The following is a 55187-nucleotide window of genomic DNA, read 5'->3' on the forward strand; positions in this document are numbered from 1 at the left end:
AGGGCGCCCGCGTGCGCGGGCAGGCGCCGGCCGACCCGGCTGATGGTCCGCAGATACGCGTGCGACTCACGGGTGGCCAGATAGGCGACGTCCCGCCCGTCCAGCCGGGCCAGATGGACGGTCTCGCCGAGCGCCTGCGACGCCTCGTCCAGATACGGCCGTACGAGGCGGACGCGCGGGTCGGAGTCGAGGTAGCCGGTGCCGGTCAGCAGGGCGTGGATGCCGATGCCGTAGAGCGAGCCGGTGACGTCGGTGCGCACCCAGCCCCGCGAGATCAGGGTCTGCAGCAGCGCGTACATCGAGCTGCGCGGGACGGCGAGGGTGTCCGCGAGTTCCTGGAGGCGGGCCGGGCGGTCCCCGCGCGCGGCGAGGAGCTCCAGCAGCTCGACCGTGCGCGCCGCGGACTTCACCTCGCGGACGCCGCCTGTGTCTGACATGGAGCGATCGTAATCCGGCGGGAGGGGCCGTTGACGGTCCGCCGTTCACTCACCTAATCTCCGTTCCCATACATGGACAACGTTCAGATGGGGAGATGATCGGCGTGGGTCTTGCCGCGACTACGGAAACAGCCGTGGAGACCGCCGGGCGGCTGCGGGACGCCATGGCCCGGGGCGTGCTGTCCTTCCCGCTCACCAGCTTCCACGCCGACTGCTCCCTGGACCTGGACGGCTTCCGCGCCCACCTGGCCGGCCAGCTCGCCACCGGTCCCGGCGCGGTCTTCCCCGCCTGTGGCACCGGCGAGTTCTTCTCGCTGGACGAGGACGAGTACCGCGCGGTCGTCACCGCCGCCGTCGAGGAGACGGCCGGACGGGTGCCCGTCGTGGCCGGCGTCGGCTACGGCTGGGCGCAGGCCGCCCGGTTCGCGCGGATCGCCGAGGAGGCCGGCGCCGACGCCCTCCTCGTGCTGCCGCACTATCTCGTCGCCGCCCCGCAGGACGGCCTCGTCGCCCAGCTGGAGTCGCTCGCCGCCCGGACGCGGCTGCCGCTCGTCGCCTACCAGCGCGGACAGGTCGCCTTCACCCCGGCCGCGCTGCGGCGCGCCGCCCGTATCCCGACCCTCGTCGGCCTCAAGGACGGCCACGGCGACCTCGACCGCCTCCAGCGCCTCACCCTCGCCGCCCCCGACGCCTTCCTCTTCTTCAACGGCGCCTCCACCGCCGAACTCCAGGCCCGCGCCTACGCCGGGGTGGGCGTCCCCGCCTACTCCTCCGCCGTCCACGCCTTCGCCCCCGAGATCGCGAACGCCTTCTTCGCCGCGCTCCGGGACGGCGACGAGGCGACCACCACCCGCCTCCTGCGCGACTTCTACGCCCCGCTCGCCGAACTCCGCGACCGGGTGCCCGGCTACGCGGTGTCCCTGGTCAAGGCCGCGGCCCGGCTGCGCGGCCGCCCCGTCGGCCCGGTGCGCGCTCCGCTGACCGACCCGTCCCCCGCCGATCTGGCCGATCTGCGCGCCCTCCTCACCACCGGACTCGCCCTCGTGGGGGCCGCCCCGTGACCTGAGGGTCCCCCCGGCGGGGAACACATGGCGTTGTCCGTGGCGTGGTGCACACTGGCCAGATCAGGACCACGTCAGGGAGCGCACCGTGACCACGCCCACCGCGCCCACCGGGAAGGGACCCTCGCCCCAGGGGCCGCCACCCCTGTCCAAGGGGCCGTACCGGCGGGCGACGACCGACCCGCTCGCCGGGCTGCGCGAGCCCGGCGACCCGCCCTGGGACGTGTATCTGACCGGCACGGTCTTCCTCGACATCATCTTCACCGGCCTCGACTCCGCCCCGGTGCGCGGCACCGAGTCCTGGGCCCGCGGCATGGGCTCCAGCCCCGGCGGCGTGGCCAACATGGCGACGGCGCTCGCCCGCCTCGGCCTGAAGACGTCGCTCGCGGCGGCCTTCGGCGACGACCACTACGGCGACTACTGCTGGGACGCGCTGGAGCAGGGCGAGGGCATCGACCTCTCGCCCTCCCGCACTGTGCCCGGCTGGCACTCGCCGGTCACCGTCTCCATGGCGTACGAGGGCGAGCGCACCATGGTCTCCCACGGCCACGAGCCGCCCCCCGAGGAGCCCGCGCCGGACTGCCCGCCCCGCGCCCGCGCCGCCGTCGCCTCCCTGGTCCCCGGCACCCGGGCCCCCTGGATCGCGCAGGCCGCGAGCAAGGGCACCCGGGTCTTCGCCGACGTCGGCTGGGACGACACCGACGCCTGGGACCTGGCCGGGCTCGCCGACCTGGAGCACTGCGAGGCGTTCCTGCCGAACGCCGAGGAGGCCATGCGGTACACCCGCACCGGCTCCCCGCAGGAGGCCGCGCACGCCCTCACCGAGCATGTGCCGGTCGCCGTGGTGACCCTGGGCGCGGAGGGCGCGTACGCCGTCGACGGACGGACCGGCGAGACCGCCGTCGTCCCCGCGATCGCCGTGGAGGCGCTGGACCCCACCGGCGCGGGCGACGTCTTCGTGGCCGGGTTCGTCACCGGCACCCTCGCCGGCTGGCCGCTCGCCGACCGGCTCGCCTTCGCCGGGCTGACCGCCGCCCTGTCCGTCCAGGAGTTCGGCGGCTCCCTGTCGGCGCCGGGCTGGGCGGAGATCGGCGCCTGGTGGCGCCAGGTGCGGTCGCTGGCCGGCCAGGACCCCGAGGCCCTGCGCCGGTACGCCTTCCTCGCCGATCTGGTGCCGGAGGAGTCGGGGCGGCCGTGGCCGCTGCGCCGGGCCGTCCCGACGATCGGCTTCCGCCGCTCGGCCTGATGTGGGCTCAGGCCGCCGGGGGCGGCGCCGGGGTCAGCAGGACGAAATCGGCGTTCGACGGGTCGAGGCAGACCGCCAGCCGGCCGACGCCCTCCGCGTCCACCGGGCCCATCTGCACGGTGCCGCCGTGCCCGGTGACCTGCGCGACCGCCGCGTCACAGTCGGTGACGCCGAACACGGGGTGCCAGTACGGCCGTCCGTCCGCCAGCGCGAGGCTCTCCTTCGGCAGCTCCATCAGACCGCCCTGCATCCGCTCCTCGGGCAGCCCGGCGGGCCTGATCAGCGTGTACGCGCCCCCGTCGCCCGGCAGTTCCATGTCGCTGTACTGCCAGCCGAAGACCCCGCCGTAGAACTCCTTCGAGGCCTCGGCGTCACTCGTGTAGAGCTCGGTCCACGCCAGGGCGCCCGGCGCGTCCGTCAGCTCGAAGCCCGCGTTGCTCCCGGGCTGCCAGACGGCGAACTGCCCGCCCAGCGGATCGGTGAACTGCGCCATGCGGCCCCAGTCCCCGAGATCCTTCGGCGCCACGCGCACCGAGCCTCCAGCGCTCTCGACGGCCCGCGTGGTGGCGTCGGCGTCCTCGACGGCGAAGTAGATCATCCAGGCCGACCGCGCCCCCTCCTCGGTGAGCGGGCCCAGCCCGGCGACGGCCTTGCCGTCCTTCTGGAACATCCCGCCGTCGGCGTCCTCGGCCTCACCCATGGGCGCGTACCGCCAGCCGAGCACCGCGCCGTAGAAGTCCGCCGCGGCCCGCACGTCCGGTGCACCGAGATCCAGCCAGCAGGGGGAGCCGGGGGCGGAGTCGGTGGTGATCATGACGATCCCCTTTCGCGGGTCCTCGGCACCAGCCTGACATCCCGCACCGGCGCCCGCCCGCCGCAGCCCTCGGACCGGCGTGCTAGCCCGCCCGCAGCGTCGTACGGACCGTGCCGTCCGGGCCCGCCACCAGCACCGGCGTCCCGTCGCCGCCCAGGTCGCGCACCGCCGCGAGGTCCTCGGCGCGGGCGTCCTCGTCCTCGGTCACGACCGCCGCCGCCTCCAGCGACTTCGCGCCGGAGGCCACCGCCATCGCCACCGCCGTGCGCAGCGCGCTCAGCTTCAGGGAGTCCAGGTCGACGGTCCCGGCGACATACGTACGGCCGGTCTCGTCCCGTACGGCCGCCCCCTCGGGCACGCCGTTGCGGGCCCGCGCGGAACGGGCCAGGGTGACGATCTTGCGGTCCTCGGGGTCGAGCGCGCTGCTGTCGGTCATGACCCGAGCATACGGAGCACCGCCGGACCTACCCGGCCACGGGGTACATCGCCCCGCGCCGCCCCTCGGGGGAGGCCAGCCACTCCAGCTTCGCCGCCGTGTTCGCCTCGTCCAGCGGGGTGTGCAGCACGATCGACAGATCGGGGCGCACCGGCATCTGCATCACGCTCGACTCCATGCACAGCAGCCCGACCAGCGGATGGTCCAGCTCCTTGCGGATCTGCCCCGCGTCCTCGATGTCCCGACGCTCCCACAGCGCGGCGAACTCCGGGCTGCACGCCCGCGCCTCGGCCAGCACCTCCTGGAACCCCTCGTCGTCGGGGTTGGCCGAGCACAGGGCGCGGAACTGGGCGACGACCGAGGAGGCGTTCTCCTCCCAACTCCGGGACCGGGAGCGGTACATGGGGTCGGTGAAGAAGTCGATCAGGCAGTTCCACCGGCGGCCCGGGGCCATGCCCAGCACGGTCGCGGCCGCCTCGTTGTACATCACGCCGTTGTAGTACCGGTCCATGATGTGCGCCGGATACGGCATCCACGCGTCGATCAGCCGCCGCAGCCCCTCGCACATCTCCCGCTTGTCCGGGGCGACTTCGGCGGCCGGCGGGTTCAGCCCGGCCAGCAGATACAGATGCCGGCGCTCGGCGTTGCTCAGCCGCAGCACCCGCGCCACCGCGTCCAGCACCTGCGGCGACACCGAGATGTCCCGGCCCTGCTCCAGCCACTGGTACCAGGAGGCGCCCACCCCCGCGAGCACGGCGACCTCCTCGCGCCGCAGCCCCGGAGTGCGGCGCCGCGCACCGCCGTCCGGCAGTCCCGCCTCCCCCGGCGAGACCCGGGCCCTCCTGCTCATCAGGAACTCGCGCAGCTCGCGCCGCCGATGACTCTTCAGCGTGCCCCCGGACACGTGACGGATCCCCCCTGTCGCGTCGGCTGGTGGTGCCACCACCAGGACAACTTGCCGCTCCCCACGACTATTCCGCGCCCCCGAAGCTCATGTCCATGGCGATCGACACCGACCTCACCCCGCTCTCGACCTCACCGCCCGGCACCCCCCGGATGTCCCGGCGCGACAAGCTCGTCCTGTTCGTGCTGTGCGCCGCCCAGTTCATGGTGGCGCTCGACTTCTCCGTCCTGAACGTCGCCCTGCCCGTCCTCGGTGCCGACCTCGGCATGGACCGCTCGGCGCTCCAGTGGGCGGTCACCGCGTTCGCCCTGCCGTCCGGCGGCTTCCTGCTCCTGTTCGGCCGCATCGGCGACCTCTACGGCCGCCGCCGGCTGTTCCTCGCCGGGCTCGCTCTGTTCGCCGCGGCCTCCGTGCTCGCGACCCTCGCCTGGGACCCGGCGTCCTTCCTCGCCGGACGGGCCCTGCAGGGCCTCGGCGCCGCCGTCGTCGTGCCCACCGGGATGTCCCTGCTGACGACGACCTTCCCCGAGGGCCCCGCCCGCGACCGGGCGCTCGGTATCTCCGGGACGCTGCTCTCCCTCGGCTTCACCATCGGCGTGGTCGCCGGCGGCGTCCTCACCGACACCCTCGGCTGGCGCTCCACGATGGGCCTGCTCGCCCTCTTCGCGCTGCTCGTCCTGCCCCTCGCCCCCGGACTGCTGCCGGAGTCCCGGACGCCCGCCCGGCCGCACCTCGACGTGCCCGGCGCGGTCACCGTCACCGGCGGTCTGCTCTCCCTGATCTACGCCCTGACGACGGCCGCCGGCCACGGCTTCGCCCGCGCCGACGTCCTCACCACCCTCGTCCTCGGCCTTGTGCTGCTCACGGCCTTCGCGGTCGTCGAGTCCCGCACCAGCGCACCGCTGGTCTCCCTGCCGATGCTGCGCCGCCGCACGGTGGCCTGGGGGAACCTGGGCGGCCTGGTGACCTTCTCGATGATGTCGACGGTCGTCTTCGTCCTCACCCTGTATCTGCAGGACGTCCTGCGGCTGTCCGCCTGGGAGACCGGGCTCGTCTTCGGCGCCCAGGGCATCGCCTCGGTGCTCGCCGGATCGGTCACGCCCCGCTTCGTCGGCCGGCTCGGGGCGCGCCGCACCCTGGTCCTCTCCCTCGCCGGGCAGGGCGTCTTCACCGGCGGGCTGCTGTTCCTGGACGCGCACGCCTGGTCCGTCTGGCTCGCGACGGCCGCCGTGTCGCTGGCCAGCATGTTCCACCTGGGGGCGATCATCTCCTACGGCCTGACGGTGACCTCGGGTGTCCCCGACGGGGAGCAGGGCCTGGCCACCGGCCTGGTCACCTCGACCCAGCAGGTCGGCATCACCGTCGGCATCCCGCTGCTCGGCGTCCTCGCCACCACGTCGGACGATCTGCTCGCCGGCACCCGCACGGTCATGGCGCTGGACACCGGCATCGTGCTGGCCGCCGCCGCGCTCCTCGCCGTCGGGCTGCGCACCGGCCGGGCGGCCGCCTCAGGGCCGGTCGAGACGGAGCCGCTCGGCCCGCGGTAGACCCGCCACGACCAGGTCGTACGAGTCCTCGACGAGCTCCCGGACCAGCCGGTCCGGGAGCCCGCCGTCCACCGTCACCGTGTTCCAGTGCCGCTTGTTCATGTGGTAGCCGGGGATGATCAGGCCGGGGTGCTCGGCGCGCAGCCGCACCGCGTCCTCCGGGTCGCACTTCAGGTTCACCGACAGGGGCCGGGCGTCCAGGTTCGTCAGCGCGAAGAGCTTGCCGAGCACCTTGAAGACGGAGGTCTCCGGGTTGAACGGGAACTCCTCCACCGCCGCGTTGAACGACAGGCACAGCGCCCGCAGCTCCTGAGGTGTCACTCCCGGCCCGTCTCCTCCGCGGGGGCCGCCACCGGGCCCACCGGCTCCACCAGCACCGTCACGATCTTGTTCCGCCGGCCGGCCGCCGCCTCCGCCGTCAGCCGCAGCTCGCGCCCGTCGGGCAGCTCGACCGTCGAGGACGCCCCGGCGATCGGGACCCGGCCCAGCGCCTTCGCGAGCAGACCGCCGACCGTCTCCACGTCCTCGTCGTCGTACTCGTCGAGGTCGTACAGCTCGCCCAGATCGGTGATGTCCAGGCGGGCCGTCACCCGGTAGCGGTCCTCGCCGAGCACCTCCACCGGCGGCAGCTCGCGGTCGTACTCGTCGGTGATCTCGCCGACGATCTCCTCGAGGATGTCCTCGATGGTGACGATGCCGGCGGTACCGCCGTACTCGTCGATCACGACGGCGACGTGATTGCGCTCCTTCTGCATCTCGCGCAGCAGATCACCGGCGTTCTTGGTGTCCGGCACGAAGACCGCCGGGCGCATCGCCGTGGACACCAGCTCGCTCTCCGCGTCCCGCGAGATGTGCGTCTTGCGGGCCAGATCCTTCAGATAGACGATCCCGACGACGTCGTCCTCGCTCTCCCCGACGACCGGGATCCGGGAGAACCCGGAGCGCAGGGCGAGCGTGAGGGCCTGGCGGATCGTCTTGTACCGCTCGATCACCACCAGGTCCGTGCGCGGGACCATCACCTCGCGCACCAGGGTGTCGCCGAGCTCGAACACCGAGTGCACCATCCGGCGCTCCTCGGCCTCGATCAGCGACTCCGCCTCCGCCAGATCGACCAGCGCACGCAGCTCCGCCTCGGAGGCGAAGGGGCCCCGGCGGAAGCCCTTGCCGGGCGTGAGGGCGTTGCCGACGAGGATCAGCAGCGACGGGATCGGGCCCATGATCCGCGCGAGCGGCAGCAGCACGTACGCCGCCACCGTCGCCGTGTTCAGCGGGTGCTGGCGGCCGATGGTGCGCGGCGAGACCCCGACGGCGACGTACGACACGAGGACCATGACGCCGATGGCGACCAGCAGGGCCTGCGTCGTGCCGGGGAACTCCTGCAGGCAGGCGTACGTGACGATGGCCGCCGCGGCCATCTCGCAGGTGACGCGGACCAGCAGCGCCACGTTCAGATAGCGCGTCGGGTCGGCGGCGACCTGGGCCAGCTTCGCGCTGCCCCGCCGCCCGCTCCGCACGGCCTCGTCGGCACGGAAGCGGGAGACACGCGCGAGGCCCGCCTCCGCGCAGGCGGCGAGCCAGGCGACGACGACCAGGGCGATCGCGCCGGCGACGAGGGCCGGACTCATGACACGGTCGGGGCGGGGGAGGGACCGGTCAGCCCCTTCTCCGCACGCCAGCCGTCCACGATGGCCGCCTGCAGACCGAACATCTCGGCCTTCTCGTCGGGCTCCTCGTGGTCGTAGCCGAGGAGGTGCAGCACACCGTGGACGGTGAGCAGCTGCAGCTCCTCGTCCATGCTGTGCTGCGTCGGGGCCTCGGCGCCCTGCTTGGCGGCGACCTCCGGGCACAGCACGATGTCCCCGAGCAGGCCCTGCGGGGGCTCGTCGTCGTCCTTGGAGGGCGGCCGCAGCTCGTCCATGGGGAACGACATGACATCGGTGGGCCCGGGCAGGTCCATCCACTGGATGTGCAGCTGCTCCATGGCGGCGGCGTCCACCACGATCACCGAGAGCTCGGACAGCGGGTGGATGCGCATCCGTCCCAGTGCGTAGCGGGCGATGTCGAGGATCGCCTGCTCGTCGACCTCGGTACCGGACTCGTTGTTGACGTCGATCGACATGCTGGTGCTCGGTCTACTTCCCCTTGTGCCCGGACTTGCCCCGGCCCGGACCCTTGTGGGTGCCGTTCTGGGTGCCGTGCGTGGTGTCGTACTTCTCGTACGCGTCGACGATACGGCCGACCAGCTTGTGCCGGACGACATCCTGAGACGACAGACGCGAGAAGTGGACGTCCTCGACGCCGTCGAGGATGTCCTGCACCTGCCGCAGACCGGACTTCGTGCCGTCCGGGAGGTCGACCTGGGTGACGTCACCGGTGATGACGATCTTCGACTCGAAACCGAGGCGGGTGAGGAACATCTTCATCTGCTCGGGGCTCGTGTTCTGGGCCTCGTCCAGGATGATGAAGGCGTCGTTCAGGGTGCGGCCGCGCATGTACGCGAGCGGCGCGACCTCGATCGTCCCGGCCGCCATGAGCCGCGGGATCGAGTCGGGGTCGAGCATGTCGTGCAGCGCGTCGTACAGCGGGCGCAGATAGGGGTCGATCTTCTCGTAGAGCGTGCCCGGCAGGAAGCCCAGCCGCTCGCCCGCCTCGACCGCGGGCCGGGTCAGGATGATGCGGTTGACCTGCTTGGACTGCAGGGCCTGCACCGCCTTGGCCATGGCCAGATAGGTCTTGCCGGTGCCCGCGGGGCCGATGCCGAAGACGATCGTGTGCTTGTCTATCGCGTCGACGTACCGCTTCTGGTTGAGCGTCTTGGGGCGGATGGTGCGGCCGCGCGAGGACAAAATGTTCTGCGTGAGCACCTCGGCCGGGGTCTCCGGGCCGTCCCCCTCGCCGGCGTCACTCGCCCTCAGCATGGCGATCGAGCGTTCCACTGCGTCCTCCGTCATCGGCTGTCCGGTGCGGAGCACCAGCATCATCTCGTCGAACAGGCGCTGGATGAGGGCGACTTCCGCGGCGTCGCCGACCGCGCTGATCTCGTTGCCCCGGACATGGATGTCGGCCGCCGGGAAGGCCTTCTCGACCACGCGCAGCAGGGAGTCGCCGGACCCCAGCACGGTCACCATGGGGTGCTGGGCGGGGACGGTGAACTGTGCTCTCGCCTGCCCCTGCGCGGGTGTGTGAGCTGTGGGTGTCTGAGTCATGGGCCGGCTCTGAAGGCCTTGCTCGTCCTCCTCGAAACGACTCGCCCGCCACATGGGCGGCCTGGCGTTTTCCAGGGTACGCCGCGGGACCGACAACGCCGTAGGGCTTTTCCCGGGCGGCTCCCGAAGCCGGCGAGGGCCTCAGAACCCCAGCTTGCGCAGCTGGCGGGGGTCGCGCTGCCAGTCCTTGGCCACCTTGACGTGCAGGTCCAGGAAGACCGGCGTGCCCAGCAGGGCCTCGATCTGCTTGCGGGACTTGATGCCGACCTCCTTCAGGCGCTTGCCCTTGGGGCCGATGATGATGCCCTTCTGGCTCGGGCGCTCGATGTAGACGAAGGCGTGGATGTCCAGCAGCGGCTTGTCGGCGGGCCGGTCCTCGCGGGGCAGCATCTCCTCCACGACGACGGCGATGGAGTGCGGCAGCTCGTCGCGGACGCCCTCCAGCGCGGCCTCGCGGATCAGCTCCGCGATCATGACCTGCTCGGGCTCGTCGGTGAGCTCGCCGTCCGGGTACAGGGCGGGGCCCTCCGGCAGCAGCGGGACGATCAGGTCGGCCAGCAGCTCGACCTGATCACCGGCGACCGCCGACACCGGCACGATCTCCGCCCACTCGAAGCCCAGCTCCTTGCCGAGCTGGTCGATCGCGATGAGCTGCTCGGCGAGCGTCTTGCCGTCCACCAGGTCGGTCTTCGTGACGATCGCGATCTTCGGCGTCTTCCTGATCGACGCGAGCTCCTTGGCGATGAAGCGGTCACCGGGACCGAGCTTCTCGTTCGCCGGGAGGCAGAAGCCGATCACGTCGACCTCGGCCCAGGTGGTGCGGACCACGTCGTTCAGCCGCTCGCCCAGCAGGGTGCGCGGCTTGTGCAGGCCCGGGGTGTCGACCAGGATCAGCTGCGCGTCCGGCCGGTGCACGATGCCGCGCACGGTGTGCCGCGTGGTCTGCGGCTGGTTCGCGGTGATCGCCACCTTCTGGCCGACCAGAGCATTCGTCAGCGTGGACTTGCCCGCGTTGGGGCGGCCCACGAAGCAGGCGAAGCCCGCGCGGTGGGGGGCCCCGGACGACGCCGACGGCTCGGATGACTTGCTGCGAACGCTCATGCCGCCCATTCTCCCTGATCCCCGGAGCCCCGCCGTACACCAGGGCGACCCGCGCGGCCCTTAGAGCTCCGAACAAAAGTGGAGCCCGGCTCGCGACGCCTGGCCCGCACGCTCGCCGCGTTGCCGGAAGCCCCTGGTAGCCCCGCTACCAGGGGCTTCCGGCGCCTTGCGATCGCACGCACCAGACGCCGCGAGCTGATCGGACTCCACTTCTGTTCGGAGCTCTTACGCCGCGCGCGGGGAGCGCCTACGATCACGGGGCCCGTCCGTCCCCGCCGCCCGGAAGGCCACCCAGCAGGCATGAAGCTGATCACCGCGGTCGTCAAGCCGTACCGGCTCGACGAGGTCAAGGAAGCCCTCCGGCAGCTCGGTGTGCACGGTCTGACCGTGACGGAGGCGAGCGGCCACGGCCGGCAGCGCGGGCACACCGAGGTGTACCGGGGCGCCGAGTACCAGGTCGACCTGGTGCCCAAGGTCCGTCTCGAGGCGGTCGTCGAGGACGCGGTGGCCGACGAGGCCGTCGAGGCCGTCGTGAAGGCCGCGCACACGGGGAAGATCGGCGACGGCAAGGTCTGGGTGCTGCCCGTGGAGACGGTCGTCCGCGTCCGCACGGGAGAGCGCGGCCCCGACGCGCTGTAGCGCCCGGACCGCGCCCGCGTACGCCGCGCCGGTCAGTCGAAGACGAACGGGCCCGGGGCCTGCGGTCCGGTCGCCGTGCAGGTGATCGTGATGCCGAAGACGGTCATCTCGAGCGAGCCGCCGAACGCCTCCAGGCTGTCCCCAGAGGCCACGGTGCCGCTGAGCGGGCCGACCTGGACGGGGTCGCCGGCCGCCATCGCCGGGTTCTCGGTCCCGCTGAAGATGGCGGTGCCGCCGCCGGCCTTCACCAGGGTGAGCGTCGAGGCGATGGAGTCCTCGCCGAGCGCGATCGGCGCGGTGATGGCGGAGGAGTCGACGGTGAGGGTGGCGGCGGTGCCGTCCTGCGCCGCCGTGAGCGTGGCCTCGCCGCCGCCGAAGCCGCCGCAGTCCGCGGTGATCGTCGCCTTGCCGGGGGTGACCGCCAGCGCGGCCGGCGCGAGGACCAGCCCGGTGACCGCGAGCGCCCCGGCCGCCAGGGCCGCACCTGCTCCGATACGCGTACGTCTCATGGGAATCGCTCCCTCTCGGGTGTGGGGGCGTGCATGTGGGGGGACGGCCCGGCGGACGGGTGCGGACATCCGCGGGCGGGCCGGATCTGACGGTCCGTCGGAACCGCCGTTCCCATTGATGCGTGTGGGACGGACGTCGGCAAGGGTGAAAACCGGCCTCGGCGCCACCCGTACCCGGCTATCCGCGGGTCGACATGTCCTGGAGGCCCACCACCCGCAGCAGCTGCAGGCGCTCGTGGGCGTCCGTGCCGGGCCGGGCGGAGTGCACGACCAGGAGGTGCCGCTGCTGATGGCTGACCATGACCTCGCAGTCCAGCTCCAGCAGCCCCACCAGCGGGTGCAGGAAGCGCTTGGTCGCCTGGTCGCGCCGGGCCACCTCGTGCGCGTCCCACAGCCGGGCGAACTCCTCGCTGCCCGCGCGCAGTTCGGCTACCAGACCGGCCGGCTCCGGGTCGTCGGGGCGGGCCGCCGCCACCGCGCGCAGATTGGCGACCTGAGACCGCGCGATGGCCTCGTGGTCCTCCGGCGGGAAGAGGGCGCGCGCGGCCGGGTCGAGGAAGAAGCCCCGGGTCAGATTGCGCTCCCGCCGCGGGCGGGACATCACGTCCCCGGACAGCGCCCGGGCCATCGCGTTCTGCGCCAGCACCTCACCGCAGTCGGTCACCACCTGCGCCGGTGAGTCGTACAGCCGGTCCAGGATCAGCAGCAGTCCGGGGCGTACATGCGCCGACGCCGTCTCGCGGCGCGGCGGCTCCTCGCCGGCCAGATGGAAGAGATGGTCGCGCTCGTCCTCCGTCAGGCGCAGCGCACGCGCCAGCACGGTCAGCATCTGCCGCGAGGGGCGCGGGCCGCGGGACTGCTCCAGACGCGTGTAGTAGTCCACGGACATCCCGGCCAGTTGCGCCACCTCCTCCCGGCGCAGACCCGGCGTACGGCGCCGGGCCCCGGGGGTGAGACCCACGTCCGACGGGGCCAGCCGGGCGCGGCCGCGGCGCAGGAAGTCGGCGAGTTCGGCTCGGTTCACCCCTCCAGCCTGCGCCATCGCGCGCGCCGTAACCAGGGACCGCCGATCCCCCGATCGACGGGTCTCTCCCGCCCGCGCCGGTCCCCGCCGAGGGTGGAGGGAGACGAGAGGAGCAGATCATGCAGACACTGGTGACGGGTACGACGGGACAGGTCGGCCGGCGGCTCGTGCCGCGGCTGCTGACGCAGGCCGGGCCGGGGGACCGGATCAGGGTCCTGGTCCGGGACGCGGCCCGCGGCGAGCGGTTCGCGGAGCTGGGCGCCGAGGTCGTCGTCGGCGACCTGCGGGACGAGGAGGCGCTCGGCAAGGCGGTCGCCGGCGTCGACGCGGTCCTGAACGTCGCGGCGGCCTTCCGCGGGGTGCCCGACGAGGAGGCGTGGGCGGTCAACCGGGACGCCGCCCTGGCGCTCGGCCGGGCCGCGCGCCAGGGCGGGGTGGAGCGGTTCGTGCAGGTCAGCACGAACAACGTGTACGGCATCGGCCGCGGGCGCCCGCTGGTCGAGGAGGACGAGAGCAGGCCCGGCGGGCACATGTGGGGCGCCTACCCGGCCTCCAAGATCGAGGCCGAGCGGGGGCTGCTGGCGATGGAGGGCCTGGACGTCCGCATCGCCCGGCTCCCGTTCGTCTACGGCGAGGGCGACCCGCATCTGGAGAACGCCATGGCGTGGGCCCCGCGCTGGGCCCCGCAGCAGCGGCTGCACATGGCCCACCACGCGGACGTCGGCCAGGCCCTGACCCGCCTGCTGTACACACCCGGGATCGCGGGCCGCATCTACAACGTCGGCGACGACGCCCCCGTCACCACCGTCGAGCTGTACCAGCTCAGCGGCATGGAGGTGCCCGCCGCGCTGTACGACAACACCGACCCCGACCCCTGGCACAACATCGTGGACACCCGGCGCATCCGCCGCGAGCTCGGCTTCCGGCCGATCTACCCGAGCGTGTGGACCGCCCGGGACGCCGGGGCGCTGTGACCCCGGCCCGGACCGGTCAGCCGGTCCGGGCCCCCGCCGCCTCCCGCTGGTCCCGCAGCAGCTCGCGGAACCAGCGGTAGGAGGCCTTCGGCGTACGCCGCTGAGTGGCGAAGTCGACGTGCACCAGCCCGAAGCGGCGCGCGTAGCCCTCCGCCCACTCGAAGTTGTCCAGCAGCGACCAGACGAAGTAGCCGCGCACGGCCACGCCCGCCTCCACAGCCCGGTGCAGCGCGCGGACATGGCCGTCCAGATAGGCGATGCGCTCCCGGTCGTCGACGCCCTCGTAGGAGCAGCCGTTCTCGGTGATGACGACCGGCGGGAGACGGTCGCCGTAGCGGTCCCGGAAGCCCGTGAGCAGTTCGGTCAGGCCCTCCGGCACCACCGGCCAGCCGAAGTCGGTCGTCGGGACGCCCTCGATGTCCCGTACGGAGAAGGGCAGTTCGGCGGGCATGCTGACCCCTCCGAACTCGATCTCCGTGCCGTGCGGCGCGCCCACCCGGGTCGGGGCGTAGTAGTTGACGCCGTAGAAGTCGAGCGGCTGCGCGATGACCTTCAGGTCGGCCTCGACGTCTCCCGGCATGAGCGCGTCGATGCCGTCCGGGTAGCGGCCGAGCAGCAGCGGGTCGGCGAACAGCCGGTTCAGCAGCAGGTTGTAGAAGTCGGCCGCCTCCAGGTCCGCCTGCTCCTCGGAGGCCGGCCAGGTCGGCCCGTGCGAGTTGGCGATCCCGACGTCCGCCGCACCGGCCGCGCGCAGCGCCTGTACGGCGAGCCCGTGGGCCAGCAGCTGGTGGTGGGCGACCGGCAGGGCGTCGAACAGCAGCCGCCGACCGGGCGCGTGGGTGCCCAGGGCGTGGCCCAGCAGGGTGTGCTCGGCCGGTTCGTTGAGGGTGATCCACGTGCCGACCCGGTCGCCGAGGCGGTCGGCGACCACGGACACGTACGCGGCGAACCGGTCGGCCGTGTCCCGCTCCAGCCAGTCCAGTTCCACCGGCAGGTCCCAGTGGAAGAGCGTCGGCACCGGGCGCACGCCCGCCGCGCACAGCTCGTCCACCAGACGGTCGTAGAAGTCCAGTCCCTGCGGGGAGTTCACCCGCGGCCAGGAGATGGAGAACCGGTACGCGTCCACGCCGAGACCGGCGAGCAGCGCCACGTCCTCGCGGTAGCGGTGGTAGTGGTCGCAGGCCACCTCGGCCGTCGACCCGTCCTTCACCCGCCCCGGCTCGGCCGTGAACGCGTCCCACACGGACCGCCCACGGGTGTCCGCCGCGCCCTCGATCTGATGGGCGGAGGTGGACACCCCCCACAGGAAGCCGTCCGGGAAACGGGGTATCGATGGGGTCGCGCCGCGCTCGTCGATCGCCATGCGCCGGATCATCGGCACCGGCGGCGGTGTCCGTCAACGCCCCGGCAGAGAAACGCTCTAGGCACCCTCCTTCAGCACCCGTGAGATGAGCGCGCGCTGTTCGTCGGTGAGCCGGGGGTCGGAGCAGTACACCGTCCGGCCGTCCACGGTGACCTGGTAGCTGAAGCCGTCCGGCACCCCGACGGGCGGGGTGCCCCGGCCGGACGCCAGCGCGCTCTCGGCCAGGGCGTGCCACTCCTCGGCGTCCGCCCGCCCGGAGGTGTCCACCTCGGCGTGCCGTTCGATGCCCGCGAACCCGCCCGTGCGCCGTACCTGAATACGCATGGGACCTGTCTATTACGCGGCTACGGAATCCGCACCCCGACCTGCTCCCAGGCCTTCGCCACGGCCCGGAACTCGTCGCCCCCGTCGCCGAAGCGCTCCCGGGCCGCCTTCACCGTGAGGGACGCGAAGTCGGTGAACATCGCCCGCTCCGGGAGGTCGCCGCCGGTGAGCACGTCGAACCAGATCCGCCCGGCCCGCTCCCAGGCGTGGCCGCCCAGCGCGGTCGCGGCCAGGTAGAAGGCGTGGTTGGGGATGCCGGAGTTGATGTGGACGCCGCCGTTGTCCCGGCCGGTGCGGACGTAGTCGTCCATCGTGGCGGGCTGCGGGTCCTTGCCGAGGACGTCGTCGTCATACGCGCTGCCCGGCTCCTTCATCGAGCGCAGCGCCTTGCCGGAGACACCGGGGGCGAGCAGGCCCGCGCCGATCAGCCAGTCGGCCTCGGTCGCGGTCTGGCCGAGCGTGTACTGCTTGATGAGGGCGCCGAAGACATCGGACATCGACTCGTTCAGCGCGCCGGGCTGCCCGTAGTAGGTGAGGTTCGCCGTGTACTGGGTGACGCCGTGGGTGAGCTCGTGCCCGATGACGTCGATCGGGATGGTGAAGTCGAGGAAGATCTCCCCGTCCCCGTCGCCGAACACCATCTGCTCGCCGTTCCAGAAGGCGTTGTTGTAGTCCTCGTCGTAGTGGACGGTGGCGTCCAGCGGCAGTCCGTCGCCGTCGATGGAGTGCCGGCCGTACGCCTTCAGGAACAGCTCGAAGGTGGCGCCGAGCCCGGAGAAGGCGCGGTTGACCGTGGCGTCCCGGCCGGGTTCGTCGGCCTCGCCGCGGACCTTGGTGCCGGGCAGGGCGGTGCCGTGCCCGGCGTCGTAGACGGTGCGCAGCGGCTGGTCCGACGGCGCCTTGGCGAGCGGTGCCGAGGCGAGCGCGAACTCGGTGGTGACGCGGCGCCTGCCGCGCAGCTCGCTGTCGCGGACCAGGGTCCTGCGCGCCGGGCCGGAGAGCGCGGGGTCGTCGTTCTTGGCCAGGCGGTCCAGGACGTGCGGCGGTACGACGGTGCAGAAGACGGGCTCGAAGCCCCCGTTGGTCGTCATGTGCCGCACCATCGCACTGCGTGAGGACGATGTCACGAGCGGCGACCATGATTGGTGAAATATACGGATGCGGTCACGGTCTGTGGTCGCTCTGTGTTATGTGGCGGTGTCCGTCTTGTGGCTTTTCGCACACGCTCTCGGGCTCCTTCATGAGCATCCGGTCCCGCATACTGATATGGACCGCCGCATACCGGAGAGCTCGGCTAGCATGCTTCGCATCATGCGTTTCGGGCTGCTTCTTCTTAGCTGCCGCGGCGAGGGCCTGTAGTCCAGGTCGACTCCCTCCCCGCGGAGCTTCGCGTTGCGTCGTCGGCCGTCCTTCCGGACATCCTGAGGAGCCCCGCAGACATGGCGAACCGCCAGCAGCCCAGCACCATGCCGATCCACAAGTACGGCCGCTACGAGCAGGTCGACATCCCCGACCGGACCTGGCCGGACCAGCGTGTCACCACCGCTCCCCGCTGGCTCTCCACCGACCTGCGCGACGGCAACCAGGCCCTGATCGACCCGATGTCGCCCGAGCGCAAGCGCCGGATGTTCGACCAGCTGGTCAGGATGGGCTACAAGGAGATCGAGGTCGGCTTCCCCGCCTCCGGCCAGACCGACTTCGATTTCGTACGGTCGATCATCGAGGACCCCGAGGCCATCCCGGACGACGTCACCATCTCCGTGCTGACCCAGGCCCGCGAGGACCTGATCGAGCGCACGGTGGAGTCCCTGAAGGGCGCCAGGCGGGCCACCGTCCACCTGTACAACGCCACCGCGCCGGTCTTCCGCCGCGTGGTCTTCCGCGGCTCCAGGGACGACATCAAGCAGATCGCCGTCGACGGCACCCGCCTGGTGATGGAGTACGCCGAGAAGCTGCTGGGCCCGGAGACCGAGTTCGGCTACCAGTACTCGCCGGAGATCTTCACCGACACCGAGCTGGACTTCGCGCTGGAGGTCTGCGAGGCGGTGATGGACGTCTACCAGCCCGGCCCCGGCCGCGAGATCATCCTCAACCTGCCCGCCACCGTGGAACGTTCGACGCCGTCCACGCACGCGGACCGCTTCGAGTGGATGCACCGCAACCTGTCCCGCCGCGAGTACGTCTGCCTGTCGGTCCACCCGCACAACGACCGCGGCACCGCCGTCGCCGCCGCCGAGCTGGCGCTGATGGCCGGCGCCGACCGCATCGAGGGCTGTCTGTTCGGGCAGGGCGAGCGCACCGGCAACGTCGACCTGGTCACCCTGGGCATGAACCTCTTCTCCCAGGGCGTCGACCCGCAGATCGACTTCTCCGACATCGACGAGATCCGCCGTACGTGGGAGTACTGCAACCAGATGGAGGTCCACCCGCGCCACCCGTACGTGGGCGACCTGGTCTACACATCCTTCTCCGGCTCCCACCAGGACGCCATCAAGAAGGGCTTCGACGCCATGGAGGCCGACGCCAAGGCGAAGGGCGTCACCGTCGACGACATCGAGTGGGCCGTCCCGTACCTGCCGATCGACCCGAAGGACGTCGGCCGCTCCTACGAGGCCGTCATCCGCGTCAACTCGCAGTCCGGCAAGGGCGGTATCGCGTACGTCCTGAAGAACGACCACAAGCTGGAGCTGCCGCGCCGGATGCAGATCGAGTTCTCGAAGATCATCCAGGCGAAGACGGACGCCGAGGGCGGCGAGGTCACCGGCTCCGACATCTGGGCCACCTTCCAGGACGAGTACCTGCCGAACCCGGAGAACCCCTGGGGCCGGCTGCAGGTCAGGAACGGCCAGTCGACCACCGACACCGACGGGGTGGACACCCTCAAGGTGGAGGCGACCGTCGACGGCGCCGACACCATCCTGGAGGGCAGCGGCAACGGTCCGATCTCGGCCTTCTTCGACGCCCTGGCGAAGATCGGCATCGACGCGCGCCTGCTGGACTACCAGGAGCACACCATGAGCGAGGGCGCCTCCGCGCAGGCCGCCTCGTACATCGAGTGCGCCATCGACGGCAAGGTGCTGTGGGGCATCGGGATCGACGCCAACACCACCCGCGCCTCGCTGAAGGCCGTCGTGTCGGCCGTCAACAGGGCCGCACGCTGACCGTCCCCCACACGGGGAGTCGAGGCCCCGTCCGCCGTGCTCCGGCGGGCGGGGCCCCGACTGTTTCCGGCCAGCGGAACGTGCAGGTCACGGAGAGGTCTCGTCCGGGGTACTGACTCCACGTCCAAGATGTGGCTAACATCACGCAAGCGCGGCGATGTTGCCGTGGCGTTACGGAGGTGCGACGTGCTGCCAGGACGGGGACGAGACGACCGTGCCGCCAGGCCTGCGCGCCTCCTGGGCACCCGCGTCGTGTGGACGGCCGCCGGGGACGGCGAGTTCTTCTGCCCCGGGTGCGGAGGCGACCGCAACTACCAGCGGCTCACCGGCCGCCGCCGCTTCACCCTGCTCGGCGTCCCGGTGCTGCCGCGCGGCGAGACCGGCCCCGTCGTCGAGTGCGCGGCCTGCCGCCGCCACTTCGGCACCGACGCCCTGGACCACCCCACCACCACCCGCTTCTCCGCGATGCTCCGCGACGCCGTCCACACCGTCGCCCTCGCCGTGCTCTCCGCGGGCGGCACCTGCGCCCGCCCGGCCCTGGAGACCGCGGCCGCCACGGTCCGCGCGGCCGGCTTCGACGACTGCACCGAGGAACAGCTCAGCGCCCTGGTCGACGCGCTGGCCGCCGACACCGGCCGGGTCCTGTCCGAGCCCTGCGGCCCCGGGCTCGCCATAGAGCTCCACGAGGCCCTGGACCCGCTCGCCCCGCACCTCGCCCCCGCCGGCCGCGAGTCGATCCTCCTCCAGGGCGCCCGCATCGCCCTCGCCGACGGCCCCTACACCCCCGCCGAACGCGACACCCTCGCCACGGTCGGCGCCGCCCTCACCCTGTGCACGGACGACGTGACGGGCCTCCTTGCAGCAGCGGCCCGCACGCCTTCCTGAGCCCTTCCGGGGGCTCCGGCGACGAGGTCAGGAATCGAGAAGCGCCGCCCCCCGCCCGCCGCTAGCGTGACGGGCATGGACATCAGCATTCACGCCAGCTTCATTCCGCACGACGATCCGGAGGCCTCCCTGGCCTTCTACCGGGACGTCCTCGGCTTCGAGGTCCGCAACGACGTCGGGCAGGGCACGATGCGCTGGATCACCGTGGGCCCGCCCGGGCAGCCCGACACCTCGCTGCTGCTCGCGCCGCCCGCCGCCGACCCCGGTGTCACCGACGACGAGCGCCGGGTCATCGCCGAGATGATGGCCAAGGGCACCTACGGCTGGCTGCTGCTGGCCACCGGCGACGTCGACGAGACCTTCGAGAAGGTGCAGGCCGCCGGCGCCGAGGTCGTGCAGGAGCCCACCGACCAGCCGTACGGCATCCGCGACTGCGCCTTCCGCGACCCCGCGGGCAACCTCATCCGCATCCAGGCCCGGGGCTGACCCCGCCCCACCGGACGACGTCCCCCGACCCAGTCGCAGATGGAGACCTCACGATGACCGAGCCGCACGTCGCCGACACCCACGATCTGATCCGTGTGTACGGGGCGCGGGAGAACAACCTCAAGGACGTCAGCATAGAGATCCCGAAACGCCGGCTGACGGTGTTCACCGGGGTCTCCGGCTCCGGCAAGAGCTCGCTGGTGTTCGACACCATCGCCGCCGAGTCGCAGCGGCTGATCAACGAGACCTACAGCGCGTTCGTCCAGGGCTTCATGCCGAACCTGGCCCGCCCCGAGGTCGACGTCCTCGACGGACTGACCACCGCCATCACCGTCGACCAGCAGCGCATGGGCTCCGACCCGCGCTCCACCGTCGGCACCGCCACCGACGCCAACGCGATGCTGCGCATCCTCTTCAGCCGGCTCGCCGAACCGCACATCGGGCCGCCCTCCGCCTACTCCTTCAACGTCGCCTCCGTCTCCGCGAGCGGCGGCCTCACCGTCGACCGGGGCGCCGACCGGACCAAGACCGAGAAGGTCACCTTCAGCCGTACCGGCGGCATGTGCACCCACTGCGAGGGCCGGGGCCGGGTCTCCGACATCGACCTCACCCAGCTCTACGACGACTCCAAGTCGCTCGCGGAGGATCCCTTCACCATCCCCACCTACACGGGAGACGGGTGGGTCGTGCGGGTGATCACCGAGTCCGGCTTCTTCGACAAGAACAAGCCGATCCGCGAGTTCACCAAGAAGGAACGGCACGACTTCCTCTACCGCGAGCCGACCAAGGTCAAGATCAACGGCGTCAATCTGACGTACGAGGGCCTGATCCCCAAGCTGCAGAAGTCGTTCCTGTCCAAGGACCGCGAGTCGATGCAGCCCCACATCCGGGCCTTCGTGGACCGGGCCGTCACCTTCGCCGTCTGCCCCGAGTGCGACGGCACCCGGCTCAGCGCGCCGGCCCGCTCGTCGAAGATCGGCGGAGTGAGCATCGCCGACGCCTGCGCCATGGAGATCCGCGACCTCGCCGAGTGGGTCCGCGGCCTCGACGCCCCGTCGGTCGCCCCGCTGCTCGAAAAACTCCGGCACAGCCTCGACTCGTTCGAGGAGATCGGCCTCGGCTACCTCTCCCTCGACCGGGCCTCGGGCACCCTCTCCGGCGGCGAGGCGCAGCGCATCAAGATGGTCCGCCACCTCGGCTCCTCGCTCACCGACGTCACCTACGTCTTCGACGAGCCCACCGTCGGACTGCACCCGCACGACATCCAGCGGATGAACAACCTGCTGCTGCGCCTGCGGGACAAGGGCAACACGGTCCTCGTCGTGGAGCACAAACCGGAGACCATCGCGATCGCCGACCACGTCGTCGACCTCGGCCCGGGCGCGGGCGCGGGCGGCGGCACCGTCTGCTTCGAGGGCACCGTCGAGGACCTGCGCGGGTCCGACACCGTCACCGGCCGCCACCTCGACGACCGGGCCAAGCTCAAGGACACCGTCCGCACCCCCACCGGCACCCTGGAGATCCGCGGCGCCGGCGCCAACAACCTCCAGGACGTCGACGTCGACATCCCGCTCGGCGTGCTCTGCGTCGTCACCGGCGTCGCCGGCTCCGGCAAGAGCTCCCTCGTGCACGGCTCCATCCCGGCGCCCGAAGGCGTCGTCTCCGTCGACCAGACGCCGATCCGCGGTTCGCGCCGCAGCAACCCGGCCACCTACACCGGACTGCTGGAGCCGGTCCGCAAGGCGTTCGCCAAGGCCAACGGCGTCAAGCCGGCCCTGTTCAGCGCCAACTCCGAGGGCGCCTGCCCCACCTGCAACGGCGCCGGCGTCGTCTACACCGACCTGGCCATCATGCAGAGCGTCGCCACCACCTGCGAGGACTGCGGCGGCAAGCGGTTCGACGCCTCCGTCCTGGAGTACCGCCTCGGCGGGCGGGACATCAGCGAGGTCCTCGCGATGCCGGTCACCGAGGCCGAGGAGTTCTTCCGCGAGGGCGAGGCCCGTATCCCGGCCGCCCACCGGATCGTCCAGCGGATGGCGGACGTCGGGCTGGGGTACCTCACCCTCGGCCAGCCGCTGACCACCCTGTCCGGCGGTGAGCGCCAGCGCCTCAAGCTGGCCGTGCACATGGCCGACAAGGGCGGCGTCTACGTCCTCGACGAGCCGACGACCGGTCTGCACCTCGCCGACGTCGAGCAGTTGCTCGGCCTGCTGGACCGGCTGGTGGACTCCGGCAAGTCCGTCATCGTCATCGAGCACCACCAGGCCGTCATGGCCCACGCCGACTGGATCATCGACCTCGGTCCCGGCGCCGGTCACGACGGCGGCCGGATCGTCTTCGAGGGCACGCCCGCCGAGCTGGTCGCGTCCCGCTCCACCCTCACCGGTGAGCACCTCGCGGCCTACGTGGGCGGCTGAGCCCCGATGTGCCTGACCGGATCACCGGCCAGGGCCCTGCTGACGTCCCGCTCCCGCCTGCTGCGGGAGTGGACGTCCCAGGAGGCACCCGGCGAAGATGTGGGGGTGACGTCCCACCGCTCGACCCCCGACGAACAGCGGCTGCGCACCCTGGTCGCGCTGCGCCGCGTCCGCGACCGGATGGACCGGGAGTACGCGCAGCCCCTCGACGTGGAGGCCCTCGCCCGCGGCGTCCACATGTCGGCGGGACATCTCAGCCGCGAGTTCCGGGCCGCCTACGGCGAGTCGCCCTACGGCTATCTGATGACGCGCCGCATCGAGCGCGCGATGGCGCTGCTGCGCCGCGGCGACCTCAGCGTCACCGAGGTCTGCTTCGAGGTGGGCTGCTCGTCCCTGGGCACCTTCAGCACCCGTTTCACGGAGCTGGTCGGGATGTCGCCGAGCGCCTACCGGCGCCAGGAGACCGGCGCGGTGGCCGGCATCCCGTCCTGTGTGGCGAAGCAGGTGACCCGGCCGATGCGCGACCGTGAGGCGCCGTTCAGCCTGGCAGCCGCCGTCAACGGCACGGCACCGGCGGGCGCCCGCGCGAGGATGTGACGGCGGGCCGGGGGCGCCCTCCCCGGTGGGGCGCCCCCGGCCCGCCCGCCTCGCGGGCATGTCCTACGGCAGGGTCTTCTCCCAGTACTTGTCGTCGTCGGAGTCGTAGATCAGCTCGCCCCCGGCGTCGTAGCCCTTGATGTGCGGGGCCCGCGTGACCTGCTCGTTGAGCACGCCGGACGCGACGAAGCGGCCCTTGCCGACGGTGGCCTCCGCGCGGGAGTCGCCGTAGGAGACCGTCACCCGGGCCACCGACGGCTTGACGTCGCCGATGACCGCCCAGCGGAACGGCAGCCGCCAGCGGCCGTGGTCCAGGACCGTCTGCTTGAAGAGCCGGTTGCCGTTGGGATTCACCAGCACCGCGCCCTCGTCCGGGATGAGGTCGCTGTCGTCGGTGAACGCGGTGATGCCCTGCGTCACCCCGTCCTCCAGCCGGCAGATCAGCGAGGACCGGTCCTCGTCGTCGGCCTGCGCGACCACGAAGACACCGTCGCCCCCCGTGTTGGAGTCGCCGGTGCTGCGCATCGCCAGCACGATCGTGTACTCGTCCGCCGGGGCCAGACCCGGCCGGCCCGGCCCGGAGCGGGTGAACTCCGAGTCCAGGCAGTTCTCCAGGCCGTCCCTCGCCTGGTCGTAGGTGATCCCGTCGAACAGCGCCGCCCCCGCCCGGTCCGGCTCCGCGCTCGGCGACGGGGACGCCTTCCCGGAAGCCGAAGCCGAAGCAGAGGCCGACGGTGTCGGGGCCGCCGCCGTGCTGCCCTGCGCGCTCCCGGCGCCCAGGCCGTACACCCCGGCCGGTACCGCCACCAGCGTCGCCAGAGCCGCGCCCGCCAGCGCCACCCGGCGCCGCCGCTCCGCCACACCCTGCCGCCTGATCTGCGGATAGGGCGCCGCGGACGGCCGGATCGTATAGGCGTCCTCCGCGAGCAGTTCCCTCAGGTCCTCCTCGAAGTCCCGTTCTCCGTCGTCCATGTGCCGCCTGTCGTCGTTCACCGGTTGCCTCCCTGACCGGACGGGGTCATCCGGGAGAGCCCCGGACACGTACGCAGCTTCGCCAGTCCCTTGGACGCCTGGCTCTTGACCGTGCCGACGGAGCAGCCGAGCAGCTCGGCCACCTCCGCCTCGGACAGGTCCTCCCAGTACCGCATGACCACCACCGCCCGCTGTCTGGACGGCAGTTGGGCCAGCGCGCCGAGGAGCGCCCCGCGCTCGTCGACCCCCGCGTAGCCCTCGTCGCGTCCCGCGCGGTCCGGCGGGGCGTCGGTCAGCGACTCCCGGACCCGCCGCTTGCGGAACCGGTCGCTGTTGCAGCTGACCAGCATCCGCCGGACGTACGCCTCCGGGCTGTCGGCGCGCGACACCCGCCGCCAAGCGCGGTACGCCTTCGCCAGAGCCGTCTGGGTCAGGTCCTCCGCGTGGTGCGCGTCCCCGGTGAGGAGATACGCGGTCCGGACGAGGTGCGACCATCGCGCTCTGACGAATTCCTGGAACTGGGCCTCTAGTTCGGCCTGCATCAAGCACCCTCCCTCGCCCACCTGACCACCATCGCGGCGGAATCGGTTGCCCGGCGTGCGGCGCCCGGTTCGAATGGGACGGTGGAGACCGAGAAGCAGTGGCACGAGGGCGACCCGGGAGTCCTGAGGCTGCCGTCCGGACGGCTGGTGCGCGGCCGCGCCCTGCGCCGCCCCCTCGACCCGGCGGCACCCCCGCCCACCTACGGCGTCTATCTGCTCGGCCGCAGACCGCCCGCCACCGAGTGGGAGGCCCACTGGATCCGCTGGCCCGACTTCCGCCTGCCCGCCGACCGCGCCGCCGCCCGCGCGACGCTCACCGCGGCCTGGGAACGGGCCCCGTACGAGCGCGTCGAGATCGCCTGCGGCGGCGGACGCGGCCGTACGGGGACGGCGCTGGCGTGTCTCGCGGTCCTGGACGGCGTACCGGCCGGGGAGGCCGTGGACTTCGTGCGGCGGCACTACGACCGGCACGCCGTGGAGACGCCGTGGCAGCGGCGTTACGTGCGGACGTTCAGCTGAGCGTGTCCGCCACGAGCCTCGTCGCCTCGACGATCAGCGCGTGGTCGTACGCCGCGTCCTGCTCGGGCCGGGTCGTCATGACCGCGAGGACGAGCGGGACGCCCTCCTCGGTCCAGACGACGCCCGCGTCGTTGTTCGCGCCGTAGCTGCCGCCGCCGGTCTTGTCGGCGACCGTCCACGGCGGCGGCAGGGCCGCGCGGAAGCGGTTGACGCTGGTGGTGTTGTGCAGCAGCCAGTGCGTCAGCCGGGCCCGGTCGCGGGCGTCGAGGGCGTCCCCGAGGACCAGCCGGGCGTAACTGCCGCCGATGGCGCGCGGGCTCGTGGTGTCGGTGACCCGCCACGGCTCCGCCGAGTTCAGCTCGGTCTCCCAGCGGTCCAGCCGGGTCACCCGGTCGCCGATCGAGCGGGCGAACCGGGTCACCGCCGTGGGGCCGCCGATCTGGCGCAGCAGCAGGTTCCCGGCCGTGTTGTCGCTGAACCGGATGGCGGCGTCCGCGAGTTCGGCGACCGTCATGCCGGTCTCCAGATGCGCCCGCGTGACGTCGGAGTTGGCCACCAGATCGGCCTCGGTGTAGTGGATACGCCGGGCCAGCACCTCGCCGTCGCGGTCCAGGTCGCGCAGGACGGCCGCGACGGCGAGCGGCTTGAACAGGGAGCAGACCGGGAAGCGCTCGTCGGCGCGGTGCGTGAGGGTCCGGCCGGTGACCACGTTGTGGGCGTACACACCGAGCCGGGCGCCGTGGCCGCGCTCCAGCTCGCGCAGCCGGGCCCGGACGTCACCGCCGGTGGTGGCGTGGGCGGGTGCGGCGGCCAGCGCGGCGGCCGCGGCGCCCGCCGTGACGAGCAGCGCACGGCGGCTCATCCGCGAAGACATCGGAGGCGTGGGGGAGGTGGGGGAGGGAATCGTGCTCTCCTTCGTTCGAGGGACGTCGACGATCTACTGATGATCGACGCCCTCGCCCCTCCCTTGGTTGCGACGCCGTGGACACGCCCTACGGGCGGTACGGGTCCTGCCAGGGCTCCGCACGGTCCGGGCCCATCTCCAGCACCATGATGAGCCGGTCCTCGCCGGGTCCCAGGTAGTCGCGGTGGACTCTGCCGTCGGTGGAGAAGCCCAGGGTGCGGTAGAGCGCGATGGCCGCCGCGTTGGTCGGCTCCACGGTCAGCCGCACCTCGTGCACCCGCTCCCGGCGCAGCTGGCGCAGCACCTCCAGCATCAGCCGCCGGCCCAGGCCCCGGCCCCGCTGGTCGGCGCTGACGGCGAGGCTGAGGACCCAGCAGACATAGCCGTCGGACGTCGTCACGAACAGCGCATAGCCGTGCAGGCACTCCCCGTCGTCCAGGACGAGGATGCGGTCGCCGTGGGCGTCGATGTGCTGGCGGAGCACGAAGTAGGGGTACGGATCCTCGGGGAAGACCTCCCGGTCCACGCGCAGAAGCTCGGGCAGATCGGCCTCGGTGACCCCCCGCATGGTCAGCGGCCGGTCGTCGCGGTCGGCGAAGAACGCCTGGTCGGTGTGGTGTCCCCGGAAAGGGAAACGTTCCTCCGGTAGCGCCATCGGCCGCCCCCTGGTTGATGGAATGCCGTCACTCGTGCAGGTGAGTACCCGTGCCCGCCGTTGCCGGTGCCCACCGAGGTCCGCCCCATCTTGAGCAGCGCCGTTCCCGCTGGACAAGACCGCACTGTGCCTATGCCCCAACGCGCTCCCGGTGCGCCTCCTTTTGGTACCGTTGGTGGAATGACCCAGAGATCGTCGGGGGGCGTCCAGGTGATGAATGCCGATGTGCCATGGGACGCGGCATTCGACTCGATCGCCTACCTTGATCACAATTACCGCGCCTTACAGGCGGAGGACGCGGAGATCCTGCACATCATCCGGGACCATTTCGGCGACCATTTCCGGAAGCAGGGCGTCGGGCCGGTCAGCGGGATCGACGTGGGGGCGGGGGTGAACCTGTACCCGGCCCTCGCGATGCTGCCCTGGTGCGACGAGATCACGCTCTTCGAGCGCTCCGCGTCCAACGTGGCCTACCTCAAGAGCCAGATCGACGGCTACGACAACAACTGGGACAAGTTCTGGGCCGCCCTGTGCCGCAAGGACGCCTACCGCACCATGGACATGGACCCGCGCGAGCGCTTCCGAAAGGTCGTCCAGGTCGAGCAGGGCGACATCTTCGACCTCCGCGACGAGGGGCGCTGGTCCGTCGGCACGATGTTCTTCGTCGCCGAGTCGATGACCGCCGTGCACGCCGAGTTCGAGCTCGGCGTCGAGCGGTTCATGCGCGCCCTGGCCCCGGGCGCCCCCTTCGCCACCGCGTTCATGGAACATTCGAAGGGCTATCACGCCGGTGAGCATTTCTTCCCGGCGTGTGACGTGGGAGAATCCGACGTGCGCGCGAGTCTCGAGGCTTTCGCGGGCGACTTCAAGGTGCAACGACTCGAATCCGCGGCAGCCGTACGCGACGGATATTCGGGAATGATCGTGGCCTACGGCTGGCGGGCGAATTCGGATTCGCCCATTCCGGTCGGCTGATCGACAAGGCTTCACAACAGCACAGAGATATTTCCTCAAGTGATGGCAGTGCGGCCTGTGTGAGGGGCATGGGATGCAGATCAAGCCACGCCAGCATCTGCTGGACATCTGGCAGGCGATTGCCCGCCACTCTTTCGACGGGGGGGAGTGGCAATGGGGCGACTGGGGCAAGGAGAGCAGCGTCGCCGACGCCGAGCGGCTGCTGTGCCTGCTCTATCCCGCCACCGAGATCCCCGCCTTCCGGCTCGACGATCCCGACACCACACAGGAGGACGTCCAGCAGGTCCTGAAGAAGGCCGGAGGACGACTGGACATCCCGGCCAACCTCGTGACGGCCGCCGCCGACTTCATGCGGACGCACACCGGTGAGGACAAGCGGCCCACCTTCGCGGGCGGTTACTACTTCGGCTCCCACGACAAGACCAAGGAACTCACGGAGGAGCAGCGCCGGTTAGGCGTGGTCGACTCCTACTCCATGTCGATCACGCTGTGCCTCGCCCTGCTCGGCTTCCTCAAGGTCTACGAGACCAGGACCCGGCGCAGCGACATCAAGGAGACCATCGCCGAACTCCGCGCGGCCACCAGCAACCGCCTCACCGCCGCCATGGTGAGCCTGCTGCGCTCCTTCGTCGTCAACGTCTTCGACACCGACTCCTCCCAGGGCCAGACCCTCACCGAACTCCTCGGCCAGCAGCGGCTGTCGCAGCGCCAGGTGCTGAACAAGTTCCAGAACCGCTTCCGAGCCCTGCGCGCCGCGATCAACGAGAGCGTGTTCCTCGGCATCGACGTCCAGGAAGGCCTCAAGGACGAGAACCAGCTCTTCGAGTGCGGCTTCTCCTGGACCATGGTCAAGGACGCCCCCGAGGTCGAGACCAGCGAACCCATCGGGCCGCAGCCCGACGGCGTCGCCAACCCGGTGCCGTACCTGTACTTCACCGTGGTCGCCCTCGACGGTATCCAGGACCTGTTCTCCGACCGCACCCTCACCCTCGGCCTGCTCAACACCGAGCAGCAGAGACTCGCCGAGTCGCTGCGCCTGCGGTGGGAGCTGACCCAGCAGTACTGGTCCGGCATCGCCCGCTTCAACGCCGACCGCTGGCCCCTGGAGGACATCCCCTGGCGTACGACGGGACAGAAGCTGGAGTCCGAGTACTTCTCCCTCTCCGTCGCCGCCATCCTCGTGCACGACCTGATGCGCCGCCGGGCCACCGACGACGACCTGACCCGCACCGTCGGCGTCATGGAGCGCCTCGCCGAACGCGGCCGCATCACCAGCCGCATGGTCCGCGACGACCCGATCGTGCACGCCCTGCACAACGTCGGCGTCGTCCTGCCGCTCCAGGGCAGCGAACGCCTCGGCCCGCCCATGACCTGGGCCATGACCGACTTCTCCGCCCAGCTGCTCAAGCGGACCGTCCAGCTGTGCACCCTCTCCCGCAACCTCGCCTCCCACGACCGGCTGCTCCGCCTCGCCGAGGACGTCTTCGACCACATGTGGCGCCGGCGCATCCGCGACGGCGAGGGCGTCGGCCTCTGGGACAACATCCACGCCGCCTACCCGGACGCAGAGATCCACCAGCGGCGCGTCCCGGTCTCCTGGAGCATCACCGAGCGGGTCACCGAGGTCATGGTGCAGGCCAACGTCATGTACCGGCAGCCCCCGATCCGCAGCAACGAACTGACCGAACTGGCGAAGGCGTTGCTCAGCGAGTCCGCCCACCTCCTGGGCAACGAGCAGATGGAGCCCGCCCCCGCGGACGCCGGCCGGCACGGCATGCAGCTGCGCAACATCGAGGTGAAGCTGCGCCGCGCCCGCACCCTCGTCGAGGAACAGCCCGGCACCGCCTACGCCCTCACGCTCGACGTCCTCGGACAGCTCGACTCGCTCGCCCGCGCCCGCGAGGCCGCGGACCGGGGAGTGTGAGACGTGCTGATCTTCTCCGCCTCCGACAAGGGGGGCACCGGCCGCTCGGTGACGAGCGCCAACCTGGCCTACCACCGCGCCATGGCCGGTGACGACGTCTGCTACCTGGACTTCGACTTCGGCTCGCCGACCGCGGCGGCCGTCTTCGACGTGGCCGACGCCCGCCAGGCCACCGAGGACCGCGGTCTGCACGCCTACCTGATAGGAGAGGTCGGCGAACCCGCCCGCATCGACGTCTGGGCCGAGACCGAGCACCAGGTGCTGCGCTTCCCGCCGCCCGGCTCCGGCCGGCTCGTGCTGATGCCCGGCGACGTCAGCGGCGGCGAGTTCGCCACCAGCGAGGAGAACCTCCACCGCTGCGTCGACCTCCTGATGAACCTGTACTACGAGTTCGACCTGGTCATCGTGGACCTCAGCGCCGGCCGCTCGTACGCCGTCGACATGGTCCTGGAGGCCACCGCCCAGCCCGAGATGAGCGAGGTCACCGCCCGCTGGCTGGTCTTCCACCGCTGGACCCGCCAGCATGTGGCGGCCGCCGCGAGCCTGGTCTTCGGCAAGCGCGGCATCCTCGCGGGCGGCGTCGAACGCGGACACGGCGAGGAGGAGCTGCGCAACGCCATCCGCTTCGTCCGGGCCGCCGTCCCCGACCCCGAGTCACCGCTGTGGTCCCAGGTGTCGCCCACCCAGTCGGCGTGGATGCGCAAGACCGACGGCGACCTCAAGCAGCTCGCCTCCACCCACGGCATCGGCTACAGCCAGGTCCTCGGCTCCGTGCCGCTCGAACCGGTCCTGCAGTGGCGTGAGCAGCTCATCACCGACGAGGACGTGCTCGACAGCCAGATCGCCAACCAGGAGACCTGGCAGGCCCTCAGCCGACTCGCCGAACGCCTCACCGACGACAAGTACTGGGAGACGGCATGAGCGACGCCGTCTTCCAGGAGACCACCGCCCAGCCGCGCACCCAGTCCGTGCCGCTGGCCCATCTCTCCCTGGAGCTCGGCCACCTCTACATGGAGGACTACGAGGCCGGGCCCAAGCGGCTGGCCGAGCACTTCGCCGAGGTCCGGGTCTGGGCGGACGCCGTACGGGCCTCCGCCGCCCGGCGCGGCCGGCGCCCCCGGATCAGCACCTGCTTCCTGATCGACGACTACTTCAGCCGCTTCTCCACCCCGGCCGAACTCGTCCCCATGGTGCTCGAGGAGGCCGAGAAGGCGGGCCTGGTCATCGACTACCTGGCCCGCGAGTCGGCCTGCGCGGTCGCCGACCGGGTCGAGCTCGCCGAGTCCGTCATGAACCGCCTCGTCGAGTCCCCGCCGCCCGGCAGCCACGGCTCACGCCCGCCCGTCAGCCGCACCGGCTGGCTGGCCAACGGCGAGCGCAGCCCCGCCACCTCCCGCAGCGCCCTCGGCGCGGTCAAGGGCTGGCAGCCGCCGCAGGAGACGGCCGCCCGCAACCACTCCATCTTCATGGACGTCGAACTGTGGTCGGAGAAGGACGGCCGGCGCCTGTGGTCCTGCCCCTTCCTGGCCGCCGTGTGGCAGCTCGCCCGGCTCGGCCTGCTGCGGCACCTCGGCGAGCCGGTGCTGGTGCCCACCGTGTGGGAGGGCGCGGACTTCCCGCAGGAGTGGGACCGGCTGCCGCCCGTGGTCAAGCTCAGCGACACGGGCGCGGCCTTCAGCGCCTACCGCACCTGCACCCTGATGCCGAACCGCTTCATCGCCGTCGAGGACGCCGTACGGCTCATCCTCGACCAGATAGACGTCGACGCGGGGGCGCTGCGGCAGGTCGCCGAGCGGTCGGCGGCCGAGCGGGTGCCGGTGCCCCCCGCGGTCGCCCAGCGCGCCACGTACGTCTTCTACGAGGAGCCCGGCGACTCCGCCGAGGCCGAGGAGACCTGAGATGACGGCGGCCCCGGTCCACCCGGCGCGTCCGGTCCTCGCCTGCGGCGAGGTCCGCACCTGTCTGCTGCCGTCGCTCCAGGCCCTGGACAGCCGGGCCGCCGCCCAACTGCTCCGGCTCCGCGCCGACGAACCCGTACGGATCTCCGAGCGGCCCTCCATGCACGCGCTGTCCCCCGAGGTGCTGACCGGGGTGGACTGCCGGCTGCCCGCCTCCAACGGCAGCAAGGTCCGCGGCGTCGGTACGGTCGCCGCGCGCGCCGCCCTGACCGAGGGACGGCTCCTCCAGGCCACCGCCTGGTTCAGCGTCCCGGCCGCGGGGCCCGATCTGCGCCGCCCCTGGGGCCAGTACCTGGTACGGCCCGGCCTCGTCGAACCGTTCGGCAAGCTGCCCGAACAGGCCACCGCGGAGGGCGTGTTGCGCGGCGCCGGGCGCGGCGAGCTCGACCTCGGCGTGATCGCCGAGGGGCTCCTCGCCCAGCTGCGGCGGCACGCGCTGCTCGACCGCCGGGTGCCGTTCAAGTCCAGCCCCACCCGTCTGCGCTGGGTGGCCCGGCGGGAACCGGCGGGGGAGCGGGCCTCACTGACGAGTTTCACCGTCGCCGAGGGCGGGCTGCGCACCATGGAGCTGTCCCTCCCGGCCGACGTCCCGGCCGCGTCCGCCGCCGGCCTGTGCGAGGATCTCGCCCTGCACGACTGGCTTTTGACGACAGTTCAGCACATGCTGGACAACAGCAGACTCGGTGCGGCGGGTGGCCCGCCGGTGATCGAGACGCTGCAACCGGTCGTCGTCCATCTGCTGCATCTGTGGATGCCGCGGGCCCACGTGGATCCCGCTCTGGCCCACCTGTGGGACGTACTGGAACAGCGACCGGGGTTCTCCCGGCAGTGGGAGAACCTCAGCCGGCGCATCAGGGACCGACTGGCCCTCCAGGCCGTGGCGACGCCGCAGCAGGCGCTCAGCGACGCGCGCTGAAGGGCAGCACCGCATGACAACCGCAACCTGACGGGGGATGACAGATGAGCACGACGTCATTAGGGAACGGGAACGGCGGCAGGAACCAGCCGCAGACACAGAACGGGGGCCGGCACAAGGTCCTGCTGAGAGTGCTGGTCGCGGGCGTGGTCGGCGCCGCGACCTTCCTGCTGAGCGGTCTGCTGAACCAGGAGGACGACAATCTGTGGGAGTGGACGATGTCCATCTCCCTGGGCTGCGCGGTGCTGATCGTGCAGTATCTGGTCGACTTCGGCGAGCGATTCGAGAAGGTCGACCAGGGCTTCGCCGAGATCCTCGCCGCGACGGAGCTGTTCAGTCAGGTCGACGGCTCGGTGCTGCGCTCCGAGGAGGTGACCCGGCTCGTCCTCGGCTACACCCGGGTCCGGGAGCAGGGCGGCGACATCATGCAGGCCTTCGCCGAGAAGGAACTCGGGCGGTTGGCCCGGATGATGGAGGGCCTCGGCAGCGGCACCGCGGACTGCCCCGGCGAGAACCACGAGTGGCTGATCGACCTCACCGACTGCACCAAGATGACCCTGGACGCCACCAGCACCTCGGTGGACCGGGAGTTCTGGTACAGCGGACCGGCCGAGCGCTACCTCGCGGCGCAGGAGAAGGCGATCCGCAGGCGGGGCGTGGAGATCCGCCGCCTGTTCATCGTCCGCACCGAGGACGAGGTGACACCGGAGCTGCGGTCGCTGTGCGACGACCACCGCAGGCGCGGCATCGACGCGCGGATCGCGGTGCGCTCGCTGATGGAGGCCAACCCGAGGGTGAGCGACTTCATCGTCTTCGACGGCGAGCTGTGCCACGAGACCAAGCCGGACCAGGAGAACAACCCGGACAGCACCCTGCTGAGCGCCGACCCGGACCACATCGAGGACCACATCACCCAGTTCACGGACCTGTGGGCCGAGGCGGAGCGCCAGCAGACGCCCCGGGCCACCTCAGAGACCTGAGGAACCCCTCCCAGGCATGAGCGGGGAACAGCAGCACGGGACCGTCCGAGGCGAGCTTGGAGTCCCGGACGGGAACGGTGTGGGGGACTCCGTCGGCCACCTCGACGCAGTTGCCTCCGTCGCCGTTGCTGTGGCTGCTCCTGCGCCAGCGAGCGCCGCTCAGGTCGTCCGTGTGCATCGTCTGAAGTCCTCAGCTGCCGACTCGATCAGGGCCAGGGACGCGTCCGGAGACAGCGCGGCGCCCCTGATGAGATCGTAGGCGCGGCTCGCACGCTTCACCACCGCCGGGTCGTCCAGGACGCTGCCTGAAAACGACGTCTCGGTATAGGCAGTTGGCGGTGCGTCGTCGAACTCCATCAGGCGCAGCGAGCCGTTGTTCGCGGTGGCGCCCGCCGAGTACGGCAGCACCTGGAGCAGCACCTTGCGGCTGCGGGCCGCCTCCGCCAGGTGCGTCAGCGCCCGCGCCGCGACCTCCCGGCCGCCGACGGGGACGCGCAGCACCGTCTCGTGCACGATCGCGCAGTACTCCGGCCGCGTCGCGTCCTCCAGGATCGCCGCGCGCTCGGCGCGGGCCGCGACCCGCTCCTCGACGAGTTCGTCGGCCGCGAACGGCTGCGTGGCCAGGACGAGGGCCCTCGTGTACGCCGGTGTCTGCAGCAGCCCCGGAACGACGGAGGGCTCCCAGTCGCAGATCCTCGTCGCCAGCCGCTCCAGCTCGGCCGTCCTCGCGAAGTAATCCGCGTACCGCCGGTCCCTGATGAGCTTCTGCCAGAGGCGCTCGAAAATACCGTCGGTTTGCAGGGCGTCGTCAATCCTCTGAGCGATATCCAGCTGAGGCTTTCGGATCGCCTGTTCGAACTGGCCGATGTAACCACCCGACACGAAAACCCGCGCACCCAGTTCCGTCTGTGTAATACCGGCGTTCTCACGCCGTCTCTTCAGCTCCGCCCCGAAGAACTCCCAAGCCGCCTGACGTGAACCGTTGGCCATGACAACCTCCCTGCACAGCGGGGCACTTGTAGTGCGCAGACTCCCGCCGAGTGTAGGCGCCACGGGTCACCATGGAGTGGGAATGCGTGAAACCCGAATTCGAGGGGAGCAAGGTGGCGGAACGACACTCGGCGCACTGCGTCGAAGAAGCGGAGGAAGTGGTGAAGGAATTGCGGGCCGCGCTGGAGAACGCAGGAATTACGCTCCCGACACTCCGGATCGATCCGGCGAGTCTCGCGCGTGAAGCGCCATGCCCGCTGGTCGAATTGGGCCGCTGCTCCGTGGAGACCGCGCGGCGGCTCGCGGCGGTGCTGCGATGAAGCCGTCCATCGGGTCGTATGTCTATGACACTCTTTCGGGTCGAATCGGGGTCGTGATGGGCCACGAGGGCCCGTACGTCCAGCTGCGGCCGCACGGCGGCGGCAAGGAGTGGGACGCCGACCCGGCGTCGGTGCGGCCGGCCACCCCGGCCGAGCGGCTGCGGGCGGCGACGGCGTACGCGAACGCGCGCAGCAGGGGAGAGGTGCCCTGAGGGCGTACCCCCGCCACCCAGCGCCACCGCCCCGGCACGGTCCGCATGTGCGGGGCGGTGGGTGACCCCGGCCGCACCCGCCTGTCACCGGCGTACGCGACAATGAGGTCATGAGTCTGTTCCGCGACGACGGCATCGTGCTGCGCACCCAGAAGCTGGGTGAGGCGGACCGGATCATCACCCTGCTCACGCGCGGGCACGGGCGGGTGCGGGCCGTGGCGCGCGGCGTGCGGCGCACGAAGTCGAAGTTCGGGGCGCGGCTCGAGCCGTTCTCCCATGTCGACGTGCAGTTCTTCGCGCGGGGGAGCGAGCTGATCGGACGCGGGCTGCCGCTGTGCACACAGAGCGAGACGATCGCTCCGTACGGCGGCGGCATCGTCACGGACTACGCCCGCTACACCGCCGGGACGGCCATGCTGGAGACCGCCGAGCGGTTCACCGACCACGAGGGCGAGCCGGCCGTCCAGCAGTACCTGCTCCTGGTGGGGGCGCTGCGCACCCTCTCCCGCGGCGAGCACGAGCCGCATCTCGTGCTCGACGCCTTCCTGCTGCGGTCCCTCGCCGTCAACGGCTACGCCCCGAGCTTCGGGGACTGTGCGAAATGCGGCATGCCGGGACCGAACCGCTTCTTCTCCGTGGCCTCGGGGGGCTCGGTCTGTGTCGACTGCCGGGTGCCCGGTAGCGTCGTACCGTCGCCGCAGACCCTGGACCTGCTGGGCGCGCTGCTCACCGGTGACTGGGAGACCGCGGACGCCTGCGAGCCGCGGTACGTCCGGGAGGGCAGCGGACTGGTGTCCGCCTATCTGCACTGGCACCTGGAGCGCGGACTGCGTTCGCTCCGGTACGTCGAGAAGTAGAAGAAGCAGAAGAAGCCAGAGGGAGACGAGAGACACATGGCCGTGAGTGGGTTCCTGGGGCGCCGGCGCCGTGAGTACAGGACGCCGGAGCCGCACCCGTCCGGTGCCCGCCCGCCCAAGCTCCCGGGCGAGCTGGTCCCGAACCATGTGGCGATCGTCATGGACGGCAACGGCCGCTGGGCCAAGGAGCGGGGCCTGCCGCGCACCGAGGGCCACAAGGTCGGCGCGGAGCGCGTGCTGGACGTCCTGCAGGGCGCGATCGAGATGGGCGTCGGCGCGATCTCGCTGTACGCCTTCTCCACCGAGAACTGGAAGCGCTCGCCCGACGAGGTGCGCTTCCTGATGAACTTCAACCGGGACTTCATCCGCAAGACCCGCGACCAGCTCGACGAGCTGGGGGTGCGGGTGCGGTGGGTCGGCCGGATGCCCAAGCTGTGGAAGTCGGTCGCCCGGGAGCTGGAGATCTCCCAGGAGCAGACCAAGGACAACGACAAGCTCACCCTGTACTTCTGCATGAACTACGGCGGGCGGGCCGAGATCGCGGACGCCGCGCAGGCGCTCGCCGAGGACGTGCGCGCCGGGCGGCTGGACCCGGCCAAGGTCACCGAGAAGACGTTCGCGAGGTACCTGTACTACCCGGACATGCCGGACGTCGACCTGTTCCTGCGGCCCAGCGGCGAGCAGCGCACGTCCAACTATCTGCTGTGGCAGAGCGCGTACGCCGAGATGGTCTTCCAGGACGTGCTGTGGCCGGACTTCGACCGGCGTGACCTGTGGCGCGCCTGCCTGGAGTACGCCTCCCGCGACCGCCGCTTCGGCGGTGCCATCCCGAACGAGGAACTGCTGGCCATGGAGGGCAGCCAGGACGAGAGCTGACCACACGCGAACGGCCCCGCCCCACCTCGGTGGGACGGGGCCGTTCGCGGTTCCTCGGACCTAGTGGTCGTTGAGGAACGTGTAGTCCTTGCACTCGCCGTCGGGCGCGCGGCAGAACTTGAAGCCGATGCGCGTGTTCTCCGGCAGGTTGAACACGCCGCCCATGCTCGCCTTGCGGGTGGCGGTGTTGCCCTCGCCGCCGACGGTGAACGAGTAGCGCGGGTTGCCGCTCGGGCTGCCGATGTACACGTTCATCGTGACACCGCGGCCGTCCGCGTCGTTGTCCTTGATCGTGACGACGTCACCGTACTCGTTGAAGAAGCCGGTGCCGCTCCAGTCGACGCCAGGAACGTTCCCCCAGGCATCCCCCGTGTGCATGGTGTGGTCCGCGGCGACCGCCGAGTTGGCGACGGTCAGCACCAGAGCGGCGCTCGCGGCGGCCACACCCGCCATACGTCCCAGTTTCAAGTTGTCTCCCCTGTTTCCTGTGTGACTCCTGTGGTCGCAGAAGCCATCGCGATCATACAAACACAAGATCGCGACGGGTTTGGGGGTGTGTGATCAAGCCAACTGGCCGGAGAACACTCAGCAGTTGGCGGATGCGCAGTCGGCGCAGGTGCCGAAGATCTCCACCGTGTGCGCCACGTTCACATAGCCGTGCTCGGCGGCGATGGCGTCCGCCCACTTCTCCACGGCCGGGCCCTCGACCTCGACGGCCTTGCCGCAGACCCGGCACACCAGATGGTGGTGGTGCTCGCCGCTGGAGCAGCGGCGGTAGACGGACTCGCCCTCGGAGGTGCGCAGGACGTCGACCTCGCCGGCCTCGGCGAGGGACTGCAGGGTGCGGTAGACGGTGGTGAGCCCGACCGAGTCGCCCTTGTGCTTGAGCATGTCGTGCAGGTCCTGGGCGCTGCGGAACTCGTCGACCTCGTCGAGGGCCGCCGCCACGGCGGCGCGCTGCCGGGTGGCCCGGCCCTTCACGGGCGGTCCTGCCGTCGTCACCGTTGCCTCCTCACGTCTGCGCCTTGCCCGCGCCATTGTGCCAGTCCGACCAGGGCCCGGTCAGACGCCGACCTTGCCCGCGGCGCCCCCGTTGTCCGGAACCGCGCACTCCACGGGGTCCCCGGCCGGCTGCGCCGCCGCCAGGGCCCGAGCGCGTCGCCGGGCCAGCGGAGTCGCCAGCGCGGTCAGCACGATGAACGCGCCGATGGTCAGCAGCACGATGGTCGCGCCGGGCGGGACGTCGTTGTAGTACGAGGTGACCGTGCCCCCGATCGTCACCGTCACACCGATCGCCACGGCGATCGCGAAGGTCGCCGCGAAACTGCGGGACAGCTGCTGGGCGGCCGCCACCGGCACCACCATCAGCGCGCTCACCAGCAGCAGCCCGACGACCCGCATCGCGACCGTCACCGTGACGGCGGCCGTGACCGCCGTCAGCAGGTTCAGCGCCCGCACCGGAAGGCCCGTGACCCGCGCGAACTCCTCGTCCTGGCTGACCGCGAACAGCTGGCGGCGCAGCAGCACCGTGATGAGCACCACGAACGCCGCGAGCACGCAGATCGCTGTCACATCCGACTCGGACACCGTGGACAGCGACCCGAACAGGAACGACAGCAGGTTGGCGTTGGCGCCGCCGGGCGCGAGGTTGATCAGCAGCACACCGCCGGCCATACCGCCGTAGAAGAGCATCGCCAGGGCGATGTCGCCGCGGGTCTTGCCGTACCAGCGGATCAGCTCCATGAGCACCGCGCCGAACACCGCGACCAGCGTGGCGGTCCACACCGGCGACCAGGACAGCAGGAAGCCGAGGCCGACGCCGGTCATGGCGACATGGCCGATGCCGTCGCCCATCAGCGCCTGGCGGCGCTGCACGAGGTAGATGCCGATCGCCGGCGCGGTGATGCCCACGAGGATCGCGGCGAGCAGCGCCCGCTGCATGAAGTCGGCGTTCAGGATTTCCATCAGCTCAGCAGTCCCGTCCGGATCGGTTCGGCGTCGTGAGCCGCGTGCGGGTGTACATGGTCGTGGCCGGGCAGCGCGTGCTGGCCGACCGCCTTCGGGGGCGGGCCGTCGTGCAGCACACAGCCGTCGCGCAGGACGACCGCCCGGTCGATCAAGGGCTCCAGCGGGCCCAGTTCATGCAGGACGAGCAGGACCGTGGCGCCGGCCGCGACCTGCTCGCGCAGGGTGTGGGCGAGCACCTCCTGGCTGGCCAGGTCGACGCCCGCCATCGGCTCGTCCATGATCAGCAGTTCCGGCTCGGCGGCCAGGGCGCGGGCGATGAGCACCCGCTGGTGCTGGCCGCCGGACAGCGCGTCGACCGAGTCCTTGGCGCGGTCCGCCATGCCGACGAGCTCCAGGGCGTGCCGGACGGCCTCGCGGTCGGCCTTGCGGAAGAGCCCGAAGCGGGTGCGCGACAGCCGGCCCGAGGAGACGATCTCGCCGACCGTGGCGGGCACGCCGCCCGCGGCCGTCGTGCGCTGCGGGACGTAGCCGACCCGCGCCCACTCGCGGAACCGGGCCCGCGGGGTGCCGAACAGCTCGATCTCGCCGGCGCTGACCGGCACCTGGCCGATGACGCTGCGCACGGCCGTGGACTTGCCGGAGCCGTTGGCGCCGAGCAGCGCGACGACCTCGCCGTGGCGCACGGTGAGGTCGATGCCGCGCAGGACCGGGCGGGCGCCCAGCTCCGCGCGGACGCCGCGCAGGGAAATGACGGACTCGCTCATGCCGTCCTCCAGGGAGTGGGTCACCGGGCGCCCAACGCCTTCTTCAGGGCCGTGAGGTTGGCCTCCATGACCGCGAAGTAGTCGTCGCCCTTCGACCGGTCGGTGAGGCCCTCGAGCGGGTCGAGGACGTCCGTCCGCAGGCCCGCGTCGTCGGCGAGGGTCTTCGCGGTCTTGCCGGACACCAGGGTCTCGTAGAACACGGTGGTCACCCCGTCCGCCCGGGCCTCCTCGCGCAGTTCCCTGATCCGGGCCGGGCTCGGCTCGCTCTCCGGGTCGAGGCCGGAGATGGCCTCCTGGGTCAGCCCGTAGCGCTCGGCGAAGTAGCCGAAGGAGGCGTGGTTGGTGAAGAAGACCTTGGTCTTCGTGTTCTTCAGTCCGTCGCGGAACTCGGTGTCCAGCGCGTGCAGCCGGTCGACCAGGGCGTCGGTGTTCTTCCGGTAGTCGGCCGCGTGGTCCGGGTCCGCCTTCGCGAACGCGGTCCCGACGCCCTCGGCGATCTCCGCGTACTTCACGGGGTCGAGCCAGACGTGCGGGTCGAGGCTGTGCTCCTCCTCCTCGGGGTGTTCCTCACCGCCGTGGTCGTGCTCGACGTCGCCGTGGTCCTCCAGCCTCGTGAGGTGCGCGGCGTCGATCTTCGTCTTCAGGCCCGCCTGGTCGATGGCCTCGTCGACGGACGGCTGGAGTCCACTGAGGTACAGCGCCGCGTCGGACTCCTCCAGCTCGGCCCGCTGGCGGAGGCTGAGCTCCAGCTCGTGCGGCTCCTGGCCGGGTTCGGTGAGCGTGGTCACGTGCACATGGTCCCCGCCGATCCGCTCGGCGAGGAACTGCATCGGATAGAACGAGGCGACGACGTCGAACCTGCCGCCGCCTGCGGCCGCGCTGTCCGTCGAGCAGGCGGACAGGGAGCCGATCCCGAGGACGGCGACGGCCGCGAGGGCGGCCCCGGATATATGAGGTCGTCGTACGTTCATGACAGTCATTTTCAACTGTACTGGAAACCATTGTCAACAAGCGTGTTCAGGCGTCCACGGAGCGCTACCGATTTGATTGGAGGGCAGGCCCCGCCGGTACCCTGAAGCATTCGCTGTAGAAGCGCCTCGCTTCGTCGCCCGTCGTCGTAATGAAGAGAGCACCGTGGCCGCCGACAAGATCGACACCATCGTCAGCCTGAGCAAGCGCCGTGGCTTCGTATTCCCCAGTAGTGAGATCTACGGCGGCACGAAGGCCGCCTGGGACTACGGACCGCTGGGTGTCGAGCTCAAGGAGAACCTCAAGCGCCAGTGGTGGCGTTACATGGTGACCTCCCGCGAGGACGTCGTCGGTATCGACTCGTCCGTGATCCTCGCCCCCGAGGTGTGGGTCGCCTCCGGTCACGTCGCCACCTTCACGGACCCGCTGACCGAGTGCACCTCCTGCCACAAGCGGTTCCGCGCGGACCACCTGGAGGAGGCGTACGAGGCCAAGAAGGGGCACGCCCCCGAGCACGGCCTCGCCGACATCAACTGCCCGAACTGCGGCAACAAGGGCCAGTTCACCGAGCCCAAGCAGTTCTCCGGTCTGCTGTCGACGCACCTCGGCCCGACCCAGGACTCCGGCTCCGTCGCCTACCTGCGTCCCGAGACCGCCCAGGGCATCTTCACCAACTTCGCCCAGGTGCAGACCACCTCGCGCCGCAAGCCGCCGTTCGGCATCGCCCAGATGGGCAAGTCCTTCCGCAACGAGATCACGCCCGGCAACTTCATCTTCCGCACCCGCGAGTTCGAGCAGATGGAGATGGAGTTCTTCGTCAAGCCGGGCGAGGACGAGAAGTGGCAGGAGTACTGGATGGAGCAGCGCTGGAACTGGTACACCGGTCTCGGCCTGCGCGAGGAGAACATGCGGTGGTACGAGCACCCGAAGGAGAAGCTCTCCCACTACTCCAAGCGCACCGCTGACATCGAGTACCGCTTCCAGTTCGGCGGCAACGAGTGGGGCGAGCTGGAGGGTGTCGCCAACCGCACCGACTACGACCTCACCGCGCACTCCAAGGCCTCCGGCCAGGACCTCTCCTACTTCGACCAGGAGGCCGGCGAGCGCTGGACGCCGTACGTCATCGAGCCCGCGGCCGGTGTCGGCCGCGCGATGCTGGCGTTCCTGCTCGACGCCTATATCGAGGACGAGGCGCCCAACGCCAAGGGCAAGCTGGAGAAGCGCACCGTGCTGCGGCTCGACCCGCGCCTCGCGCCGGTGAAGGTGGCCGTGCTGCCGCTCTCGCGCAACGCCGAGCTGTCCCCGAAGGCCAAGGGCCTCGCCCAGGCCCTGCGCCGCAACTGGAACATCGAGTTCGACGACGCCGGCGCCATCGGCCGCCGCTACCGCCGTCAGGACGAGATCGGCACGCCGTTCTGCGTCACCGTCGACTTCGACACCCTCGAGGACAACGCGGTGACCGTCCGTGAGCGCGACACCATGAAGCAGGAGCGCGTCTCCCTCGACCAGATCGAGGGCTACCTGGCCAGCCGCCTCATCGGCGCCTGACCGCCCGGTACACCGTCACGGGGTCCCCGTCGTCCGTCCTGGACGGCGGGGGCCCCGCGTCGTGTCCACCGGCCGTCCGTGAGAATCTGCGGCATGGCCATCATCCACCGCACCACCCTCACGCCGACGAAGCTGGAACTGCTCGCCGCCTGGCTGCCCTCGCGCCCCTGGTACGCCGGTTCCGGTGCGCCCCGGCCGGAGAAGGCCGGCGGCTTCCGGCTGGACGACCCGAAGGGCGAGGTCGGCATCGAGTTCATGGTGATCACCGACGTGTCCGCCCCGGGGGCGGCCGGGTACCTCGTCCCGATGACCTACCGCGGCGCCCCTCTCGACGGTGCCGAGCAGGCCCTGATCGGCACCACCGAGCACGGCGTCCTGGGCCGGCGCTGGGTGTACGACGGCTGCCAGGACCCGGTGCTGGTCGCCGAGTTGCTCGCCCTGATCGACGGGCGGGTGGAGGCACAGGAGCAGAGCGTCTCCGACGCCGTCGACCGGGACGTCACCCGCTCCCGCACCGGCGCCGCCCTCCAGGGCGAGCAGTCCGGCCTCCCGCTCGCCGAGGACTCCGCGCACGGCACCCGGATCGCCACGGCCGACGGCCCCCTCCTGCTGCACCGCGTGCTGACCCCGGCCCCCGAGGACGCCCCGGTGCTCCCCGAGGGCGCCCGCGGGCACGTCGGCGGTGTCTGGACCCTGGCGGACGGCACCCGCGCCCACGGCCTCTTCGTCACCCTGCACACCGGAACCGGCCAGGACTGAGGGCCGTATGGAGACGCCCCTCTCCGACGGGACGGTCACCCTGTCCCCGCTCGAACCGGACGACGGGCCGGCCCATCTCGCGGGCGAGGACGAGCAGTTGATCCGCTGGCTCAGCGGCGGCCCCGGCACCCGGGAGGGAGTCGCGGCCTATCTGCGGCACTGTGCCGCGCAGTGGGCCGAGGGCGGCTCCCTGCGGGCCTTCGGCATCCGCGTCGACGGCGGCCGGACGCTCGCGGGCACGATCGACCTGCGGTCCGAGGCCGAGGGCCTCACCCGGGGGCAGGTCAACGTCGCCTACGGCCTCTACCCGGCCTGGCGGGGGCGGGGCCTCGCCACCCGGGCCGTCCTGCTGGTCTGCCGGTACGCGGCGGACGTGGGCGCGCGGGCGGCCGTGATCCAGGTCGAGCCGGGCAACGCGGCGTCCGTCGCCGTGGCCCGCCGGGCGGGGTTCACACCCGGCGGGCAGCGGTTCGCGGACGACGGGACGCTGTTCGACCGGTACGTCAGGGAGCTGTCCTGATCAACGGCCCTGCAGGGCCTTGACGTTGTCGCCGAAGGTCCAGTTCTTCGAGCCGTCCCAGTTCAGCGACCAGGTCATCAGTCCCTTGAGCGCACCGCCGTAGTGCCGCCAGGCCTCGCCGACCTGGGACGGCGACATGTGGCCGCCGCCCGCGCCGGGCTGCGCGGGCAGGCCCGGCACCTGCTTGTCGTAGGGGACCCTGATGGTGGTGCCCTGCACTACAAGGCCCTTGTCGAGACAGTCGGTCTGGGCGACGAAGCCCTGGACGGTGCCGGCCTGGTAGGAGTCGCCGGAGCAGCCGTACATGCTGCCGTTGTAGTACTGCATGTTCAGCCACCACAGGCGCCCGTTGTCGGCGTACTTCTTGATGATCGGCAGATAGGCGCCCCAGATCGAGCCGTAGACGACGCTGCCGCCCGTGACGTACGCCGTCTCCGGGGCCATCGTCAGGCCGAAGCCGGACGGCATCCGGGCCAGGACGCCGTCGATGATCCGGATGAGGTTGGCCTGTGAGGCGGACAGCTGCCCTATGTTCCCGCTGCCGGTCAGGCCCGTCTCGATGTCGATGTCGATGCCGTCGAAGTTGTACCGCTTGAGGATCGGGACGATCGTGTCGACGAACCGGTCCGCCACCGCGGTCGAGTTGAGGTCGATACCGGCGGTGGCGCCGCCGATCGACATCAGGATCGTGGCGCCGGCCGCCTTCGCCGCGCACATCTCCGCGGGGGTCGCCACCTTCACCCCGCTGTCCATGCCGTCCTCCCACAGCGCCGTGCCGTCGGAGCGGATGACGGGGAAGGCCGCGTTGATCACGTTGTAGCCGTGCTGCGCGATACGGGAGTCGGTGATCGGGGTCCAGCCGAAGGGCGGGTGGACGCCGTTGGCGGCGCCGTCCCAGTTCTCCCAGTAGCCCTGGAGCACCTTGCCGGCCGGTTTCGGCTTCACGGCACAGGTGTCGGCGGCGGACGCCGGGGCGGCGACGGGGAGTTGGGCGAGTGCGGCGGTCGTCAGCGCGGCGGCGAGGACGCGCAGGGCGCGGCGGAGCATACGGGCCTCCCGGTGGGGGGTGCGGTGAGGTGTCGTAGGCATGACAGTGCTCGTGGTCCAGACCTTTCGTCAAGAGGTCTGGACCAGTGTGCTTGAGATCGGCTGACAAGTATCAGCTGACAGATATTGAAATCTGTCAGCTGATACGGCACAGTGGAGGACATGACGATGCGAACCCGACCCCTAGGAACCACCGGCCCCCAGGTCTCCGCCCTCGGCCTCGGCTGCATGGGCATGTCGGCGCTCTACGGCGACGCGGACCGGACCGAGTCGATCGCCACGATCCACGCCGCCCTGGACGCCGGCGTCACCCTGCTCGACACGGGCGACTTCTACGGCATGGGCCACAATGAACTCCTGATCGGCGAGGCCCTGCGCACCGCACCCGCGGAGCTGCGCGAGAAGGCGCAGGTCAGCGTGAAGTTCGGCGCGCTGCGCGGCCCCGACGGCGAATGGAGCGGTTACGACGGCCGGCCCGCCGCCGTGAAGAACTTCGCGGCCTACTCCCTGCAGCGCCTCGGCGTCGACCACATCGACGTCTACCGGATCGCCCGGCTCGATCCCGAGGTCCCCATCGAGGAGACGGTGGGCGCCATCGCCGAACTGATCGAGAAGGGCCACGTCCGGCACGTCGGCCTCAGCGAGGTCGGCGCCGAGACGATCCGCCGCGCCGCCGCCACCGCGCCCGTCACCGACCTGCAGATCGAGTACTCCCTGATCTCCCGCGGCATCGAGAAGGAGATCCTGCCCACCACCCGTGAGCTGGGCATCTCCATCACCGCCTACGGTGTGCTCTCCCGCGGCCTGATCTCCGGGCACTTCACCCGCGACCGGCAGCTCGGCGCGCACGACTTCCGGGCGTACTCGCCCCGCTTCCAGGGCGACAACCTGCGGCACAACCTGGACCTCGTCGACGCGCTGCGGAAGATCGCCGAGCGCAAGGGCGTCTCCGTCGCCCAGATCGCCATCGCCTGGGTGCTCTCCCGGGGCGAGGACATCGTGCCCCTCGTCGGCGCCCGCACCCGCGAGCGGCTCACCGAGTCCCTGGGCGCGCTCGACGTCACCCTGGACGAGGCGGACCTCACGGCGATCGAGGAGGCGGTGCCGCCGGGCGCCGCGGCCGGCGACCGCTACCCCGCCCCGCAGATGGCCCACCTGGGAACCGAGTAGTGCGCGCGGCGCCCCACGACACGCCGGGTACCGTCTAGGACATGCCGTCGACGTCCCCGACCCTGACCGCCGAGCGCATCCTCGAAGCGACCGAGGAGGTGCTGCGCCGCCACGGCCCGGCCAAGGCCACCGTGGTCGACGTCGCCCGCGCGCTCGGCGTCAGCCATGGCAGCGTCTACCGGCACTTCCGCACCAAGGCGGCGCTGCGGGAGGCCGTGACCAAGCGCTGGCTGGACCGGACGACGGGACTGCTGGCGGAGATCGCGGGCGCGTCCGGCCGTGACGCGGAGACCCGGCTGCGGGAATGGCTCGCGGCGCTGTTCGCCGCCAAGCGCCGCAAGGCGTTCGACGACCCCGAGCTGTTCGCCACGTACTCGGTGCTGACCACCGAGACCGCCGAGACGGTCGTGAGCGAGCACATCGCCGACCTCACCGGCCAGCTCACCGCGATCGTGCGGGACGGCGTCGAGTCCGGCGTCTTCACCGCCGCGGACCCGGCCGTCGCCGCCGTCGCCGTCTTCCGGGCGACCGACCGCTTCCACGACCCGCACTACGCCCGCGAGTGGGAACAGCCCGGCGTGCAGGACGACTTCGACGCCCTGGTGGACCTGCTGCTCCGGGGGCTGCGGACCCTCTGAGCGGTCACAGGGCGCCAGGCACCTCCGTCGTCCGCCCGAGAAACGTCACCGGACCGGCGTCCGGCACCGGTATCTCGTGGAAGCCCAGCCGGTCGTAGAAGGCGCGCGCGGCGGTGTTGGCCGTGACCATGCACAGATGGACGGCCGGCACGCCGCGCTCCCGCAGGGCCCGGAACAGCGTGTGCAGGAGCGCCCGCCCGTACCCCCTTCCCTGCCAGCCGGGCAGCAGATCGATGTGCAGATGCGCGGGATATCCGGCCACCTGCGGCACCAGCATGCGCTCCGGGGTGTGCAGCAGCCGGGCGATCTCCTCGTCCGGCGTGCGGGGTTCGACCGGATCCGGATAGCGCCCGGCGATCCGCGGCAGCCACTTCGCCCGGTACTCCGTCACGAACCGCGCGGTGTCCGCCGTCCCCACGACATAGCCGACGGCCCGCCCCCGCCCGTCGTCCACCACGAACGCCAACTCCGGCTCCAGCACGACATACGGCAGCGCGAAGGCCGCCGGGAACACCCCGGGGTCCTCGTAGTACGGCCGGCTGTCCCCGCCCTCATGGGCCGTACGCACACAGATGTCCTCGACCGCCGCGCGGTCACCGGGCTCGTACGGGCGGACATGACTCGTCATTCGCGCTGCGTCTCCGTCGGGTCCACGGTGGCCTGGTGGGCCTCCGCCAGGTGCTCCTCTGCCTTCAGCCACGGCAGGAACTGCGCCGCTCTGCGCCACCCGCAGGTCTCGCATCTCAGCGTCCGCTGCGGCCCTTTGCGCACGACATGCACGACATGCACCCGCCCGTGCTGGTCCCAGCGGCTCACCTTGCTCGTGTTGATCTCCAGCATGACGCCTCCAGCGTCCGGGGACAACGGGCCCGTGGGGCGGGGCCCGCGCAGCAAGGAGTGTGCAGCAGACGGCCGGACGGGCGGTAGCCCTCCGGGTCAGTCACGCCGGATCAGCTCCGGATCGATACGCCGCCCCGTCAGGGGAAGCGTGCCGGCGACGGCGGCCACGAGAACGCCGAAGGCGCAGGCCAGCAGCACCGGCACACCCGCACCGTCCCAGAAGACCTCGCCGCCACCCGTCACCAGATAGGCGGTCTCCGCCAGCTTCCCCGCGACCAGCGCCAGCAGGAGCCCGACCGCGAGCGGCAGCACGACCTGGAGGCACTGGACCGTACGCAGGACCCGGGGCCGGGCACCGATCAGCGCCAACGCGGTGATCTGCGACCGGCGTTCCACGGCACGGTCCGTCACCGACACCAGGAACGCGGCGACCCCGATGACCAGGCCCATCACCATGCCCGCCACGAGGAGCGTCTTGATGACCGTGAGCTGCTGGAGCGCCTCGATGTTGACGCCCGCCGGATCGACCTCGACGGTCGGCGCGACGGCGCCGATGGCGTCCAGCACCGCGCGGACCGTCGACGGGTCCGAGGACGACGCCAGGACCAGGGTGGCGGACGCAGGGACGGCACCCGGGGGCAGCTCGCCGGGCGGGACCAGGAGAGCCGCGTTGGACACGTATGTCACCCCCTGCCCCGCGTACCGCACGGTGTCCTTCGGCACCGGGACCCGCAGGGCAAGCCGCCCGCCGTCCTTCTTCAGCAGGAACTTTGAGGTCCCGAACGGCTCGTCCCCGGTGTTCGGGTCGGACAGGCGCATCACCTCACCGTCCACACAGCCCTCCACCCGCGCGGTCAGCGCGGTCAGTTGGGCGCAGGTGGCGACCAGGGCGTCGGCCTGGCGGTCGTCGGCGTCGCTGTCAAGGTCGTTGTCGAAGGCCATGACCACGGCGGACACGTCCACGCCGGGCATCTCCCGCAGCCGGCGCTGCTGGTCCTCGCTCAGCCGCTCCATCGGCAGCCCGTACTCCTGCACGGGCGAGGTGCTGCGCGAGACCTGGCTCAACTCCACCAGGACGCCCTGCGCTAGGGACGCCGAGAACACCAGCAGGACCAGACCGGAGACCACGCGCAGGGCACTGCCCGGCTCGACCTCGTTGCGCCGCATGGCCAGATTGAGGGCGAGGTTCCCCGACCGTGCCAGCCGCCTGGCCAGCAGATACGACAGCAGGGGCAGCGCCAGGACCAGTCCGAGGCCGGTCATCAGGACCCCGGCCGGCATGAACAGGGCGTTGAGCCCGTCGCTGCGCGCCGGATGCGTGGTGAGACCGGTGGCCGCGAAGCCGGCGGTGATCCCGAGACCGGCGACGAACAGCAGCCCCCACAGGACCCGGGGCGCCCGCGGGGCCGCCGTACGGCGGGTCGCGAGCGGGGCACGGGCCGCCGCGCGGGCGCTGGCCCGGCCGACGAACCAGGCCAGCGCCGGGCAGCCGAGCAGACAGACGGCCACGGTCCCCGCCGACACCGCGCCGTCGGCGGCGTACCACTTCAGGCCGGGCAGCCCGGTCCGGGCGACGATCTGGTTGAGCAGCCAGAACTCACCGAGGCCGAGGACTGCGCCGAGCAGGGCCGCCATGACGGTCTCGGCGGCGTTGACCCGCTGGGTGCCCTTCGCGCTCAGGCCCAGCAGACGCAGGGCGGCGAGCCGGCGGTTGCGGCTGGCGGCGGAGAGCCGGGCGCACACCGACAGGAAGACCGCGAGGGGCAGCAGGACGAGGGTCGCCAGGGTGAAGCGGAGAGCTTCGAGGGTGGAGGGGTCGACCACCCGAGAGGGCGGATAGTCCTTGCCGAAGTCCTTCAACGTGCGGGCATCAGAGCCGAGTTGGGCCGGGGTCGTGCCGATGTAGGCGTACAGCTCGTCGGGATCGGTCAGCCCGGCCGCGCCGATCAGGCCCTTCTCCGTACCCGGCAGCAGACCGCGCAGCCCGGGCTCGCGGCGCAGTTGCTCGTGCAGGGCGGGGGAGACGTACACCTCGCCGGGGCGGGGCAGCCGGTCGAGGCCCGGCGGCGGCTCGGGGGTGTCCGCACCACCGATGGCGACGAAGACGCGGCCGAACGGCCGGGAGCCGTGCGGGTCCCGGAACTCCCGCACCCAGGTCCGTCCGGGCTCCGGCTTCCCGATGTGCAGACGGGGCGAACGGGCGGCGGCCCGGCCGTCGTGGGCGTCGAGGATCGCCGGGATCGTGAGCACCAGGGCGAGGCAGCAGACGCCGAGCGACCCGCCCAGCGTCATCAGGGCGAACCGGACGCGGTTGCCCCGGCCGGACCCGAGCAGCAGCCGCAGGCCGAGCAGGAACTCCCTCATCGCACCGGCCCCTCGGGGGCGAGTACGCCGTCGGTCATCGTGTAGCGGGTGTCCGCGCGGGCGGCCACCGAGGCGTCGTGGGTCACCAGCAGGACGGCGGTGCCCTGTGAGCGGGCCAGTTCCAGGAACTCGTCGAGCACCGTGCCGGCGTTGGCGCTGTCGAGGGCGCCGGTCGGCTCGTCGGCGAAGACCACGGCGGGCCGGTGCACCAGGGCCCGGGCGACGGCGACCCGCTGGTTCTGCCCGCCGGACACCTGCGACGGCCGCCGCTCGCGCAGATCGGCGATCCCCAGCCGGTCGAGCACCTCGGCGGCGGCCTGCAGCGCGGGCCGCTTGCGCCGTCCGGCGAGCCGCAGCGGCAGGGCGGTGTTCTCCTCGATGGTCAGCTCGGGCAGCAGCTCCCCGTACTGGAAGACGAACCCGAAGCGCTCGCGGCGCAGGGCGCTGATCCCGTCGTCGTCCAGCTCCGCGAAGGACCGCCCCTCGAAACTGATCGTGCCCCGGTCCACCGGCAGCACCCCGGCCAGGCAGTAGAGCAACGACGACTTCCCGGACCCACTGGCCCCGCTGATCGCCGCGACCTCGCCCCGGGCGAGGGCGAGATCCGCTTCGCGCACGGCAGGTGTGGAGCCGTAGGCCAGGGCGACGCCCTGGGCGTGCAGGACGGGAGCGGGCTCGGACGTGGAATCGGACGCATGGCTGTTGATCGTGTCCCCCGAAGGCCGTGGGGCCCCGGCTGGTCGGACCGGGGTCCTGGGTCGTGCGACGATCTCGTGATCATCGGGAGCGCGGAACAGTAACAGCCCCTGCACATCCGGTCATTGAGGCTTCAATCGGGTGCGATGAACGCTATGTCTCGGCCCGGGCGTACTCCCGCGTCTCCGGGGTCTCCAGCGAATCCGCCGTGCGGGCCGCCGTCATGCGGGCCCAGGTGCCCGTCGTCAGGAGGCCCACCAGGAGGACCAGGGCGCCGCAGGCGGCCACGATCCACCAGGCGGGGCGCGCCGCGGTGACGAAGGCGGTGCGGTAGGCGGCCGTGCCGATGCCGGAGGCGAGGACCGCGCCGATCACGGCGACGCCGAGCGCCTGGCCGAGCTGGCGGCTGGTGGAGGCGACGGCGGCGGCGACGCCCGCCTGGGCGCGGGGCATGCCGGACACCGCCGTATTGGTGATCGGGGCGTTCACGAAGCCGAAGCCGAGTCCGAAGAGGATGTAGCCGAGGACGAGGGTGGCGTCGGAGGACTCCGCCTCGAACGCCGCGAACAGGATCCCGGACGCCGTCATCGACGCCCCGGCTATCAGCAGCGGCAGCCGTGGCCCCCGGTTGCCGACCACCCGGCCCGCCACCGGCGCGCACACGAAGCACAGCGCGGCCATCGGGAGCATCCACAGGCCCGCGTGCAGGGCGTCCAGGCCGCGGACGTTCTGCAGATACAGCGTCGACAGGAACAGGAAGCCGCCGAGCGCGGCGAACGCGCTGACCGCGATCACCGTCGCCCCGCTGAACGGCGCCGAGCGGAAGAACCGCAGATCGATCAGCGGCTCGGCGCGGCGGGGTTCATGGACGAGGAGGCCGGCCAGGGCCGCCAGGGCCAGGCCCCCGAAGACCAGGACCTCGGCGGCCGGCGCGGTCGGCGCCTCGATGATCGCGTAGGTCAGCGAGCCGAACAGCAGCATGACCAGCACCTGCCCGACCGGGTCGGCGCGGCGCGCCTTCGCGGCCCGGGACTCGGGCACGAAGCGCAGCGTCAGCAGCAGCGCCGCGAGCCCCACCGGCAGATTGACCCAGAAGATCGCCCGCCAGCCGACCGTCTCCACGAGCAGGCCCCCGATCAGCGGTCCGGCCGCCATGGAGATGCCGACCACCGCGCCCCACACCCCGATGGCCCGCGCCCGCTCACGTGGGTTGGTGAAGGTGTTGGTGATGATCGACATGGCGACCGGGTTGAGCATGGACCCGCCCACGGCCTGCACCATCCGGAAGACGATCAGCGAGTTCAGGTCGGGTGCCAGGGAGCACAGGGCCGAGCCGATCGTGAAGACGACCAGACCCGCCATGAAGACCCGCTTGCGGCCGATCCGGTCCGCCGTCGAGCCCGCCAGCATCAGCAGCGAGGCGAGTACGAGGGTGTAGGCGTCGATCGTCCACTGCAGGCCCGAGGTGCTCGCGTGGAGATCGCTCTGGAGCGCGGGGAGGGCGACGTTGAGCGCCGTGTTGTCGAGGCTCACGATCAGCAGACTCATACAGCAGATCGCGAGGATCAGCAGGCGTCGGCGGTGGGACGGCTCGGGCATGCGGACCAGCCTACGCCGACTTCAATAGTGCGTCTAACTAATGACCAGGGCATCCATCTGCACCCTCCGGCATACGCGACAATGGGTGGATGCCCACGACCGCCCCGCCCGTGCAGATCGGCCCGCACACCGTCCAGCCGCCCGTCGTCCTGGCCCCCATGGCCGGGATCACCAACGCGCCCTTCCGCACCCTGTGCAGGGAGTTCTCCGGCGGCAAAGGGCTGTTCGTCAGCGAGATGATCACCACCCGGGCGCTGGTCGAGCGCAATGAGAAGACCATGCAGCTCGTTCACTTCGACGAGAGTGAGAAGCCGCGGTCGATCCAGTTGTACGGCGTCGACCCCGCCACCGTCGGCAAGGCCGTCCGCATGATCGCGGAGGAGGACCTCGCCGACCACATCGACCTGAACTTCGGGTGCCCGGTGCCGAAGGTGACCCGCAAGGGCGGCGGCTCCGCGCTGCCGTACAAGCGGAACCTGCTGCGCGCCATCCTGCGGGAGGCCGTCAGCGGGGCCGGTGACCTGCCGGTCACCATGAAGATGCGCAAGGGCATCGACGACGACCACATCACCTACCTCGACGCCGGCCGGATCGCCGTCGAGGAGGGCGTCACCGCGATCGCCCTGCACGGCCGCACCGCCGCCCAGCACTACGGCGGCACCGCCGACTGGGACGCCATCGCACGGCTGAAGGAGCACGTCCCCGAGATCCCCGTCCTCGGCAACGGCGACATCTGGTCCGCCGAGGACGCCGTGCGGATGGTGCGCGAGACCGGCTGCGACGGCGTCGTCGTGGGCCGCGGGTGCCTGGGGCGGCCGTGGCTCTTCGCCGACCTGGTCGCCGCCTTCGAGGGGCGCACCGAGGACATCGCCCGCCCGTCGCTGCGCGAGGTCGCCGACGTCATGGTCCGGCACGCCACTCTCCTCGGCGAGTGGATCGGGGAGGAGTCGCGGGGCGTCATCGACTTCCGCAAGCACGTCGCCTGGTACCTCAAGGGGTTCGCCGTCGGCTCCGAGATGCGCAAGCGGCTCGCGATCACGTCCTCGCTGGCCGAGCTGCGCGAGGGCCTGGACGAGCTGGACCTCGACCAGCCCTGGCCCACCGGCGCCGACGGCCCCCGCGGCCGTACCTCCGGCAACAACCGGGTCGTCCTGCCCGACGGCTGGCTGAAGGACCCGTACGACTGCGCGGGCGTCGGCGAGGACGCCGAGCTGGACACCTCCGGCGGCTGACCGGCCCCTCGCGGTCAGCCCTTCGACGGGTGCGGGGTCGAGCCGAACGCCGTCAGGAAACGGTCCCGGAAGGCGTCCATCCGCCACACCGGGGCGTCCTTCGCGGGCTTCAGCCCCTCCGTCCAGCGCCAGCCGTCGATCTTCTCCAGCACCTTCGGGTCCTTCGCCACCACCGAGATCGGCACATCACGGCTCGCCCGCTCGCCGCTGACCCGGGCGATCGGCTGATGGTCGCCGAGGAAGACGAGCACAGTGTCCTTCGTCCCGTAGCGCTCCAGCCACTCCGTCAGGCTGGTGACCGAGTACTGGATCGAGCGGCCGTACTCCTTGCGGGACTCGGTGGTGTTCGTGAGGATGTCCGCCGGTCTGCGGCCCGCCTTCTCGATCGGCCCGAACACCGAGCCGTCGCCGACGTCGTCCCAGTCGACCATCCTCGGGACCGGTGCCCACGGCTGATGGCTGGACGTCAGGATGACGAACGACATCAGCGGCCGGTCGTGCGGACGCCCGTGCACCTTCCGCTCGAACGCCTCCAGGGCGTACTGGTCGGGCATCGTCGACCAGCTGAACTTCGGCCCCTGGTACCCGAGTCGATGGGCGTCGTACACCCGGTCCAGGCCGTACCACTCCGCCTCCGGCCAGCCCTTCTGCACCCCCGGCATCACCCCGACCGTGTCCCAGGCGCCGGACTTCTGGAAGGCGCGGGTCAGCGTGAGATGGTCGCCCGCGGTCACCGTGCGATAGCGCCGCTGGTTGTCGATCCACAGGCCCGACATGGTCGTGGAGTGCCCGAGCCAGCTGCTGCCGCCGTACGTCGCCGACGTCAGCCAGCCGCTGCGGGCCCGGTAGCCGGCCGCCGCCAGCGCCTCGGCGCGCGCGTCGAGGGTACGGCTCACGCCGGGTGCCATGACCGGGTCCTCCAGGGCGCTGCGGCCGTAGCTCTCGACGAACGCGAAGACCACGTCCTTGCCGCGCAGAGCGGGCAGCAGCTGGCCGGGCGGCGTGTTCCCGAACGTGTCCGCCTTGGCCGTCTCGGCGAACGCGGCCTCGTCCCGCAGCGACTGCACCGTACGCATCGTGTGCGCCTTGAGCGCCCCGGCCGCCCGGTCCGAGGCCACCGGAAGGCCCGCCAGCTGCAGGCCGAGCGCGGTGCAGAGGACCCACACCGCGCCGGCGACGAGCGCGCCCCGGCCGGCCCGGACCCGGTGCCGGGCCAGCAGGTTCGCCAGCCGGACCGTCGCCGCCGACAGCACGGCGGTCAGCAGCAGCGCCAGGACGGCGGTGCCGACCGCGGCACCGGTCGCCACACCGCTGCCCAGCGTGTCGGCGACGTACGACTTGGCGTCGGGCAGCAGATCCCAGTCCAGCGCGGCGTTGAAGCCCCGGCCCAGGTATTCGTTGAACCCCATGTCGAGCAGGTTCAGCAGGGTCACCACGGCGAGCCCCACCCCGTAGACGACCGCCGCCACCAGCCGTGGCCGCCGGGGCAGGAGGATCAGCACGCCGACACCGAGGATCGCCTCCGCCGGGATCCGGACGAACCGGTCCGGCCGCAGCCCGGGCAGCGTGTTCGGCAGAAGCAGCGCGCCGATCACGAGCAGCGCGGCGAGCGCGGTGAGCGCCCAGCTCAGGCCCTGGGCGGCCGGCGGGTACCGGGTACGCCAGGCACGGAGCCGGGCGAGCCGCGAGACGGCACCGGGGGCGCCCTCTCCGGCCGCCCCCACCGGCTCGGTCTCGTCGTCGGGGCGGTGCGGTCGGCCACGGCGTATGAAGACGGGCACCCGAAGGTCCTTCCGTACGAAACCCGGTGGGGTGGCGGACCCGGCGTGGGGGTCCGGGTCCGCCGTCGTTCCGTACGGGCGGGTGGGCGGCTCCGTTCAGACGACCGGGCCGCGACCCGGCGAACAGTGCGTGAACCGCGTCCTACGCGCCGCCGACCGCCGTGAGCAGAGCCAACGGGGCCGCCGCCGAACGGGATTCGCGGACACACGCGTGCGGGTACGGCACCGGGCCCGCCGGATGCGTGTCGCGGCCGTAGCCCGCGATCACCTCCGGCAACCGGTGACCGGTCGCCGTCGCCGCGTCCACGAGACCGTGCGCGACCGTACGGGCCTCGTCGTGCAGCCCGTAGCGGGCCAGGCCCAGGGCGATCAGCGCGTTGTCGTGCGGCCAGACCGAACCCCGGTGGTAGGAGAGCGGATGGTAGGCCGCCTGGCCCGCGGCCAGCGTGCGCACCCCCCAGCCGGAGAAGAAGTCCGGCTCCAGCAGCCGCCGGCCCACCGCCTCCCCGTACTCCTTGTCCAGCAGCCCCGACCACAGCAGATGCCCGGCGTCCGAGGCCA

Annotated in this window: 60 protein-coding genes (2 of these 60 running past the window's edge); 27 read left to right on the top strand and 33 right to left on the bottom strand. The window is 71.5% G+C overall.

Annotation, left to right across the window (positions count from 1 at the left end; translation table 11 throughout):
* Positions 1–437 carry the 5' portion of an IclR family transcriptional regulator gene (locus tag KBY32_RS16900; RefSeq protein ID WP_210980625.1) on the bottom strand. The gene continues 352 nt to the left of window position 1, outside the view, so 437 of the gene's 789 nt are visible here — the first part of the coding sequence; its start codon is at positions 435–437; its stop codon lies off the left edge, out of view.
* Between the two features lie 95 nt (positions 438–532).
* Between KBY32_RS16900 and KBY32_RS16905 the strand changes: the two genes are divergently transcribed.
* Together KBY32_RS16905 and KBY32_RS16910 are read left to right on the top strand one after the other, a co-directional pair.
* Complete coding sequence (locus KBY32_RS16905; RefSeq protein WP_210980626.1) at positions 533–1498, top strand: 5-dehydro-4-deoxyglucarate dehydratase; 966 nt, start codon at positions 533–535, stop codon at positions 1496–1498.
* An 88-nt stretch (positions 1499–1586) separates the two neighbouring features.
* Positions 1587–2744 carry a carbohydrate kinase family protein gene (locus KBY32_RS16910; protein ID WP_374224951.1) on the top strand — a complete coding sequence of 386 codons (1158 nt, stop codon included), beginning with the start codon at positions 1587–1589 and terminating at the stop codon, positions 2742–2744.
* Between the two features lie 7 nt (positions 2745–2751).
* On the opposite strand, the gene KBY32_RS16915 is transcribed toward KBY32_RS16910, so the two are convergent.
* From KBY32_RS16915 to KBY32_RS16925, 3 genes are all read right to left on the bottom strand, one after another.
* Positions 2752–3558, bottom strand: a complete 807-nt coding sequence (locus tag KBY32_RS16915) for a VOC family protein (RefSeq protein WP_055620884.1) — start codon at positions 3556–3558, stop codon at positions 2752–2754.
* Positions 3559–3640: 82 nt separating this feature from the next.
* The gene (locus KBY32_RS16920) at positions 3641–3994 is read right to left on the bottom strand and encodes a hypothetical protein (protein WP_055620883.1); all 354 of its coding nucleotides are present in this window, start codon (positions 3992–3994) and stop codon (positions 3641–3643) included.
* Positions 3995–4022: 28 nt separating this feature from the next.
* Positions 4023–4844 carry a helix-turn-helix transcriptional regulator gene (locus KBY32_RS16925; RefSeq protein ID WP_247689620.1) on the bottom strand — a complete coding sequence of 274 codons (822 nt, stop codon included), beginning with the start codon at positions 4842–4844 and terminating at the stop codon, positions 4023–4025.
* A 149-nt stretch (positions 4845–4993) separates the two neighbouring features.
* Here KBY32_RS16925 and KBY32_RS16930 point away from each other — a divergent pair, with 149 nt between their 5' ends.
* The gene (locus KBY32_RS16930) at positions 4994–6445 is read left to right on the top strand and encodes an MFS transporter (protein WP_210980627.1); all 1452 of its coding nucleotides are present in this window, start codon (positions 4994–4996) and stop codon (positions 6443–6445) included.
* On the opposite strand, the gene KBY32_RS16935 is transcribed toward KBY32_RS16930, so the two are convergent.
* The 5 genes from KBY32_RS16935 to era all read right to left on the bottom strand — a co-directional run bounded on the left by KBY32_RS16935 (position 6407) and on the right by era (position 10761).
* On the bottom strand, positions 6407–6766 hold the full coding sequence (locus KBY32_RS16935; RefSeq protein WP_055620881.1) for an MmcQ/YjbR family DNA-binding protein: 360 nt from the start codon (positions 6764–6766) through the stop codon (positions 6407–6409). The genes KBY32_RS16930 and KBY32_RS16935 overlap by 39 nt on opposite strands.
* The gene (locus tag KBY32_RS16940) at positions 6763–8070 is read right to left on the bottom strand and encodes a hemolysin family protein (RefSeq protein WP_055620880.1); all 1308 of its coding nucleotides are present in this window, start codon (positions 8068–8070) and stop codon (positions 6763–6765) included. Before KBY32_RS16940 ends, KBY32_RS16935 begins: the two co-directional genes overlap by 4 nt.
* Positions 8067–8564 (bottom strand): rRNA maturation RNase YbeY, encoded by a 498-nt coding sequence (ybeY, locus tag KBY32_RS16945; RefSeq protein WP_055620879.1) that lies wholly within the window; start codon positions 8562–8564, stop codon positions 8067–8069. Before ybeY ends, KBY32_RS16940 begins: the two co-directional genes overlap by 4 nt.
* 13 nt (positions 8565–8577) lie before the next feature.
* Complete coding sequence (locus KBY32_RS16950) at positions 8578–9651, bottom strand: PhoH family protein (RefSeq protein ID WP_210980628.1); 1074 nt, start codon at positions 9649–9651, stop codon at positions 8578–8580.
* Positions 9652–9792: 141 nt separating this feature from the next.
* Positions 9793–10761 (bottom strand): GTPase Era, encoded by a 969-nt coding sequence (gene era / locus KBY32_RS16955; protein ID WP_210980629.1) that lies wholly within the window; start codon positions 10759–10761, stop codon positions 9793–9795.
* Between the two features lie 291 nt (positions 10762–11052).
* Between era and KBY32_RS16960 the strand changes: the two genes are divergently transcribed.
* Complete coding sequence (locus KBY32_RS16960; RefSeq protein WP_055620876.1) at positions 11053–11391, top strand: P-II family nitrogen regulator; 339 nt, start codon at positions 11053–11055, stop codon at positions 11389–11391.
* A 32-nt stretch (positions 11392–11423) separates the two neighbouring features.
* Here KBY32_RS16960 and KBY32_RS16965 read toward each other — a convergent pair whose 3' ends face one another.
* Both KBY32_RS16965 and KBY32_RS16970 read right to left on the bottom strand, forming a co-directional pair.
* The gene (locus KBY32_RS16965; protein ID WP_210980630.1) at positions 11424–11900 is read right to left on the bottom strand and encodes a hypothetical protein; all 477 of its coding nucleotides are present in this window, start codon (positions 11898–11900) and stop codon (positions 11424–11426) included.
* Between the two features lie 178 nt (positions 11901–12078).
* Positions 12079–12924: a helix-turn-helix transcriptional regulator gene (locus KBY32_RS16970; protein ID WP_210980631.1), complete on the bottom strand. Its 846-nt coding sequence runs from the start codon at positions 12922–12924 to the stop codon at positions 12079–12081.
* Between the two features lie 119 nt (positions 12925–13043).
* On the opposite strand from KBY32_RS16970, the gene KBY32_RS16975 reads away from it, so the two are divergent.
* Positions 13044–13898: an NAD(P)-dependent oxidoreductase gene (locus tag KBY32_RS16975; protein ID WP_210980632.1), complete on the top strand. Its 855-nt coding sequence runs from the start codon at positions 13044–13046 to the stop codon at positions 13896–13898.
* Positions 13899–13914: 16 nt separating this feature from the next.
* Here the strand turns inward: KBY32_RS16975 and KBY32_RS16980 are convergent, their stop codons facing one another.
* From KBY32_RS16980 to KBY32_RS16990, 3 genes are read right to left on the bottom strand one after another with little or no spacing between them, the layout of a single operon-like run.
* Positions 13915–15273, bottom strand: a complete 1359-nt coding sequence (locus KBY32_RS16980; protein ID WP_210980771.1) for a GH1 family beta-glucosidase — start codon at positions 15271–15273, stop codon at positions 13915–13917.
* 45 nt (positions 15274–15318) lie between these two features.
* Entirely contained in the window at positions 15319–15585 is a 267-nt protein-coding gene (locus KBY32_RS16985) for a protealysin inhibitor emfourin (RefSeq protein WP_055620872.1), read from the bottom strand.
* A 20-nt stretch (positions 15586–15605) separates the two neighbouring features.
* Positions 15606–16676, bottom strand: a complete 1071-nt coding sequence (locus KBY32_RS16990; protein WP_210980633.1) for a M4 family metallopeptidase — start codon at positions 16674–16676, stop codon at positions 15606–15608.
* A 348-nt stretch (positions 16677–17024) separates the two neighbouring features.
* On the opposite strand from KBY32_RS16990, the gene leuA reads away from it, so the two are divergent.
* From leuA to KBY32_RS17015, 5 genes are all read left to right on the top strand, one after another.
* Complete coding sequence (gene leuA / locus KBY32_RS16995; protein ID WP_210980634.1) at positions 17025–18746, top strand: 2-isopropylmalate synthase; 1722 nt, start codon at positions 17025–17027, stop codon at positions 18744–18746.
* A 186-nt stretch (positions 18747–18932) separates the two neighbouring features.
* A complete protein-coding gene (locus KBY32_RS17000) occupies positions 18933–19631 on the top strand; it encodes a TerB family tellurite resistance protein (protein ID WP_055620870.1) in 699 nt (232 codons plus the stop codon).
* Positions 19632–19706: 75 nt separating this feature from the next.
* Complete coding sequence (locus tag KBY32_RS17005) at positions 19707–20117, top strand: VOC family protein (protein ID WP_115508835.1); 411 nt, start codon at positions 19707–19709, stop codon at positions 20115–20117.
* 53 nt (positions 20118–20170) lie between these two features.
* Positions 20171–22534 carry an excinuclease ABC subunit UvrA gene (locus tag KBY32_RS17010; RefSeq protein WP_210980635.1) on the top strand — a complete coding sequence of 788 codons (2364 nt, stop codon included), beginning with the start codon at positions 20171–20173 and terminating at the stop codon, positions 22532–22534.
* A 180-nt stretch (positions 22535–22714) separates the two neighbouring features.
* Positions 22715–23131 carry a helix-turn-helix transcriptional regulator gene (locus KBY32_RS17015; RefSeq protein WP_247689622.1) on the top strand — a complete coding sequence of 139 codons (417 nt, stop codon included), beginning with the start codon at positions 22715–22717 and terminating at the stop codon, positions 23129–23131.
* Positions 23132–23194: 63 nt separating this feature from the next.
* Here the strand turns inward: KBY32_RS17015 and KBY32_RS17020 are convergent, their stop codons facing one another.
* A complete protein-coding gene (locus KBY32_RS17020) occupies positions 23195–24124 on the bottom strand; it encodes a hypothetical protein (RefSeq protein ID WP_308293746.1) in 930 nt (309 codons plus the stop codon).
* Positions 24121–24645 (bottom strand): SigE family RNA polymerase sigma factor, encoded by a 525-nt coding sequence (locus tag KBY32_RS17025; protein ID WP_210980637.1) that lies wholly within the window; start codon positions 24643–24645, stop codon positions 24121–24123. Before KBY32_RS17025 ends, KBY32_RS17020 begins: the two co-directional genes overlap by 4 nt.
* 81 nt (positions 24646–24726) lie before the next feature.
* Between KBY32_RS17025 and KBY32_RS17030 the strand changes: the two genes are divergently transcribed.
* On the top strand, positions 24727–25164 hold the full coding sequence (locus tag KBY32_RS17030) for a protein-tyrosine phosphatase family protein (protein WP_115508760.1): 438 nt from the start codon (positions 24727–24729) through the stop codon (positions 25162–25164).
* Here the strand turns inward: KBY32_RS17030 and bla are convergent.
* Together bla and KBY32_RS17040 are read right to left on the bottom strand one after the other, a co-directional pair.
* A complete protein-coding gene (gene bla, locus KBY32_RS17035; protein WP_210980638.1) occupies positions 25157–26038 on the bottom strand; it encodes a class A beta-lactamase in 882 nt (293 codons plus the stop codon). The two genes, KBY32_RS17030 and bla, sit on opposite strands and share 8 nt — an antisense overlap.
* Positions 26039–26156: 118 nt before the next feature.
* Positions 26157–26723, bottom strand: a complete 567-nt coding sequence (locus tag KBY32_RS17040) for a GNAT family N-acetyltransferase (RefSeq protein ID WP_210980639.1) — start codon at positions 26721–26723, stop codon at positions 26157–26159.
* A gap of 180 nt (positions 26724–26903) precedes the next feature.
* On the opposite strand from KBY32_RS17040, the gene KBY32_RS17045 reads away from it, so the two are divergent.
* The 6 genes from KBY32_RS17045 (at position 26904) to KBY32_RS17070 (ending at position 33476) form a co-directional block, all read left to right on the top strand.
* The gene (locus KBY32_RS17045) at positions 26904–27698 is read left to right on the top strand and encodes an SCO2525 family SAM-dependent methyltransferase (RefSeq protein ID WP_247689579.1); all 795 of its coding nucleotides are present in this window, start codon (positions 26904–26906) and stop codon (positions 27696–27698) included.
* A 73-nt stretch (positions 27699–27771) separates the two neighbouring features.
* Positions 27772–29622 (top strand): SCO2524 family protein, encoded by a 1851-nt coding sequence (locus KBY32_RS17050; protein ID WP_210980640.1) that lies wholly within the window; start codon positions 27772–27774, stop codon positions 29620–29622.
* A gap of 3 nt (positions 29623–29625) precedes the next feature.
* Positions 29626–30543, top strand: a complete 918-nt coding sequence (locus KBY32_RS17055; RefSeq protein WP_210980641.1) for an SCO2523 family variant P-loop protein — start codon at positions 29626–29628, stop codon at positions 30541–30543.
* Positions 30540–31520 (top strand): SCO2522 family protein, encoded by a 981-nt coding sequence (locus KBY32_RS17060; RefSeq protein WP_115508756.1) that lies wholly within the window; start codon positions 30540–30542, stop codon positions 31518–31520. The genes KBY32_RS17055 and KBY32_RS17060 overlap by 4 nt, the downstream gene beginning before the upstream one ends.
* 1 nt (position 31521) lies before the next feature.
* Positions 31522–32496, top strand: coding sequence for an SCO2521 family protein (locus tag KBY32_RS17065; protein ID WP_055620861.1), 975 nt, complete (start codon positions 31522–31524; stop codon positions 32494–32496).
* Between the two features lie 44 nt (positions 32497–32540).
* Entirely contained in the window at positions 32541–33476 is a 936-nt protein-coding gene (locus KBY32_RS17070; RefSeq protein WP_210980642.1) for a DUF6879 family protein, read from the top strand.
* Here KBY32_RS17070 and KBY32_RS17075 read toward each other — a convergent pair.
* On the bottom strand, positions 33415–33654 hold the full coding sequence (locus KBY32_RS17075; RefSeq protein ID WP_210980643.1) for a DUF397 domain-containing protein: 240 nt from the start codon (positions 33652–33654) through the stop codon (positions 33415–33417). The genes KBY32_RS17070 and KBY32_RS17075 overlap by 62 nt on opposite strands.
* Positions 33636–34466 (bottom strand): helix-turn-helix transcriptional regulator, encoded by an 831-nt coding sequence (locus KBY32_RS17080; RefSeq protein WP_055620858.1) that lies wholly within the window; start codon positions 34464–34466, stop codon positions 33636–33638. The genes KBY32_RS17075 and KBY32_RS17080 overlap by 19 nt, the downstream gene beginning before the upstream one ends.
* A 113-nt stretch (positions 34467–34579) precedes the next feature.
* Here KBY32_RS17080 and KBY32_RS17085 point away from each other — a divergent pair, with 113 nt between their 5' ends.
* The 4 genes from KBY32_RS17085 to KBY32_RS17100 all read left to right on the top strand — a co-directional run bounded on the left by KBY32_RS17085 (position 34580) and on the right by KBY32_RS17100 (position 36731).
* Complete coding sequence (locus KBY32_RS17085; RefSeq protein WP_107096710.1) at positions 34580–34786, top strand: hypothetical protein; 207 nt, start codon at positions 34580–34582, stop codon at positions 34784–34786.
* The gene (locus KBY32_RS17090) at positions 34783–34998 is read left to right on the top strand and encodes a hypothetical protein (protein WP_115508754.1); all 216 of its coding nucleotides are present in this window, start codon (positions 34783–34785) and stop codon (positions 34996–34998) included. The genes KBY32_RS17085 and KBY32_RS17090 overlap by 4 nt, the downstream gene beginning before the upstream one ends.
* 110 nt (positions 34999–35108) lie before the next feature.
* The gene (gene recO, locus KBY32_RS17095) at positions 35109–35855 is read left to right on the top strand and encodes a DNA repair protein RecO (protein ID WP_055620856.1); all 747 of its coding nucleotides are present in this window, start codon (positions 35109–35111) and stop codon (positions 35853–35855) included.
* A 36-nt stretch (positions 35856–35891) separates the two neighbouring features.
* Positions 35892–36731, top strand: coding sequence for an isoprenyl transferase (locus tag KBY32_RS17100; protein ID WP_210980644.1), 840 nt, complete (start codon positions 35892–35894; stop codon positions 36729–36731).
* Between the two features lie 60 nt (positions 36732–36791).
* Here the strand turns inward: KBY32_RS17100 and KBY32_RS17105 are convergent, their stop codons facing one another.
* The 5 genes from KBY32_RS17105 to KBY32_RS17125 all read right to left on the bottom strand — a co-directional run bounded on the left by KBY32_RS17105 (position 36792) and on the right by KBY32_RS17125 (position 40434).
* Positions 36792–37199, bottom strand: coding sequence for a hypothetical protein (locus KBY32_RS17105; protein ID WP_210980645.1), 408 nt, complete (start codon positions 37197–37199; stop codon positions 36792–36794).
* Positions 37200–37316: 117 nt separating this feature from the next.
* Complete coding sequence (locus KBY32_RS17110; protein WP_055620854.1) at positions 37317–37733, bottom strand: Fur family transcriptional regulator; 417 nt, start codon at positions 37731–37733, stop codon at positions 37317–37319.
* 60 nt (positions 37734–37793) lie between these two features.
* Positions 37794–38696 carry a metal ABC transporter permease gene (locus KBY32_RS17115; protein WP_055620853.1) on the bottom strand — a complete coding sequence of 301 codons (903 nt, stop codon included), beginning with the start codon at positions 38694–38696 and terminating at the stop codon, positions 37794–37796.
* The gene (locus tag KBY32_RS17120; RefSeq protein WP_210980646.1) at positions 38696–39463 is read right to left on the bottom strand and encodes a metal ABC transporter ATP-binding protein; all 768 of its coding nucleotides are present in this window, start codon (positions 39461–39463) and stop codon (positions 38696–38698) included. The genes KBY32_RS17115 and KBY32_RS17120 overlap by 1 nt, the downstream gene beginning before the upstream one ends.
* A gap of 20 nt (positions 39464–39483) precedes the next feature.
* Positions 39484–40434, bottom strand: coding sequence for a metal ABC transporter substrate-binding protein (locus tag KBY32_RS17125; protein ID WP_210980647.1), 951 nt, complete (start codon positions 40432–40434; stop codon positions 39484–39486).
* A gap of 163 nt (positions 40435–40597) precedes the next feature.
* Between KBY32_RS17125 and KBY32_RS17130 the strand changes: the two genes are divergently transcribed.
* The 3 genes from KBY32_RS17130 (at position 40598) to KBY32_RS17140 (ending at position 43259) form a co-directional block, all read left to right on the top strand.
* Complete coding sequence (locus tag KBY32_RS17130; RefSeq protein ID WP_055620851.1) at positions 40598–41980, top strand: glycine--tRNA ligase; 1383 nt, start codon at positions 40598–40600, stop codon at positions 41978–41980.
* A 93-nt stretch (positions 41981–42073) separates the two neighbouring features.
* A complete protein-coding gene (locus tag KBY32_RS17135; protein WP_210980648.1) occupies positions 42074–42739 on the top strand; it encodes a 1,4-alpha-glucan branching protein in 666 nt (221 codons plus the stop codon).
* Between the two features lie 7 nt (positions 42740–42746).
* Positions 42747–43259 (top strand): GNAT family N-acetyltransferase, encoded by a 513-nt coding sequence (locus tag KBY32_RS17140; protein ID WP_210980649.1) that lies wholly within the window; start codon positions 42747–42749, stop codon positions 43257–43259.
* Here the strand turns inward: KBY32_RS17140 and KBY32_RS17145 are convergent, their stop codons facing one another.
* Positions 43260–44306, bottom strand: coding sequence for a chitinase (locus KBY32_RS17145; protein ID WP_115508751.1), 1047 nt, complete (start codon positions 44304–44306; stop codon positions 43260–43262).
* Between the two features lie 162 nt (positions 44307–44468).
* On the opposite strand from KBY32_RS17145, the gene KBY32_RS17150 reads away from it, so the two are divergent.
* Positions 44469–45476: an aldo/keto reductase gene (locus KBY32_RS17150; RefSeq protein WP_210980650.1), complete on the top strand. Its 1008-nt coding sequence runs from the start codon at positions 44469–44471 to the stop codon at positions 45474–45476.
* 41 nt (positions 45477–45517) lie between these two features.
* Entirely contained in the window at positions 45518–46114 is a 597-nt protein-coding gene (locus tag KBY32_RS17155; protein WP_210980651.1) for a TetR/AcrR family transcriptional regulator, read from the top strand.
* 4 nt (positions 46115–46118) lie between these two features.
* Here the strand turns inward: KBY32_RS17155 and KBY32_RS17160 are convergent, their stop codons facing one another.
* The 5 genes from KBY32_RS17160 to KBY32_RS17180 form a co-directional block, all read right to left on the bottom strand.
* A complete protein-coding gene (locus KBY32_RS17160; RefSeq protein ID WP_210980652.1) occupies positions 46119–46742 on the bottom strand; it encodes an N-acetyltransferase in 624 nt (207 codons plus the stop codon).
* Complete coding sequence (locus tag KBY32_RS17165; protein WP_055620844.1) at positions 46739–46954, bottom strand: hypothetical protein; 216 nt, start codon at positions 46952–46954, stop codon at positions 46739–46741. Before KBY32_RS17165 ends, KBY32_RS17160 begins: the two co-directional genes overlap by 4 nt.
* A gap of 96 nt (positions 46955–47050) precedes the next feature.
* The gene (locus KBY32_RS17170) at positions 47051–49318 is read right to left on the bottom strand and encodes an FtsX-like permease family protein (protein ID WP_210980653.1); all 2268 of its coding nucleotides are present in this window, start codon (positions 49316–49318) and stop codon (positions 47051–47053) included.
* Positions 49315–49935, bottom strand: a complete 621-nt coding sequence (locus KBY32_RS17175) for an ATP-binding cassette domain-containing protein (protein ID WP_308293747.1) — start codon at positions 49933–49935, stop codon at positions 49315–49317. Before KBY32_RS17175 ends, KBY32_RS17170 begins: the two co-directional genes overlap by 4 nt.
* 232 nt (positions 49936–50167) lie before the next feature.
* A complete protein-coding gene (locus KBY32_RS17180) occupies positions 50168–51613 on the bottom strand; it encodes an MFS transporter (protein WP_210980654.1) in 1446 nt (481 codons plus the stop codon).
* Between the two features lie 89 nt (positions 51614–51702).
* Between KBY32_RS17180 and dusB the strand changes: the two genes are divergently transcribed.
* Positions 51703–52845, top strand: coding sequence for a tRNA dihydrouridine synthase DusB (gene dusB / locus KBY32_RS17185; RefSeq protein ID WP_115508744.1), 1143 nt, complete (start codon positions 51703–51705; stop codon positions 52843–52845).
* Positions 52846–52859: 14 nt separating this feature from the next.
* Here dusB and KBY32_RS17190 read toward each other — a convergent pair whose 3' ends face one another.
* A complete protein-coding gene (locus KBY32_RS17190; protein ID WP_210980655.1) occupies positions 52860–54626 on the bottom strand; it encodes a CDP-alcohol phosphatidyltransferase in 1767 nt (588 codons plus the stop codon).
* Positions 54627–54768: 142 nt separating this feature from the next.
* Positions 54769–55187, bottom strand: the 3' end of a protein-coding gene (locus KBY32_RS17195) for a glycogen debranching N-terminal domain-containing protein (protein ID WP_210980656.1). 1522 nt of this gene lie beyond the right edge of the window; only the last 419 of its 1941 coding nucleotides appear in the window; the start codon falls outside the window, past its right edge; it ends in the stop codon at positions 54769–54771.

The organism is Streptomyces sp. RK62 (assembly GCF_018070255.1).
In the GTDB taxonomy this organism is placed as follows: Bacteria; Actinomycetota; Actinomycetes; order Streptomycetales; family Streptomycetaceae; genus Streptomyces; species Streptomyces nigra.

Coding starts and splice junctions, on each gene's coding strand:
- KBY32_RS16905 (WP_210980626.1), top strand. CDS start 533: ATGATCGGCGTGGGTCTTGCCGCGACTACGGAAACAGCCGTGGAGACC.
- KBY32_RS16915 (WP_055620884.1), bottom strand. CDS start 3,558: ATGATCACCACCGACTCCGCCCCCGGCTCCCCCTGCTGGCTGGATCTC.
- KBY32_RS16920 (WP_055620883.1), bottom strand. CDS start 3,994: ATGACCGACAGCAGCGCGCTCGACCCCGAGGACCGCAAGATCGTCACC.
- KBY32_RS16925 (WP_247689620.1), bottom strand. CDS start 4,844: ATGAGCAGGAGGGCCCGGGTCTCGCCGGGGGAGGCGGGACTGCCGGAC.
- KBY32_RS16930 (WP_210980627.1), top strand. CDS start 4,994: ATGGCGATCGACACCGACCTCACCCCGCTCTCGACCTCACCGCCCGGC.
- KBY32_RS16940 (WP_055620880.1), bottom strand. CDS start 8,070: ATGAGTCCGGCCCTCGTCGCCGGCGCGATCGCCCTGGTCGTCGTCGCC.
- ybeY (WP_055620879.1), bottom strand. CDS start 8,564: ATGTCGATCGACGTCAACAACGAGTCCGGTACCGAGGTCGACGAGCAG.
- KBY32_RS16950 (WP_210980628.1), bottom strand. CDS start 9,651: ATGACTCAGACACCCACAGCTCACACACCCGCGCAGGGGCAGGCGAGA.
- era (WP_210980629.1), bottom strand. CDS start 10,761: ATGGGCGGCATGAGCGTTCGCAGCAAGTCATCCGAGCCGTCGGCGTCG.
- KBY32_RS16960 (WP_055620876.1), top strand. CDS start 11,053: ATGAAGCTGATCACCGCGGTCGTCAAGCCGTACCGGCTCGACGAGGTC.
- KBY32_RS16965 (WP_210980630.1), bottom strand. CDS start 11,900: ATGAGACGTACGCGTATCGGAGCAGGTGCGGCCCTGGCGGCCGGGGCG.
- KBY32_RS16975 (WP_210980632.1), top strand. CDS start 13,044: ATGCAGACACTGGTGACGGGTACGACGGGACAGGTCGGCCGGCGGCTC.
- KBY32_RS16980 (WP_210980771.1), bottom strand. CDS start 15,273: ATGATCCGGCGCATGGCGATCGACGAGCGCGGCGCGACCCCATCGATA.
- KBY32_RS16985 (WP_055620872.1), bottom strand. CDS start 15,585: ATGCGTATTCAGGTACGGCGCACGGGCGGGTTCGCGGGCATCGAACGG.
- KBY32_RS16990 (WP_210980633.1), bottom strand. CDS start 16,676: ATGACGACCAACGGGGGCTTCGAGCCCGTCTTCTGCACCGTCGTACCG.
- leuA (WP_210980634.1), top strand. CDS start 17,025: ATGGCGAACCGCCAGCAGCCCAGCACCATGCCGATCCACAAGTACGGC.
- KBY32_RS17005 (WP_115508835.1), top strand. CDS start 19,707: ATGGACATCAGCATTCACGCCAGCTTCATTCCGCACGACGATCCGGAG.
- KBY32_RS17010 (WP_210980635.1), top strand. CDS start 20,171: ATGACCGAGCCGCACGTCGCCGACACCCACGATCTGATCCGTGTGTAC.
- KBY32_RS17015 (WP_247689622.1), top strand. CDS start 22,715: ATGGACCGGGAGTACGCGCAGCCCCTCGACGTGGAGGCCCTCGCCCGC.
- KBY32_RS17025 (WP_210980637.1), bottom strand. CDS start 24,645: ATGCAGGCCGAACTAGAGGCCCAGTTCCAGGAATTCGTCAGAGCGCGA.
- bla (WP_210980638.1), bottom strand. CDS start 26,038: ATGTCTTCGCGGATGAGCCGCCGTGCGCTGCTCGTCACGGCGGGCGCC.
- KBY32_RS17040 (WP_210980639.1), bottom strand. CDS start 26,723: ATGGCGCTACCGGAGGAACGTTTCCCTTTCCGGGGACACCACACCGAC.
- KBY32_RS17045 (WP_247689579.1), top strand. CDS start 26,904: ATGACCCAGAGATCGTCGGGGGGCGTCCAGGTGATGAATGCCGATGTG.
- KBY32_RS17050 (WP_210980640.1), top strand. CDS start 27,772: ATGCAGATCAAGCCACGCCAGCATCTGCTGGACATCTGGCAGGCGATT.
- KBY32_RS17060 (WP_115508756.1), top strand. CDS start 30,540: ATGAGCGACGCCGTCTTCCAGGAGACCACCGCCCAGCCGCGCACCCAG.
- KBY32_RS17065 (WP_055620861.1), top strand. CDS start 31,522: ATGACGGCGGCCCCGGTCCACCCGGCGCGTCCGGTCCTCGCCTGCGGC.
- KBY32_RS17070 (WP_210980642.1), top strand. CDS start 32,541: ATGAGCACGACGTCATTAGGGAACGGGAACGGCGGCAGGAACCAGCCG.
- KBY32_RS17075 (WP_210980643.1), bottom strand. CDS start 33,654: ATGCACACGGACGACCTGAGCGGCGCTCGCTGGCGCAGGAGCAGCCAC.
- KBY32_RS17080 (WP_055620858.1), bottom strand. CDS start 34,466: ATGGCCAACGGTTCACGTCAGGCGGCTTGGGAGTTCTTCGGGGCGGAG.
- KBY32_RS17090 (WP_115508754.1), top strand. CDS start 34,783: ATGAAGCCGTCCATCGGGTCGTATGTCTATGACACTCTTTCGGGTCGA.
- recO (WP_055620856.1), top strand. CDS start 35,109: ATGAGTCTGTTCCGCGACGACGGCATCGTGCTGCGCACCCAGAAGCTG.
- KBY32_RS17100 (WP_210980644.1), top strand. CDS start 35,892: ATGGCCGTGAGTGGGTTCCTGGGGCGCCGGCGCCGTGAGTACAGGACG.
- KBY32_RS17115 (WP_055620853.1), bottom strand. CDS start 38,696: ATGGAAATCCTGAACGCCGACTTCATGCAGCGGGCGCTGCTCGCCGCG.
- KBY32_RS17120 (WP_210980646.1), bottom strand. CDS start 39,463: ATGAGCGAGTCCGTCATTTCCCTGCGCGGCGTCCGCGCGGAGCTGGGC.
- KBY32_RS17125 (WP_210980647.1), bottom strand. CDS start 40,434: ATGAACGTACGACGACCTCATATATCCGGGGCCGCCCTCGCGGCCGTC.
- KBY32_RS17135 (WP_210980648.1), top strand. CDS start 42,074: ATGGCCATCATCCACCGCACCACCCTCACGCCGACGAAGCTGGAACTG.
- KBY32_RS17140 (WP_210980649.1), top strand. CDS start 42,747: ATGGAGACGCCCCTCTCCGACGGGACGGTCACCCTGTCCCCGCTCGAA.
- KBY32_RS17145 (WP_115508751.1), bottom strand. CDS start 44,306: ATGCTCCGCCGCGCCCTGCGCGTCCTCGCCGCCGCGCTGACGACCGCC.
- KBY32_RS17150 (WP_210980650.1), top strand. CDS start 44,469: ATGACGATGCGAACCCGACCCCTAGGAACCACCGGCCCCCAGGTCTCC.
- KBY32_RS17155 (WP_210980651.1), top strand. CDS start 45,518: ATGCCGTCGACGTCCCCGACCCTGACCGCCGAGCGCATCCTCGAAGCG.
- KBY32_RS17160 (WP_210980652.1), bottom strand. CDS start 46,742: ATGACGAGTCATGTCCGCCCGTACGAGCCCGGTGACCGCGCGGCGGTC.
- KBY32_RS17165 (WP_055620844.1), bottom strand. CDS start 46,954: ATGCTGGAGATCAACACGAGCAAGGTGAGCCGCTGGGACCAGCACGGG.
- KBY32_RS17170 (WP_210980653.1), bottom strand. CDS start 49,318: ATGAGGGAGTTCCTGCTCGGCCTGCGGCTGCTGCTCGGGTCCGGCCGG.
- KBY32_RS17180 (WP_210980654.1), bottom strand. CDS start 51,613: ATGCCCGAGCCGTCCCACCGCCGACGCCTGCTGATCCTCGCGATCTGC.
- dusB (WP_115508744.1), top strand. CDS start 51,703: ATGCCCACGACCGCCCCGCCCGTGCAGATCGGCCCGCACACCGTCCAG.